This window comes from Rhizorhabdus dicambivorans, from assembly GCF_002355275.1.
Lineage (GTDB): Bacteria > Pseudomonadota > Alphaproteobacteria > Sphingomonadales > Sphingomonadaceae > Rhizorhabdus > Rhizorhabdus dicambivorans.
Window position 1 is genome coordinate 4144324 of record NZ_CP023449.1, and the last position, 57671, is coordinate 4201994.

51 protein-coding genes (2 of these 51 only partly in view) are annotated in these 57671 nt (G+C 62.2%); 28 read left to right on the forward strand and 23 right to left on the reverse strand.

The window, feature by feature from the left end; translation table 11 throughout:
- Window positions 1-526, reverse strand: the 5' portion of a protein-coding gene (locus CMV14_RS19480; protein ID WP_202820867.1) for an AraC family transcriptional regulator. The gene continues 23 nt to the left of window position 1, outside the view; the window shows 526 of its 549 coding nt (coding positions 1-526); it begins with the start codon at window positions 524-526; its stop codon lies off the left edge, out of view.
- Window positions 527-912: 386 nt separating this feature from the next.
- Between CMV14_RS19480 and CMV14_RS19485 the strand changes: the two genes are divergently transcribed.
- Window positions 913-2235 carry an LLM class flavin-dependent oxidoreductase gene (locus tag CMV14_RS19485; protein WP_176489137.1) on the forward strand — a complete coding sequence of 441 codons (1323 nt, stop codon included), beginning with the start codon at window positions 913-915 and terminating at the stop codon, window positions 2233-2235.
- A 3-nt stretch (window positions 2236-2238) separates the two neighbouring features.
- On the opposite strand, the gene CMV14_RS19490 is transcribed toward CMV14_RS19485, so the two are convergent.
- From CMV14_RS19490 to CMV14_RS19530, 9 genes are all read right to left on the reverse strand, one after another.
- A complete protein-coding gene (locus CMV14_RS19490; RefSeq protein ID WP_083215774.1) occupies window positions 2239-2973 on the reverse strand; it encodes a 4Fe-4S dicluster domain-containing protein in 735 nt (244 codons plus the stop codon).
- Entirely contained in the window at window positions 2970-5273 is a 2304-nt protein-coding gene (locus CMV14_RS19495) for a molybdopterin-containing oxidoreductase family protein (RefSeq protein WP_083215775.1), read from the reverse strand. Before CMV14_RS19495 ends, CMV14_RS19490 begins: the two co-directional genes overlap by 4 nt.
- Before the next feature lie 76 nt (window positions 5274-5349).
- Window positions 5350-7446 (reverse strand): 3-hydroxyacyl-CoA dehydrogenase NAD-binding domain-containing protein, encoded by a 2097-nt coding sequence (locus CMV14_RS19500; protein WP_066961446.1) that lies wholly within the window; start codon window positions 7444-7446, stop codon window positions 5350-5352.
- Window positions 7446-8654 carry an acetyl-CoA C-acetyltransferase gene (locus tag CMV14_RS19505; RefSeq protein WP_066961449.1) on the reverse strand — a complete coding sequence of 403 codons (1209 nt, stop codon included), beginning with the start codon at window positions 8652-8654 and terminating at the stop codon, window positions 7446-7448. Before CMV14_RS19505 ends, CMV14_RS19500 begins: the two co-directional genes overlap by 1 nt.
- A gap of 87 nt (window positions 8655-8741) precedes the next feature.
- Entirely contained in the window at window positions 8742-9059 is a 318-nt protein-coding gene (locus CMV14_RS19510) for a 2Fe-2S iron-sulfur cluster-binding protein (RefSeq protein WP_066961459.1), read from the reverse strand.
- A 47-nt stretch (window positions 9060-9106) separates the two neighbouring features.
- Window positions 9107-9907: an enoyl-CoA hydratase/isomerase family protein gene (locus CMV14_RS19515; RefSeq protein WP_066961461.1), complete on the reverse strand. Its 801-nt coding sequence runs from the start codon at window positions 9905-9907 to the stop codon at window positions 9107-9109.
- A 43-nt stretch (window positions 9908-9950) separates the two neighbouring features.
- Window positions 9951-11156 (reverse strand): cytochrome P450, encoded by a 1206-nt coding sequence (locus tag CMV14_RS19520; RefSeq protein ID WP_066961463.1) that lies wholly within the window; start codon window positions 11154-11156, stop codon window positions 9951-9953.
- Between the two features lie 9 nt (window positions 11157-11165).
- Complete coding sequence (locus CMV14_RS19525) at window positions 11166-13586, reverse strand: TonB-dependent receptor (RefSeq protein ID WP_083215776.1); 2421 nt, start codon at window positions 13584-13586, stop codon at window positions 11166-11168.
- A 114-nt stretch (window positions 13587-13700) separates the two neighbouring features.
- Window positions 13701-14417, reverse strand: coding sequence for a nuclear transport factor 2 family protein (locus CMV14_RS19530; protein WP_083215777.1), 717 nt, complete (start codon window positions 14415-14417; stop codon window positions 13701-13703).
- Here CMV14_RS19530 and CMV14_RS19535 point away from each other — a divergent pair.
- Window positions 14388-15359, forward strand: a complete 972-nt coding sequence (locus tag CMV14_RS19535) for a glucose 1-dehydrogenase (RefSeq protein WP_202820868.1) — start codon at window positions 14388-14390, stop codon at window positions 15357-15359. The two genes, CMV14_RS19530 and CMV14_RS19535, sit on opposite strands and share 30 nt — an antisense overlap.
- Window positions 15360-15795: 436 nt before the next feature.
- Here CMV14_RS19535 and CMV14_RS26555 read toward each other — a convergent pair whose 3' ends face one another.
- The 3 genes from CMV14_RS26555 to CMV14_RS19555 all read right to left on the reverse strand — a co-directional run bounded on the left by CMV14_RS26555 (window position 15796) and on the right by CMV14_RS19555 (window position 17923).
- Window positions 15796-16302 carry a VOC family protein gene (locus CMV14_RS26555; protein WP_139114692.1) on the reverse strand — a complete coding sequence of 169 codons (507 nt, stop codon included), beginning with the start codon at window positions 16300-16302 and terminating at the stop codon, window positions 15796-15798.
- 47 nt (window positions 16303-16349) lie between these two features.
- Entirely contained in the window at window positions 16350-17114 is a 765-nt protein-coding gene (locus CMV14_RS19550) for a class II aldolase/adducin family protein (protein WP_066961473.1), read from the reverse strand.
- Window positions 17115-17221: 107 nt separating this feature from the next.
- Window positions 17222-17923: an enoyl-CoA hydratase-related protein gene (locus CMV14_RS19555; RefSeq protein ID WP_202820869.1), complete on the reverse strand. Its 702-nt coding sequence runs from the start codon at window positions 17921-17923 to the stop codon at window positions 17222-17224.
- Between the two features lie 307 nt (window positions 17924-18230).
- Between CMV14_RS19555 and CMV14_RS19560 the strand changes: the two genes are divergently transcribed.
- The 3 genes from CMV14_RS19560 (at window position 18231) to CMV14_RS19570 (ending at window position 21317) form a co-directional block, all read left to right on the forward strand.
- Window positions 18231-19148 (forward strand): SDR family oxidoreductase, encoded by a 918-nt coding sequence (locus tag CMV14_RS19560; protein ID WP_066961476.1) that lies wholly within the window; start codon window positions 18231-18233, stop codon window positions 19146-19148.
- Window positions 19149-19159: 11 nt separating this feature from the next.
- Entirely contained in the window at window positions 19160-19627 is a 468-nt protein-coding gene (locus tag CMV14_RS19565; protein WP_066961478.1) for a VOC family protein, read from the forward strand.
- A gap of 418 nt (window positions 19628-20045) precedes the next feature.
- On the forward strand, window positions 20046-21317 hold the full coding sequence (locus CMV14_RS19570; RefSeq protein ID WP_176489136.1) for a spinster family MFS transporter: 1272 nt from the start codon (window positions 20046-20048) through the stop codon (window positions 21315-21317).
- 43 nt (window positions 21318-21360) lie between these two features.
- On the opposite strand, the gene CMV14_RS19575 is transcribed toward CMV14_RS19570, so the two are convergent.
- The 7 genes from CMV14_RS19575 to CMV14_RS19605 all read right to left on the reverse strand — a co-directional run bounded on the left by CMV14_RS19575 (window position 21361) and on the right by CMV14_RS19605 (window position 29992).
- Window positions 21361-23004 (reverse strand): thiamine pyrophosphate-binding protein, encoded by a 1644-nt coding sequence (locus CMV14_RS19575; protein ID WP_202820870.1) that lies wholly within the window; start codon window positions 23002-23004, stop codon window positions 21361-21363.
- Window positions 23005-23161: 157 nt separating this feature from the next.
- Window positions 23162-24556 carry an aromatic ring-hydroxylating oxygenase subunit alpha gene (locus tag CMV14_RS19580; RefSeq protein ID WP_066961481.1) on the reverse strand — a complete coding sequence of 465 codons (1395 nt, stop codon included), beginning with the start codon at window positions 24554-24556 and terminating at the stop codon, window positions 23162-23164.
- 302 nt (window positions 24557-24858) lie between these two features.
- Window positions 24859-25788: an electron transfer flavoprotein subunit alpha/FixB family protein gene (locus CMV14_RS19585; RefSeq protein WP_066961483.1), complete on the reverse strand. Its 930-nt coding sequence runs from the start codon at window positions 25786-25788 to the stop codon at window positions 24859-24861.
- Window positions 25785-26534, reverse strand: coding sequence for an electron transfer flavoprotein subunit beta/FixA family protein (locus CMV14_RS19590; protein WP_066961563.1), 750 nt, complete (start codon window positions 26532-26534; stop codon window positions 25785-25787). The genes CMV14_RS19585 and CMV14_RS19590 overlap by 4 nt, the downstream gene beginning before the upstream one ends.
- A gap of 42 nt (window positions 26535-26576) precedes the next feature.
- Complete coding sequence (locus CMV14_RS19595) at window positions 26577-27779, reverse strand: CaiB/BaiF CoA transferase family protein (protein ID WP_176489135.1); 1203 nt, start codon at window positions 27777-27779, stop codon at window positions 26577-26579.
- A gap of 145 nt (window positions 27780-27924) precedes the next feature.
- Window positions 27925-29199 (reverse strand): NADH:flavin oxidoreductase/NADH oxidase, encoded by a 1275-nt coding sequence (locus tag CMV14_RS19600; RefSeq protein ID WP_202820871.1) that lies wholly within the window; start codon window positions 29197-29199, stop codon window positions 27925-27927.
- Window positions 29099-29992: a TauD/TfdA dioxygenase family protein gene (locus CMV14_RS19605; protein WP_066961564.1), complete on the reverse strand. Its 894-nt coding sequence runs from the start codon at window positions 29990-29992 to the stop codon at window positions 29099-29101. Before CMV14_RS19605 ends, CMV14_RS19600 begins: the two co-directional genes overlap by 101 nt.
- 295 nt (window positions 29993-30287) lie before the next feature.
- On the opposite strand from CMV14_RS19605, the gene CMV14_RS19610 reads away from it, so the two are divergent.
- Window positions 30288-31034 carry a FadR/GntR family transcriptional regulator gene (locus CMV14_RS19610; protein WP_066961490.1) on the forward strand — a complete coding sequence of 249 codons (747 nt, stop codon included), beginning with the start codon at window positions 30288-30290 and terminating at the stop codon, window positions 31032-31034.
- 21 nt (window positions 31035-31055) lie between these two features.
- Here CMV14_RS19610 and CMV14_RS19615 read toward each other — a convergent pair whose 3' ends face one another.
- Entirely contained in the window at window positions 31056-32165 is a 1110-nt protein-coding gene (locus tag CMV14_RS19615) for an acyl-CoA dehydrogenase family protein (RefSeq protein WP_066961492.1), read from the reverse strand.
- 2 nt (window positions 32166-32167) lie between these two features.
- Window positions 32168-33370, reverse strand: coding sequence for an acyl-CoA dehydrogenase family protein (locus tag CMV14_RS19620; protein WP_176489134.1), 1203 nt, complete (start codon window positions 33368-33370; stop codon window positions 32168-32170).
- Window positions 33371-33489: 119 nt separating this feature from the next.
- Between CMV14_RS19620 and CMV14_RS19625 the strand changes: the two genes are divergently transcribed.
- From CMV14_RS19625 to CMV14_RS19675, 12 genes are all read left to right on the forward strand, one after another.
- The gene (locus tag CMV14_RS19625) at window positions 33490-34887 is read left to right on the forward strand and encodes an acyclic terpene utilization AtuA family protein (protein WP_083215781.1); all 1398 of its coding nucleotides are present in this window, start codon (window positions 33490-33492) and stop codon (window positions 34885-34887) included.
- An 11-nt stretch (window positions 34888-34898) separates the two neighbouring features.
- On the forward strand, window positions 34899-35207 hold the full coding sequence (locus CMV14_RS19630) for a DUF4387 family protein (protein WP_176489133.1): 309 nt from the start codon (window positions 34899-34901) through the stop codon (window positions 35205-35207).
- On the forward strand, window positions 35204-36895 hold the full coding sequence (locus CMV14_RS19635; RefSeq protein WP_066961502.1) for an FAD-binding protein: 1692 nt from the start codon (window positions 35204-35206) through the stop codon (window positions 36893-36895). Before CMV14_RS19630 ends, CMV14_RS19635 begins: the two co-directional genes overlap by 4 nt.
- A 17-nt stretch (window positions 36896-36912) precedes the next feature.
- Window positions 36913-38217 carry an amidohydrolase family protein gene (locus tag CMV14_RS19640; RefSeq protein ID WP_176489132.1) on the forward strand — a complete coding sequence of 435 codons (1305 nt, stop codon included), beginning with the start codon at window positions 36913-36915 and terminating at the stop codon, window positions 38215-38217.
- Window positions 38218-38256: 39 nt separating this feature from the next.
- Window positions 38257-38961 (forward strand): CoA transferase subunit A, encoded by a 705-nt coding sequence (locus CMV14_RS19645; RefSeq protein WP_066961504.1) that lies wholly within the window; start codon window positions 38257-38259, stop codon window positions 38959-38961.
- Window position 38962: 1 nt separating this feature from the next.
- Window positions 38963-39598, forward strand: coding sequence for a 3-oxoacid CoA-transferase subunit B (locus CMV14_RS19650; RefSeq protein WP_066961506.1), 636 nt, complete (start codon window positions 38963-38965; stop codon window positions 39596-39598).
- 105 nt (window positions 39599-39703) lie between these two features.
- Window positions 39704-40471 carry a LuxR family transcriptional regulator gene (locus CMV14_RS19655; protein ID WP_083215784.1) on the forward strand — a complete coding sequence of 256 codons (768 nt, stop codon included), beginning with the start codon at window positions 39704-39706 and terminating at the stop codon, window positions 40469-40471.
- Window positions 40472-40551: 80 nt separating this feature from the next.
- Window positions 40552-41127: an acyl-homoserine-lactone synthase gene (locus CMV14_RS19660; RefSeq protein WP_238147099.1), complete on the forward strand. Its 576-nt coding sequence runs from the start codon at window positions 40552-40554 to the stop codon at window positions 41125-41127.
- Window positions 41124-41984, forward strand: a complete 861-nt coding sequence (locus CMV14_RS19665; RefSeq protein WP_066961507.1) for a phytanoyl-CoA dioxygenase family protein — start codon at window positions 41124-41126, stop codon at window positions 41982-41984. Before CMV14_RS19660 ends, CMV14_RS19665 begins: the two co-directional genes overlap by 4 nt.
- Window positions 41985-41987: 3 nt before the next feature.
- On the forward strand, window positions 41988-42194 hold the full coding sequence (locus tag CMV14_RS27630; protein ID WP_408014344.1) for a transcriptional regulator domain-containing protein: 207 nt from the start codon (window positions 41988-41990) through the stop codon (window positions 42192-42194).
- Between the two features lie 46 nt (window positions 42195-42240).
- Complete coding sequence (locus CMV14_RS19670; protein ID WP_066961510.1) at window positions 42241-42729, forward strand: DNA -binding domain-containing protein; 489 nt, start codon at window positions 42241-42243, stop codon at window positions 42727-42729.
- A 183-nt stretch (window positions 42730-42912) separates the two neighbouring features.
- A complete protein-coding gene (locus tag CMV14_RS19675; RefSeq protein ID WP_066970399.1) occupies window positions 42913-43893 on the forward strand; it encodes an IS481 family transposase in 981 nt (326 codons plus the stop codon).
- A gap of 111 nt (window positions 43894-44004) precedes the next feature.
- On the opposite strand, the gene ltrA is transcribed toward CMV14_RS19675, so the two are convergent.
- Window positions 44005-45870, reverse strand: coding sequence for a group II intron reverse transcriptase/maturase (gene ltrA, locus CMV14_RS19680; protein ID WP_066970370.1), 1866 nt, complete (start codon window positions 45868-45870; stop codon window positions 44005-44007).
- A gap of 883 nt (window positions 45871-46753) precedes the next feature.
- Here ltrA and CMV14_RS19685 point away from each other — a divergent pair.
- The 10 genes from CMV14_RS19685 to istB form a co-directional block, all read left to right on the forward strand.
- A complete protein-coding gene (locus CMV14_RS19685) occupies window positions 46754-47545 on the forward strand; it encodes an ArdC family protein (protein ID WP_096367794.1) in 792 nt (263 codons plus the stop codon).
- 157 nt (window positions 47546-47702) lie between these two features.
- Window positions 47703-49052 carry a tyrosine-type recombinase/integrase gene (locus CMV14_RS19690; protein WP_096367745.1) on the forward strand — a complete coding sequence of 450 codons (1350 nt, stop codon included), beginning with the start codon at window positions 47703-47705 and terminating at the stop codon, window positions 49050-49052.
- Window positions 49049-50836 carry a hypothetical protein gene (locus CMV14_RS19695; RefSeq protein WP_066970282.1) on the forward strand — a complete coding sequence of 596 codons (1788 nt, stop codon included), beginning with the start codon at window positions 49049-49051 and terminating at the stop codon, window positions 50834-50836. The genes CMV14_RS19690 and CMV14_RS19695 overlap by 4 nt, the downstream gene beginning before the upstream one ends.
- Window positions 50833-52995, forward strand: a complete 2163-nt coding sequence (locus tag CMV14_RS19700) for an integrase (RefSeq protein ID WP_066970285.1) — start codon at window positions 50833-50835, stop codon at window positions 52993-52995. Before CMV14_RS19695 ends, CMV14_RS19700 begins: the two co-directional genes overlap by 4 nt.
- Before the next feature lie 169 nt (window positions 52996-53164).
- Window positions 53165-54028, forward strand: coding sequence for an ArdC family protein (locus CMV14_RS19705; RefSeq protein WP_066970288.1), 864 nt, complete (start codon window positions 53165-53167; stop codon window positions 54026-54028).
- Window positions 54029-54102: 74 nt separating this feature from the next.
- Window positions 54103-54555, forward strand: a complete 453-nt coding sequence (locus CMV14_RS19710; protein WP_066970291.1) for an ArsI/CadI family heavy metal resistance metalloenzyme — start codon at window positions 54103-54105, stop codon at window positions 54553-54555.
- Complete coding sequence (locus CMV14_RS19715; protein WP_066970295.1) at window positions 54555-54911, forward strand: ArsR/SmtB family transcription factor; 357 nt, start codon at window positions 54555-54557, stop codon at window positions 54909-54911. The genes CMV14_RS19710 and CMV14_RS19715 overlap by 1 nt, the downstream gene beginning before the upstream one ends.
- Window positions 54908-55411: an arsenate reductase ArsC gene (locus tag CMV14_RS19720; protein WP_096367795.1), complete on the forward strand. Its 504-nt coding sequence runs from the start codon at window positions 54908-54910 to the stop codon at window positions 55409-55411. Before CMV14_RS19715 ends, CMV14_RS19720 begins: the two co-directional genes overlap by 4 nt.
- A 47-nt stretch (window positions 55412-55458) precedes the next feature.
- The gene (gene istA, locus CMV14_RS19725) at window positions 55459-56979 is read left to right on the forward strand and encodes an IS21 family transposase (protein ID WP_096367681.1); all 1521 of its coding nucleotides are present in this window, start codon (window positions 55459-55461) and stop codon (window positions 56977-56979) included.
- An 11-nt stretch (window positions 56980-56990) separates the two neighbouring features.
- Window positions 56991-57671 carry the 5' portion of an IS21-like element helper ATPase IstB gene (gene istB / locus CMV14_RS19730; protein ID WP_066970386.1) on the forward strand. The gene runs 120 nt beyond the window's last position, so only the first 681 of its 801 coding nucleotides appear in the window; its start codon is at window positions 56991-56993; its stop codon lies beyond the right edge, outside the window.

Here is a 57671-nt window from a genome sequence, read left to right on the forward strand (position 1 = left end):
ACATATAGCGTCGGGGCGGGGTGCCCAGTGCCTTGCGAAACATCGTGACGAAGCTGGGTGCGCTTTCATACCCGAGGTCTGCGGCAACCTGTTGAATGGGCGAACCCCGCGCCAGCCATTCCACCGCAAGCAAGACCGCAAGCTGTTGACGCCAGCGGCGGAATCCCATGCCGGTCTCGCGACTCAATATGCGAGCCATGGTCCGCTCGCTCATACCGATATGCCGAGCCCAGTCGCTCATTTTCCGCATTTTCGCCGGGTTATCGAGCATTTCCGCGACAATCGCCCGCAAGCGGATATCGTTAGGCATCGGCAAGTGAAGCCGTTCGACCCGCGCGACCGAAATCTCATCGAGCAGGAGCGCGACCAGCCTTTCTTCCCTGCCCCCATCTGGATAGTCGACAGGAAAGCTCGCCGCCCGGATTATCATCTCGCGCAGCAGGGGCGTTACGGCAAGCGCACAGCACTGCGCCGGAAGATTTGCCCCCGCCGCGGGATGGACAAAGACCGTGTAGCCTTCCAGCATTCCCTTAGCCCTGAGCGCACGGGCCTTGCCTCCCGGTATCCAAATCGCGCTTTGCGGCGGGACGATCCACAGCCCACCCTCGGCTTCGCAGCTGAGCGCACCCCGCTGCGAAAACAGCAATTGTCCTTTCACTCTGCTGTGAAAGGTTAGTTCCAGATGGCCAGCCGTGGGAACGGGCACCCCGTAGGTCACGATCGGTCGGTCAACTTCGTCGGGCTCGAGCCAACCGGGCAGCTCTCGGAGCAAGGGCATGGCACTGACCCCATCGGTTCAATGTTGGCAGAAACGAATAACAATCAGTCAGGGATCCGCAATGACGCACATCGTCAAGTGGCGCCATAGTCTGCAGATGCCCCTGCAGGGGTGAGTTGTCGAAGGAGGGAAGGTTGCTCCATCTGGTTACTATTTCCTTGCCGGTCGGCGCCCATATCGCGGGATGGCGCCACCCCGAAGCCTTTCACCACACGATAGGCAATCTCGACGCGCATATTCGAATGGTCGAGATCGCTGAACGTGGAAAATTCGACGCCTATTTCCTTGCCGATGCGAACGGTACGCAATTCATGGATAGGCCCGAGATGTTGAGGCACAACCCTCCGCCATTCAGCCCGGCGCCGTTCGAACCCGTATCGTTGTTAAGCGCTGCGGCGATGCGCACCACCCATATCGGGCTGGTCGCCACAGTTACGACAACGTTCGAAGAGCCCTATACCGTCGCCCGGAAACTCGGATCGCTCGACGTCATCAGCAATGGCCGAGCCGGCTGGAACATCGTCACCTCGGGTTATGCTCAGGACGCTATGAATTTCAGCAAGGGGCAGGTCGAGCATGACACGCGCTATAGTCGAGGATCCGAGTTCGTCGATGTTGCCAAAGGCTTATGGGACAGCTGGAGCCCCGACGCCTTCGTACAGAATATCGAAACTGGGCAGTTCGTAGATCCGGACCGGGTTCGCGAAATCCACCATGTCGGCGAATATTTCCAGGTGAAAGGCCCGTTGAATTGTCCGCGCTCGCCGCAGGGCAGGCCGATCTTATTCCATGCCGGCCAGTCCGATCCAGGTCGGGAACTGGCCGCCCGGGTTGCTGACGGGGTGTTCTTTGGCGCAACCGACAAAGATATCGCCAAATCCATCTACGACGACATCAAGGCCCGCATGGCTAAATATGGGCGATCCCCCGACGAGCTGAAAATGTTCTGCGGGATAATTGCCTACGCGGCCGGTTCGGCTGATGCCGCCGACGCAATGCTGGACGAGCTCAATCAGCTGATCCCAGAAGACCTCGGCGTCAAAATGCTCTCGGAAGAGCTAGAATATGATCTTTCGCAGCATGATATCGACGATCCTATGCCGATCCTTCCTGAAGACAGCAATCTGATCAGGAGCCTCCGCAAGATATTCAATGATCGGCTGCGCAAGACACCGATGAGCATCCGCGAGTTCGTCCGCCTGATCGTTCCAGGCCTCGGTCATCCGATTTTCAAGGGGAGCGGTGTCGAGGTGGCCGACCGCATGATTGAATGGTACGAGCATGGCAGTTGCGATGGCTTCGTCGTACTCGGTGGTCTCCAGCCCGTCGGCCTCGAAAATTTCGTCGATCATGTCGTGCCCGAGCTTCAACGCCGGGGCGCCTTCCGAACAGAATATGAGGGTACGACGTTGCGCGAACATCTCGGCCTGCCCATGCCAAAATCGCATTGGGACTGACGTTCAACCGCGCGGTTTACCTTCTCGCGCCGTCGACGGGCCCGTTTTGGCACTTTGGCTCAGATCACGGTGATTATGAGGATTGCCGCTTCGACGCTGTTTGCTCGCCGCGGTAGCTGGCAGATACCATGTCGAAGGTTCTGCGCCGGTCTCCTCATCGATGCGAAACGCACGCGGATCTGATGCCGCAGCGTGGACGCTGCTCTCGGGATCGTCGACATCGCCGAACGTTATGACGTTGGTCGGGCAGGCGGCAACGCAGGCCGGCTGTTGGCCCATGTCGACCCTGTGGCTGCAGAAGGTGCACTTTTCGACCATTCCGGCCTTTCTGGGAGCCACCTCCGCGGCGCCATGCCCATCCTCCAATCCGTGCGGCAGAATAGGGTCGACCGCGTTGATCTCGATCGCGTCATAGGGACATGCCGGCACGCAAAGGCCGCATCCGATACATTTTGCCTCAATGATTTCGACGATACCGTCTGCCCGTTTCGACAATGCGCCGGTCGGGCAGACGGGGAGACAGGGAGGGCTTGCGCAGTGGAAGCAGTTGCGAGGGCGATAATATTTTTGAACGTCGGGAAAGACGCCGAACGAAGTGTCTAACGTGGGTCCGCCGATAGTGTCGACGCTCTGCCACCAAAGGCCCTCGCCTACGCTGTTCTCCTGCTTGCAAGCGACGGCGCACGCCCAACAGCCTATGCAGCGATCGAGGTTAAGCACCATGGCCAAGCGCGTCATGCTTCACTCCCTTCGCGGGCTACGGCTCGCACATCGACCCGCGTGTCGAAAAAGGGGATGTTGGCATGGCCCCATACCGCTGTCTGGGCATCGTTGATCTCGCTGTTCGTCAGCTCCTGGACGTTGCCGGCAACATACTGATTCTGTTTCCAGCCCTCCGAGATGTTACACATTCCCGGCGGAAAATCAGGGTTACACACCACTCTCGCCACAACACGGCCACGATCGTTAAAGGCTTCGGCCAGCTCCCCTGTTAAAAGCCGGCGATCACGCGCATCGTCGGGATTGAGCTCGAGGATGGGTTCCGGCCAGATCTCCAGGGTCCATTTGGTATTGAAGAAGGTCGAGTGCGCGCGCTGACGAACATGGCTTTGAATCAGCACGAGGGGATAGCGCTTCGCCAAGGGATGGGTTGGCAGCGCTTCATGATCGGGTTCGAAAACAGGCAACGCTTCGCCGACAGCCGCCAGCTCTTCCAGATAAAATTCAGCTCGGCCAGTCTTGGTTTCGAAGCGCAAATTCTCATATTGGATGTTGGGCGTCGTCGGCACATCGAGCCGCAGCGCGCCGCCCGCCTCCATCAGGCGATCATAGGTGACGTGCTTGAAGGCGGAGTGCGATGCACCATCCACAACATGACGCGTCAAATCCTCCGACGTTTCGCAATACCATTCCGCCAATCCGAGCCGCTCGGCCAGAGCTCTTTCGATGTCGAAGTCGGGACGGGAGTTGCCCACGGGGTCGATCACCTTCTGTCGCAAATAAACACTGTTGCCGAAAACGACGGCGTCGCGCGTCGGCGCGGTGGCCTCCAGAAAGGTGCTGGCGGGCAGCACGATATCCGACCATTGGGTCGTCAGCTGGTGGAAATGGTCGACAGTAACGATGAAATCGAGCGACTTGAAGAAATCGAGGGTAGCGTTCATGTCGCCCGATCGCTGATTGATCCAGTCACCCTGCGAAAAGACGGCGCGAATGGGCAGATCTTTTCGCCCTACCTCAATGATCGGTGTTGAGATGGTATGCGCCCAGGGCGGCAGATCGGGCTCAGGTCCAAGCGAGGCTTCGTGAAATCCCTGGTGATGGCTCTGCACACCGACCCCCGCTCCCGGTTTGCCGATATTGCCGGTGACGATCGCGATTGCGGCCACCGCTCTGGTGAATAATTCGCCATGCTTGTACCGATCAACTCCGTAGCCGACGCCAATTTGGACGGGCCCGGCCTCCCAGTAGCAATGGGCGAGCTCGACAATATCTGATGCGCTTACGTCAGTAAGTGCCGCAACGCGATCGGGCGGATAATCGCGGGCCATATCCTGCAACAGCGTGAACGCGGTTGCCACCGCAACGTCCCCGATTAGGTAGCGCCCCTCGAGCGCCGGTCGCGTCGCCTCCGAAATCGCCACTGGGCCTTGATCTTGCTCGTCCCAGAGCTGAAACTCGCGCTTGCCGTCCGCACATGGAAGCCCCCGAAAATACTGTCCGTCGTCGAGCCGCACGAGATAGGGCGCGCAGCTATGCTTCAAGAGAAAGTCGCGGTCGATCATTCCATCGCGGAGAAGCACATGCAGGATACCGAGAGCGAGCGGAAGGTCCGAGCCCGGACGTGGTGCCACCCACCAATTTGCATGCATCGCGGTCGCCGAATATCGGGGGTCGATGACGACGACCCGGCAGCCGCCATCACGCGCGTTAAGCAGATGTCTGACCGCGGTCATAGACGTTTCCGCCGGATTGTGACCCCACACGATGGTAAGCCTCGAATTGAGACGATCGGTCCACTCATTGGCATGCTGGGCATACATCCCCTTGTAGCCGAACGTGCTATTCAGACCCATGTGAACCGCCATGTCGATGCCGCCATAGCAATTCAAACTACCGCCGCCGCCCAGCAGCGCGGAAAGGCGGCCGAAGGCATGGTACGGCGATCCGCTGGTGCTGCGGGCGAAGGCGATGCTTTGCGTTCCGTGAGCCGATACAAGCTCGTTGAGACGCTCGGCGATCTCATCCAAGGCGCTGTCCCAGTCTACCGGCTCGAACTGCCCGGAACCTCGAGGGCCGGTTCGCCGCAACGGCGTCAGAAGTCGCTCTTTGCTGTAGACCCATTGGGGCAATGTGAGGCAGCGCACGCAGAGCCCGGTATAAGCCTCGTCCGGCGCCGGCGCGGCGGCAACGCGAACGAGCTTTCCTTTTCTGACAGTGCAGGCCAAACGCGCCCGCCCGCCGCAATTATGAGCGCAGACGGTGTGAACGATCACGTCCCCGCAGGGTTTCAAACTGGTTTCGGCGCCGCAGACCATATCCCTGCCCTCTCATCACGCCCGATGGCGAGTTCGCCTAATGGACGACGCAGACGTCGATCGACGTCGACCGCTTTTATTGTCGCTCGACGAAACCCCTGCCCTCGCTCACCAAGCGCTCGATCAATGGCGACGGCGTGAAGTCCGCGCCATGCGCGGCCTCGAGCTCCTTCAGCCGCGCTAGAATCTTCGGAAGACCTTCGAGATCGGCCCAGAACATTGGCCCGCCGCGATACCTCGGCCAACCATAGCCAGTGATCCAGACGATATCGATATCAGACGCACGAACGGCGATCTTGTCATCGAGGATGCGCGCACCTTCGTTAACCATCGCATAGAGGACGCGATCCCGGACTTCGTCTTCACTCACGTTGCGCTGGGCGACACCCTGATTTGCAGCGAAGTCGGCGATCACCTTTGCGGCGATCGGCGACGGCGTCGGATTGCGCTGCTCGTCATAATCATAGTAGCCGCCGCCGCTCTTCTGGCCGTGCCGACCCATTTCATTCAGAATCTCGCGCACGGTGGACGAAGCGCTGGTCTCACGATCCCAGCCCACGTCGAGTCCGACCAGATCGCGCATCTGGAGATGCCCCATCGGGAAGCCGAATTCGTATAATACTCTGTCGATTTCGGAAGGCGTCGCGCCTTCGAGCAGCAGCTTATTCACCTCCCGATCGCGTGCGGCCAGAATGCGATTGCCAACGAAGCCGAAGCCGTTGCCGACGGTAACGCCGACCTTGCCGATCGTCTTGGCTAGCTTTGCCGCTGTCGCCACGATCGGCAGGGCGGTGTAATTGGTACGCACGATCTCGAGCAGCTTCATGATATTGGCCGGCGAGAAGAAGTGCAGACCGATCACGCTGGCAGGGCGCGACGTCGCGGCCGCGATGACCTCCACATCGAGATAGGAGGTGTTGGTCGCAAGAATCGCGCCGGGCTTGGCGATCTTGTCTAGCTTGGCGAAGACCTCCTTCTTCACGTTTATATTCTCGAACACGGCTTCGATGATCAGGTCGCAATCGGCAAGGTCTTCGAGGGCTAGCGACGGCGTCAGCAGGCCCATACGGATCTCGATATACTCGGCCTTCATCTTCCCCTTGGCGGCGGTGTTCTCATAGTTTTTGCGGATGAGGCCGAGGCCGCGATCGAGCGCCTCCTGCTTCGTCTCGACGATAACCGACGGGATGCCGGCATTGAGGAAGTTCATCACGATGCCGCTGCCCATCGTGCCCGCGCCGATTACGCCGACCTTGGCAATCGGCAGCGTCGGGGTATCGGGCTCGACGTCGTCGATCTTGGCGGCCTGGCGCTCGGCGAAAAAAACATGGCGCATCGCCGCCGACTGGCTGTCTTGGAGCAGTTCATCGAACAGCTCGCGCTCGCGCGCCATGCCCTCGTCGAACGACAGCTGCAGCGCCCCCTCAACGCTGCGGATGATATTCTCGGGCGCCTTGAAGCCACGAAACCTCTTCGCATTGGCTTTGCGAAAATCAGTGAATAGTTTCGGATTGGCACGCGCCTCGTCGAGCTTACCGCTCCGATGCCGGACCTTCACGAGCGGGCGCCTCTCGTCGAGCACCTTGTTAGCAAAGTTGATCGCACCCTTGCGCAGTTCACCTTCCTCGACCAGTTCGTCAAACAGGCCCATTGTCAACGCGGGGCCGGCCGCCAGCAGCGCGCCGCTGGTCATCAGATCGAGCGCCTTTTCAACGCCGATCACGCGTGGCAGGCGTTGAGTGCCGCCCGCTCCCGGCAACAGGCCGAGATTGACTTCGGGCAGGCCGACCCGCGCCGAAGGAACGCCGACCCGATAATGGGCGACAAGCGCGGTTTCGAGGCCACCACCCAATGCGGTGCCGTGGATCGCGGCGATAACAGGTTTGGTAGCATTTTCGATCTGCGCCAGCATCGCGCGGAGCGAAGGTTCGATCATCCTCTTGCCGAATTCCGTAATGTCGGCGCCTGCGAAAAAGGTCCGGCCCTCGCAGACCAGCACGATCGCTCCGACAGCTGCATCTTGCTCAGCCTGGGTGATCGCGAGGGAAACGCCCTGGCGCACGGCGGCGCCCAAGGCATTTACCGGCGGATAGTTCACTGTAACGACCGCGATGCGGCCCTCCAGAGCGCTGCTGACGACCGCGTCGGTCACCAGACTGCCAGCCGCCGCCATCACGCGCGCTCGAACAGCGCGGCCAGGCCCTGGCCGCCGCCTATGCACATCGTCTCCAGACCATAACGACCCTGGCGGCGCTGTAATTCGCGGGTGAGTGTAGCGAGGATGCGGCCGCCAGTGGCGCCGATCGGGTGCCCGAGCGAAATTCCCGAGCCATTGACATTAAGCTTGTCGCGCCCGGGATCGATGGCATCCCAACTCCAGCTTTTGAGGCAAGCGAGCACCTGCGGCGCAAAGGCTTCGTTAAGTTCGAGCAGATCGACATCATCCCAGCCGAGGCCGGTCCGTGCGAATAATCTTTGGACCGCTGGCACCGGGCCGATGCCCATACGTGACGGATCGCAGCCAGCCGCTGCCCAGCTGTGAAACCATGCGATCGGCTCGAGGCCCAGTTCTTCAAGCTTATCCTCGGCGACGACCAGGCAGGCCGCTGCCGCATCATTTTGCTGGCTGGCATTCCCCGCGGTCACAACGCCGTTCTTTTCGATTGGCTTCAACTGCGCGAGCGATTGCAACGTGGCATCGGCGCGAATGCCTTCGTCCCGGGCGAAGATCAGCGGGTCGCCGCGCTTCTGGGGCACAGGTACCGGGACCAGCTCATCGTCGAACTTGCCTTCGGCCCACGCCTTAGCGGCCCGCTGATGGCTCATCGCGGCATATTCGTCGCAAGCCTCACGGTCGATGCAGTAATCCCTAGCTAGATTGTTAGCGGTTTCAATCATGCCGCTGATGACGCCATAGCGGCTTATCGGCTGCGACATAATGCGGGCGCGCGTGAGCCGATCGTGCATCTGCGTGGAACCCGTACGGGCGCCCCAGCGATGGTCGAGCGAGTAATATTCGACGTTCGACATGCTTTCGACGCCGCCTGCGATGACGACGTCAGCGGCTCCGGTCTGGATGCGCATCGCAGCGTCGATCACCGCCTGCAAGCCCGAGCCGCAGCGGCGATCGAGCTGCACCCCCGGAACGGATTCGGGCAGCCCCGCCGCCAGTGCAGACCAGCGAGCGATGCACGGTGCCTCACCACTGGCATAGCCCTGGCTGAAAACGATGTCGTCGATCCGCTCGGGATCGATCCGCGTGCGCTCGACCAGCGCCTTGATGACGATTGCTCCTAATTCCCCCGCGCTCAGCGACTTCAGCGAGCCGCCATATTTGCCGACGGCGGTGCGGACGGGGGAAATGATGGCAGCTCTACGCATATTAACCTTGTTTTTCGGAGCGCCGGGCTCGGACGATATTCGCAATACCGAGCAGCCCGCTCGGCAGTCAGATAGGCGCTGAGAGCCTCAGTCGAGCGGGGGGACGGTCACGATGAGACCGTCCAGCTGTGGGCTGAGCATGACCTGGCAGGTCAGACGGCTGTCATCGGTGACATGCAAGGCGCAATCGAGCATCGCTATCTCCATCTCGCTCGGCGCGGGCAGACGCTGTCTGAACTCGGCCTCGATATAGGCATGGCAGGTGGCGCATGACAGGTTGCCACCGCAATCGCCAATGATGCCGTCAATCCCATTGCTGACGGCTGCCTGCATCAAGGTATTCTCCTCGCAGGCGCTCACCGTTTTCATCTCTCCGTCAGGAAGGCGGAAATTGACCTTGATCATAAAATCCCTTTGTCGGTCTCGATGTGGAAGGGCAGGCCCCGTCAAGGCTATCTCCCGGTGAAAATCGGCACACGCTTATCCCGAAAGGCCGTGACAGCCTCGTAATGATCCTTCGACAGATAGGTGTATGTTTCTGCGCCCAGATGGGCCTCCATCACCCCGTCAAGCATGCGCCGCAGGAGCAGGTTGATCGCAGCCTTCGTGGTATTGATCGCGAGAGTCGCTCCGTTAGCTAGGCGATCGGCCATCTCGTTCACGGCGCGATCAAGGTTCGGGATGTCCGCGACAGCCTGGGTAATGAGCCCGATCTGCGCTGCTTCGGCACCGGTCATGGCGTCGCCGGTCAGCAGATAGCGGCGCGCGTTCGTAAAGCCGATGAGCATCGGCCACATAAACGCGCCTCCATCGCCCGCTGCGAGGCCTACCTTGACATGGGTATCCGCGATCTGGGCATGTTCGACCATATAGCTAAAATCTGCCATGACGGCGAGGCTAGCGCCCAGCCCCATTGCATGCCCGTTGACCCGCGCGATCAAAGGCTTTTCCAGGCGCAGCATCGAGTAGATGATTTCCTTGGCCTCGCGATTGCCGCGGATCCAGTCCTCATGCTCGCCACGCTCAATCCGGGCAGCCATGTTCTTGATGTCCCCGCCGGCGGAAAAAGCCTTCTCCCCAGCGCCGGTGATTATGACCACAGCGGTGTCGGGATCATGATTGATAACATGAAAAATGCGCGCGAGTTCGCCGTGCATCCCAGGCTCGTTGGCGTTGAGCGGAGGATTGTCGAGCGTAATTGTCAGGATTTTGCCGCGCTTGTCGAGCTTCAGACTCTTGAAACTGTCGTACATATCTTCTCCGGATTTTGGCTGGGAACCACGCTGCGGCATCCCGTTATCCCCAGCTCAGCCAGAGCTCCTGCATCGAATTGGTCGCGCCGATTGTGGCAACCGGCGTTGTCCCGCTCTTGATCCTGAATTCAGGGATTCTTTTCAGCCATTCCTGGAGGAAGACCTTCATTTCCATGCGAGCGAGCGCGATGCCCGGGCACCGGTGCGGCCCATTACCGAACGCGGCCGACGGGATAGGCGGAGGCCGGTCGAAGTCCACCTCCAGCGGCATGTTCACCTGCTGAGGGTCGAGCCCGTGCAGGCAGTTGGGAACGAGAACCATATCGTCCTTGCGGAGCAGAACCCCTTTATAATTGTAATCCGCGGTCATGATTCGCGCGGTGTTCGCGACGCCGTGGCGACGGATCAGCTCATCGATGGCCTTCGGGATGCGGTCGGGATTGGCGACGAGGTCCTCGCGATGCCCGGGATTGAGCGCCAGGAATCTGGCGAAGAAGCCGAGCATGGACGCGACGGTGTCGAGGCCCCCGGCCAGCAATAGCGCGCACATGCCGAGCAGATCCTGTTCGGCGATCGGTTGGCCATCGACCTTGCTGTGCACGACATGGCTGAGAACGTCGCTTCCCGGAGAAGCTCGCCGATCCTCGATTTTGTCGATGATATATCTCACCATCCCTGCGCGGGCAGCCTGGGTGTCGACTAGCTCTTTCGCCTGGGTATTCTGGTGGGACAGCGGCAAGAGGACTTTGGCATCCTCGAGCGGAAGTCCCATCATTTTGAGAAATACTGTGATCGGCAGCACATGGGCGATCTCGCTGACGAACTCGCACTCGCCCTTGTCGATGACCTTGTCGATCGCCTCCAGCAGCACCGACCGCGTCACCGTTTCGAGCGCGGCGACGGCCTTCGGTGAGAAGGCCGGCGACAGCACGGCGCGGTAGGCGAAATGCCTCGGCGGATCGACGTCGATGGGGGGCGAGGGGATGCCGCGCCGCCCCTTCGGAATAGCGCCCTCGCGCATCGAGAAATGCTCATGGTCCTTCTGGGCCGCTTCGATGTCGTCGGCACGGGTGAAAACCCAATGGCCGCCATTCTGGTTGGTCCAGAAGATTGGCGGATGCGTGTCACGCACTTCGGTCCAGACGATCTGCGCGTCGCCATCCGGCACCTTAAGCGCGAACATGTCGAAATCGGCGTCGACCAGCGCCTGCGGAATGGCCTGGCGCGTCTGGTCAGCGGTACCCAACATCAAAACCTCCTATTCGAAGCGAGCGGTCAACTCGATTCCGAACATCCGCGGCGGCGAAAAGCCGAGCGCAGTGGTGCCGATCGAGCCGTAACTGGGGTTGGGGAATACCTGCGCCGCCACGTTGAAGACGTTCCGCATGTAGAAGCCGAGATCGATCGGGCGACCGAGCAAGTTCTTCCAGTCGATGCGCAGGTTGGTGAGGGTGTAGCTGCGCGTCTGATATGGTGCGCTGCTTTCGGGCAGCGCAGCGGCCTGCGCCGGATTGATATAGGTCGCCGCAAGCTGCTGCCGCGACTGGAACAGCTCGTCGATCGCCGTCCGTCCCATATAGGCGACGTTCACCGAAAGACCGAGCTCGCCATTATCACCTGGCAGATCGGCCGTGTAATTCGCATCGGCCGTCAGTTGATGCTTGGGCACGCCCGCAAATTTGCGATCGGAGAAGTCCTGGACCACGCCGTTCACCAGATTGTCGAACTTCTTATATTTCGGCCGGAGATAAGCGTAGCTGACGTTCAACGTCAGCCCGTCGAGCGGACGGGCGACGATCTCGGTTTCGAGCCCGTCGACCTTGCCCGATGCCGCATTGAAGATCGACTGGGCGATCGTCGCCGGCGGCACGATCACGGTAACCGAACGCTGGAGACCCTTATAGTCGGCGTGGAACAGTGCCGCGTTGAACCGCATCGGCACCGATCCCAGGTCAAAGTCGGATTTGATCCCGGCTTCGTAGTTCATCACGGTTTCCGGATCGAACGGCAGACGCTGCGCGGCGGTGATCGCCCTGTAGTTGAAGCCGCCCGAGCGATATCCCCGGCTCTGGGTAAGATAGAGGATGGTCTTTGGCGCAGCCCGATAGGTGAGGCCAAGAGTCCAAGTCGGTTCGCGGAACGACTTGCGCGCCTTGATATCACAATCGGCTAGCGCGAGGGGCACGCCGGTTGGCCCGAGAAGGCCGCAACGCGGCACATAGGGTATCCCGAGCACATTTTGCAGGAAGCGGTCGGGCTGCGTCTGGGTCAGCCACTGGATATGGCGCGAATCACGCGTATATCGGCCACCGGCGGTGAAGGTCAGCGCGTCGGTCAGCTCGAAGTCGGCCTGGGCATATGCCGCCAAGCTGGTATTCTTGACGTTGGCAAGGAAGGGCGAAATTGCCGAAGCCAGATTGAGCGGGTTCAGAACCGACGTCGGCTGCCCATAGGGGCTGCTTTCGAACTTGAGATAATAGATGCCGGCGACCCAGCTCAGCCTGTCGTCGAAGGATTTTCCCAAGAGCTGCAGCTCTTCGGAAAATGTATCCGACGAGCTGAATTGGTGTGCTTCCACCGTCGGCAAGGCGGTGCCGGTCACGTTGAAAAAGCCCGACTCCTTCACGTTGCGATAGCCGATGATGTTCTTTACGGTAATGCCGCCGACCGTCAGGCTCGTTGTGTTTACCGCGCCATAGGTGCGAACCTTCTCGAACGGCTGAAAGCGCGAATAGACTTTGGTGAAATCGTCGCCCGGTCGCCAGACCTGGTCCAAGATCGCGCCATATTGGTCATAGCCCGGCGCGGTCGATGCAGCTCCCTTGAAATTGGCCGCCGGGCTGTTCGGATTGACGGCCACCACCCGGGGAATGACGGTCTGATCGCGTTGCTTCGAATAGAAGGCAACCAGGTAATTCTCTAGGTTGTCGGCGGGCCTCCATATGACCGAAGGACGGATATCGACGACACGGTCGCCGCCGCCGCGAACGTCAGTATGCCCCGGTGCTATCGACTTCTGATAGCCATGGTTGCGTTTGAAATAGCCTGCCAACCGGAGGTCGACCGTTTCCGACGCTGGCAGGTTGATGAAGCCGCGGAGGCCGACCGTGCCGTAATTGCCGAGGGTACCGGTCACCGAACCCTCGAACTCGTCCGTCGGCTTGGCCGGCCTGACAGTTAAGGCTCCACCATCGGCATTTCGACCGAACAGCGTCCCTTGCGGCCCGCGAAGCACCTGAACGTCTGCCAGATCATAGAAGGCGGTGTTCACCCCATTGCTGGGCAGCATCACCATTTCCGCGAAGTAGATCGCGGTGGGGGTATCTTGCGCGGGAACATTGCCATACATGCGCTGCCCCCGCAGCGCGATGTTGACGGACGAGGGCCGGCCGCCCTGCAACTCGGCGCGGAAGCCGGGCGCCAGCTGCTGAACGTCGGTCATCTGGAGGATTCCGCGCCGGTCGAGCTGCGCCTGGTTCGCTGCCACCACCGAAACAGGGACGTCCTGCAGCCGCTCCTCGCGCCGCCGCGCCGTAACGATGATGTCCTGCACGCCCTCATCGTCAATCGGCACGGCCGTCGTCTCCTGTGCCTGGGCTGGAGCAGCCGCCAATGCCAGCCCCGTGCTTGCCGCAAGAAGAGCGGCGGTTGTGACGTTGCCTAGCTGTTTGGATTTCATGATCGACCCTCTCCGTCCGGCTCAGCGCCCTGTTCGTTTTTCTCAGCTCCGTTCGCCTTTGCGGAACCATGAGCACTCAGTATCAAAAAAACTTCCTCTATTAAAGAGGTATCTCTAATTATCATCATGAGGCGTCTGACGCGCGCAGGCCGCATGATCAACCGGCAGCGCGCCCGGCGATCCCTCGACCAGCGCATCGAGCCACCGGTAGGATTCATCGGCAGCGCCGCGTTGGCCGCGCAGGCGCGCGTAGCTATGAACGCCTTCTCCATCCGGCAGACCGGCATAGGGGGCGACGCTGCTCCACTCGAGAATCAGTTTCTTTCGGGCTATTTTCCAGACGCCGCCGCGTTTTTCGAAGCGGTCTGCGTAGCGAAGGCCGAGGATGAATTGATATTCCCGATCAGCGTCCCCGCCTAGCTCGGCGAATCTGGTGGTGCCTATCGCCTTCTCAATTGCTTCCCTACCCTTTGCCAGTCGATGGTAGGCAACGGCATAGGTCTCGGTGATCGCATGACGGCCACGCCAGTCGATCAACAAGTTCATCATGTAATGGCTGGTCATCGCAAACATTTTGCGAACACGACCGTTCTCCCCGAACATTGCCGGTATGAATTCTGCGGATGGCCCGGTGTTCGGGCCGCCATCGAATTCGCCGTCGGCCCAGAAGCTCGCATGGAGCAGATCGAGATCGAGCCGGTCCAGCCCGCGGAACCAGCGATAGATGACTTGCCGGATTTCCTCCCGATCCGACAATTCTTCCAATGTCATTGCCATAAAGAGATACCTGAGGAGAGCGCAATGCGGCCGGTTCTGGAGGAAGGCGAGCATCAAAGTTCTTTAGAGATGCCTCTTTACCCCCCTTCTGTCAATGTCGCGCAACGGCCGATAACCCGCTCGCACGAACTGACGGCTGAACGGTCGGCACAGATCGACGAAGGCTTTTTTCGACTGACGACGAGCCTATTGAGTATTATCAATATGAGGATCTTAACGGAAGGCGGTGTTGGAGTGGCGAAGTTTTTTCCGGCCGGCACGGTCGCACTCGTCTCAGGTGCCGGAAGCGGCATCGGCCGGGCAGCGACGATTGCATTTGCCCGAGAGGGCGCGGCGGTGGTGGCTTCGGATCGGGACGAGTCCGGCCTGGCGCAAACCGTGACCACGCTGAGAGAGCAGGGATACGAGGCGCTCGGCTACGCTGCAGACATGGGCCGGGAGGAAGACGTTCGAAACCTCGTCAATTTCGTGGTCGCCTCCTACGGACGGCTCGATTGCGCCTTCAATAATGCCGGTATCAACATCGAACTCGACAGCGACTACGATATAGCCGAGTTCGATCGCACCATGGCGGTGAATAGCCGCGGAGTCTTCCTGTCGATGAAATATGAGCTCGAGATCATGCGAGAGCAGCGGGGCGGCACGATCGTTAACACCGCCTCGGTCATGGGCATCGTCGCCATTCCCCGCCAGCCCGGCTATGTCGCCAGCAAGCATGCGGTAATCGGGATGACCAAACAGGCGGCACTACAATATGGCCGGCGCAACATCAGAGTGAACGCGATATGCCCGGGCATGATCGAGACGCCGTTGATCCAACGGCGGCCGGGAATAAGCCTGCAAGCGGTGCATGACCACGCCCGCACCGCCACTGCGCTCGGCCGCCTGGGCACGCCTGAAGATGTAGCTGAAGCGGTGATCTGGCTCTCGTCGTCCAGAGCGAACTACGTGACGGGAACGGCGATGATCGTGGACGGCGGCTTCACCGCAGCCTAAGGCTGGGATTCGGACGCCGCGTCCCTGTTCCTGCGCTGTGTCGCCGTATCCCTAAACTCCTCGGCCGAGATGTAGGTCGATCCTCCTCGAGGGCGAAAGATTAGGATGGCGGCCCCTTCGGGCCCCGCGCGAAATGCATAAAGCGTATTCTGTTGTACGAACACCGACCCGCCGGGGCCCAACGGCCGCCGCCCGAGTAGGATCTGCCCTCGTAGCACGTAAATGATCTCGTCTTCCTCATGAGCATGGACGTCGATATGCGTGTCCGGGAGATAGACGATCTCTATGAGCTGAGGGGAAGCGGCGTCACCTATCCTAATATATCGAATGGCAGACTCGAGTTCGGCCGACGAAAAATGGTGGTGTCGTTCCGGACTGATGACTTCGGCGATTGGCCGCAAAGCGGGCACGTCCGGCATCATAACGCTGATCCTCGTCATCGAGCGGCCTGGCGGTGGGCCACATAGCCGGCAGGCGATGCGTTCCTGAGCCGCTCGCCCACCACCTGCGGGACGATCGGCTGAAGCTGGATGAGGTTGCCGAAGACATGTCGATGATAGACGAGCTTCAGGCCGGATCGGGGGACCAGTTGGCAATGGAGATCCACCCCGGCCGCCAGACGAGCGAATGTCGCATCCACGTCGTCTTTCAAACTCAAATGCCTGGAGCCACACTTATTAACGCCACGCTCGGCCGCCGCCGGGGTCGCGAAAGGGGACGGAAATCCAAAGAGTTCGGGGAAGAGGCTTCGAGCTTTCAAGATCAACAATCGGCCGGTCGCACCCCCTAGCCGCATTAGCCGGCCCATCAATGATGGTTGGCTCCCCGATCCGCGGCAGACGGCCTGTCTAAACCCGATCACGCCCACGTCGAAGAAACGCCCACGATCCAGTTCGGGTAACGACAGCTCGATATGGTGAACACCGTTCATGTCCAGCGCCATATTTCGTTTCTCCCTTCCCCGACCTTCACTTTGCCTTGTTGGGCCGGCTAGTCCATGTCGGCGAAGGATGGATCGATCCGTTCCATCTTACGGACGAGCGCAGGCCATAAGAGGCTTGCTGCTGCCTCCATGGCCGCCTCGTCGAAGCGCTCCCCGGTGCGGCGGACCACCTCTGGGGAAGCATAATGGATGTCGTCGTTCATCGACATAGCCGCGACCTGGATCGAGCAGGCGCGCTCAAGCAGCGAAATCCTGCGAAACGCCTCGCCGACGGTGCGTCCCAGCGCCAACGTACCGTGGTTTCTCAAGATCATAAGGTTCCGGTTACCGAGATCGGCCTGCAATCTCGCGCGCTCGTCCAGATCCAGCGAAACACCTTCATGCTCGTGAAATGCGATCTTATCGGCAATCACCATTGCGGTCTGGCTGAGAGGCCGTAGACCTCCTTCCATAATCGAGACCGCCACGCCGTCGCGCGTGTGCAGATGTATCACACATTGCGCATCAGGCCGGGCCATATGCACCGCGCTGTGGATGACGAAGCCCGCCCGGTTAACATTATAGGGAGAGTCCGACAGGATCTCGCCTTCGGTGTTCACCTTGATGAGGCTAGACGCCGTGATTTCTTCAAACAGCATTCCATACGGGTTGATCAGAAACTCTTCGCCGTCGGCCGCTAAGCGGGCGGAGATATGTGTCGAGGTGAAATCGTCCCACCCCAGATGGGCAATGAGGCGATAGCAGCAAGCTAAATCGCGTCGAATCCGGGCCTCTTGGGCGCTACACCCACGGTGAAGCTGTCGAGCTAACATTGCCTTCAAATATCCTATGCGAATCGATCACGCAATAGAGGTATAGGAATACAATGTTAAAACGCCCGCCCCGCGCCTCTCTGCCGGTTCTGCCAAACTCCCGTGTCTCACCGTCCTTTGAACGCGGCTGGCCTACGCTCCAGAAAGGCCGACATACCCTCTTCCTGATCATCCGTATCAAACAACTCCTCGAAGAGCCGGCGCTCATGGACGAGGGCATCATCCAAGGGAGCGTTCTGCCCGAAGCGAAAAGCGGCGAGGATCGATTTAACGGCCAGGGGCGGCATATTCGCGATGTCGCGGGCGACCCTCAACGCCGCCTCGGCGGCATCACCGGACTCGACGAGTTCTGAGATCATGCCCATCCGCAGGGCTTCTTCGGCATCGATATGCGATCCGGTCAGGGCCAGTCGCACGGCCTGGTACCGTCCGATCGTCCTGAGGAGGAGCTGTGTCCCTCCAGCCCCGGGCATGATGCCGACTTTGATCTCCGGCTGACCAAAACGGGCGCCGCGGCCCGCAATGATCATGTCGCAGTTCAGCGCGAGCTCACATCCGCCGCCAAGCGCGAAACCTTCGACGGCCGCGATGAGCGGCTTTGGGAAGGCCCGCATCGCGGCGAAGACGTCGTTGGTCCGCAATCGCGCATGGTCCAATGCCGTCATCTCCCGCATCTCGGCCAGGTCCGTTCCGGCAGCGAAAGCTTTGGCGCTTCCCTGGATGACTACCGCGCGTACCGTTTCGTCGGCCGCGTAGACAGCCAGATAGGCCTCTATCAGCCGCTTCATCTCGAGGGTGAGCGCGTTCATCGGTGGTCGAGCCAGCGTGATGCGAGCAACGGCGGGCGCGGGACGCTCGACCGCCACCGGAGCAGTAAAAGTGGAGGAGCTTTGCATCGGGGTACCATCGAATATTTTAGAGGCACCTATTAAGTGACAGCAGTTTGACGCACATGCAACCGGCGCGAGTAGCCCGCCCAGGATAAACCTCGGATATGTCCACGAAACTGGCCGTCTTCCACCTCCTCTAATTACCCGCGCGCCCTCTTAGCCGAGGTTGACGCGTCGATAGACTAAGAATAGATATACCTCAAATCTACAGGCGTGAGGGGATTGTATGAGCTCGATGTTGGACGGCAAGGTCGCGATCGTCTCGGGCGCGGGCGGCGCGATCGGCGGCGCCGTGGCCAAGACGTTGGCGGCTTATGGCGCCAAAGTCATCGTGAACGATCTCGGCGTCAGTCTCGACGGATCAGGCGCTGACGAAGGCCCCGCTGCAGCGACCGTGACCGCCATCAAAGCCGCCGGCGGCATAGCCGAGGCCAATCACGACAGCGTGGCGGACTGGGCAAGTGCCCAACGCGTGGTTGAGGCGGCCCTCGATCATTTCGGTAAGGTCGATATCGTCATCAACAATGCCGGAAATATCCGCTCGTCCAGCTTCGCCACCATGCCCGTAGAGGATTTCGAAGAAGTGGTCCGCGTCCACCTCATGGGCAGTTTCTATCTTAGCCGAGCGGCGGCCCCGACGATGGAGAAGGCGGGCTCGGGTGCCTTCGTCCACATGACGTCGACGGCCGGGCTGATCGGGGCCTACGGGACGTCCGGCTATTCGGCGGCCAAAGCGGGAATCCTGGGGCTCTCGCGATCGATAGCGATGGAGATGCGGGATTGCGGGGTGCGGTCGAACTGCGTCGCTCCGCATGCTTTCAGTCGTATGCTTTTCGTCGCGCGGACCGACGACCCTGCGTTCATGGACGCGATCGAGCGCCGTCGGGATAGCCAGCGCCCAGAGCAGGTCGGCGAAATGATAGCCTTCCTGTCGTCGGATCTAGCCAAGGATATAACCGGCCAGATCCTCGGCGTGCGAGGCAACGAAGTCTATCTCTATTCGCAACCTCGCGCCGTCCGCACTGTCCATACCGCCGAAGGTTGGACCGCAGACGCGCTCGGCGAGCTTCTCCCCAAGGCGTGGCGAAACAGTTTTACGCCGCTGGAAGACACAAGCGCCGTCTATTCCTGGGAAGCGTTTTAGAAGCGCAGGTCATGCGCTATCTTCACGCGATGGTTCGCGTCACCGACCTCGATCGATCGGTGGCGTTCTATTGCGACGCCTTGGGTCTGGTCGAAGTCGCCCGCCGTGACGTGCCGCAGGGCCGCTTCACGCTCGCCTTTCTCAGCGCGCCGGACGATCTCGATCCTGCCGTGATCGACGATCCGCACGTAAGCCCGGCGCACGCATTCAAGCCCGCGCTCGAATTGACCTATAACTGGGACGTCGAGGCGTATCCGACCGGACGGAACTTCGGTCATCTGGCTTTCGAAGTCGATGATATCTACGCGGTATGTGGGCAATTGCTGTCCGCTGGCGTGATGATCTCGCGCCCACCGCGCGACGGAAAAATGGCGTTCGTGCGCTCACCCGACCACATCTCGATCGAGCTGCTCCAGCGCGGCGCGGCGCTAACGCCGACAGAGCCTTGGATATCCATGCCTAACGCGGGCGAATGGTGACGTGGCGTCGCGACAAGCGACCGTTGATCGGTGATCGGTGTCTGGAAGAGATCGAAACCTGCTGGTCGTCAGAAACCAGAATCATCGTGATGAGGGCGAGCTTAATACCTAGACCTGACCGACGCTCGTGGGACGCGAGGAGCAATAGTGCGGGCTCGCCAAGCGTACGCCAGATCAGCGGAGTTTTCGATCGCAGGCCCCTTCCCTGTGACCGCCGCGACCAAAAAATTATCGGATTCGGCCTCCACGCTCGTGTCGGCCCCCAATCTCCTGCTCGCGCCCCACGCTGCGAGCATGACGGCGACCTCCATAAGGCCACTCACAGACTGGACTGTAGCGACCGGCAGCTGATTCTTGGCGAAGAGCCACCATCCTCACAACAATCCGTAAGTTGGGAAGATCAAGCGCAATGACGATAATGAGCGAAAGCGATCATGACCAAAGGCCGGGGCCTTATGCCTGGTATGTGGCTGGCGTCACGATGCTCGCCTATGTCATCAGCATGATTGATCGGAAATTCCCTTTCATTCTCGTGGAATCAATTAAGCGTGACCTTCACCTTTCGGACACGCAAGTCGGGCTGCTGACCGGGGTCGTCTTCACCATAGTATATGCGACAATGGCCGTGCCGACCGCCCGACTGGCCGATCGCAGTTCGCGCAAGCGCATCCTGATCGCCTCGCTGACAGTGTGGAGCTGCCTGACCTCGCTTGGCGGATTCGCGCAGAACTTCTGGCAGCTGGCGGCAAGCCGGGTCGGTGTCGCCATCGGTGAGTCGGGATGTTCGCCGGCCGCTCATTCGATGATCGCAGACTATTTTCCACCAAAATACAGGGCCCGCGCGCTAGGGCTTTATTTCATGGGAGCCTATCTCGGCGCGCTGATCGGCTTGGCCGCAGCCGGCTGGATTAACGACCTCGCCAACTGGCGCGTCGCAATGTGGGTACTTGGCGCGCCAGGTCTGCTACTTGCGGTGTTGATCATTTTCACCGTGCGCGAGCCCGAGCGGCGCAGCCTTGCCAAGGCTGAGCTCGAAGTTCGCCCCTCGGTAAGCCAGACGATCTTCGCGATCCTCAGAGATCGCACATTGCTGTTGCTGCTGATCGGCTGTGCGCTGTTTAGCTTCATGTTCGGCGGGCTGCAGGCCTTTGCGCCCGCCTATATCATGCGAACCTTCCACGTCGGAACCACTGAGGTCGGATTATCCTACGGATTATGCGTTGGGCTGTCCGGCGCACTGGGATCAATCCTCGGCGGATTTGCCGGTGATCGTTATGGCGATCAGCGGTGGAAAGCGTTGATGGTCGTCGGCCTCGCGCTGTTCGCCGGGCCGCCCGCCTTCTGGTTTGCGCTGGCAACACAAAGCTACGCGCTTTTCCTCCTGGCGTTTTTCGTCGCCCATCTCGGGATGATGCTCTATGCGGGGCCGACATATTCCTACATGCAGTCACGACTGGATTCGCGGATGCATGCGATCGGGTCCGCGATATTTCTGTTCGCCGTAAGTGGGCTGGGTGTGGCATTCGGGCCGCTTGCGGTCGGGATGTTGAGCGATCATTTCGCCGCGATCATGAGCGGTGCCGAACCATTACGGCACGCCCTACGCATGCTGCTTGCACCGGGACTCGTGGCGGCATGCATATACGTGGCTGCGGCGCTACTGATCAGAGGCACCGAACGGTGGAGCTAGCTGACCGGCCGCCGACAACAAGGTGCCGCAGGGCATCACTACGCTAACCGACTTCCCCAGGAAGCCTGCGCATATCGAGCTTGAAATCGATCAGCAGCGGGCGAGTACGATTGCTGATGGCAGCAATAGCCTGCTCAAGATCTGCTTCGGTGCGCACGGACACACCCTGCCCGCCGAGTGACTCGGCGACCGCCGCAAATTCGGGCCATTCGAAGCAGGTTATGTCGTGGGGCATGTCGCGCGCCCTGAACTCGATCTCTTCCATGCCGTATCCGCCGTCGTTGCAGAGGAGGATGACGAGGTCGATGCCGTTTCGGACCGCAGTGCTGAATTCCGCCAGCCCGCCGTTCATGAAGCCGCCATCACCGGTGACGAGCAGCGTCGGCTTGTCCCGTGCCGCGAACGACGCGCCGATCGCCGAGGCGAGGCCCAATCCGATCGAACCAAATCGGAGATTATAATACCAGAGCTGCGGGTCCGATATCCTGAGGACCTTAAAGCTTTCCACAACGCAACGTCCTCCGTCGGTGACGGTTGCCCGATCATGGCCAACGGCTTCCGCCACGCGTTGGATAGTGCCGTGAAGCGGCAGGCCGTTCTCAGTCGCTGTCCCGGAGAATCCAGGTGTGTGAGTGCGCAATGCCTCCTCGAGCCTCGGATCGCGATAGCCGCTCGGAGGCAATTCGGCCATATCGAGCAGCTCAATGATCTTGTTCGCAACGAGTTCAACGTCGCCGACCAGGCCGGCGTCGACCGCCACATGGCGTCCGATCGCCGAAAGATCGGTATCACAGTGGATAACGCGCTTGCCCGTTACCAAACCGCCCTTGCTCGTCGTGAAATTGTTGAGCCCTGCCCCCATCGCGATGATGCAATCGCACGCGACAATCTCGTCGGCCGCGACGGCTGTGCTAAGCGTGCCGAATATCCCGAGGTTGAAGCGCTCGCCGTCGAACAGGTCGCGAGCCTGCAACGTCGTGCTCAGCAGCGCGCCGGTCCTCTCGGCCAACTGGACGAGCGCGGCGCGCGCGCCCGGACTGATAGCGCCGCGGCCGGCGACGATGATCGGCTTGCGCGCGGCGGCGATGATGCCGATCGCACGCTCGATGTCCTCGCCCTCGGCGACGAGTCCACGCGTCTCCGGCCGATGGATCAGCATCTTCCGGTATTCTACGTCCGCCCATTGATGTTGCGTCGGCACATTCAGCACGATGGGACGGCGTTCTAACTCTGCACGCCGCACCGCGCGCGCCAAATCTCCGAGCATCGTGTCCGCCGTGGTGACATCCTCGAAGCCCGCCCCGGTGGCAACAACCAGTTCACGCTGCGAAATGTCCTGGGAGCTTCCGCGGCCGGCAGGCGCGGTGTCGCCTGCCAGCAACACGACGGGGATGCGCGCCTTGACCCCCTCGATCAGTCCCGTGATCGTATTGGTGAGTCCGGGGCCGTGCGTGACGCTGGCCAGCCCGACCGTTCCCGAACAGGCGGCATAAGCGAGCGCGGCGGCGATCGCGCCAGCTTCGTTCGACGTGGCGACATATCGACCGTTGAGCGTTCGCACATAGCTATCGACGATGAAGATGTTTGCGCCGCCCAACACGCCGAACATAAGGCTCATTCCATGATCGAGAAGCGCCCGCGCTACCGCCTCATGCCCCTTCATATTGCCCACGCGCTCGTCGCTCACGACACTCTCCCCAACTTGAATGAATTTCTGTGGTCTGCGCTATCGCGCTGCGGCAAGGCAGACGTTACGTTTCCGCGGCAAACGCGGCGCGACTCCGGCAGCCGCTCCCGAACACGATCCGAATCCGCGGCCGGCGTCGAAGTTTTTCACCGATATTCTAAATCTCGTCGTTGATATATTTGTCGATCATGCGGTGCAGGTTACGCAGAGCCGTTTCGGAATAATGCGCAAACTGTACGACACCGTCGCCCAGGGCCTTCAGACCATCCTGACATGGCTGCATATTCCCCATGTCCTGATCGTATAGCGTCGCCAGATATCCGAGCTCGTCGATCACGGTTGACCAGGGCTCGTCCTCCTTCAGCATGCGGAAGACTCCGGGCGCTGGGCGCGGCCCGTCCTTTGGCGCAATCCGGATCATCATCGCTTCCCAAAGCGTGGTGTCGGGATCGATCGGCCGCATTCGGTAGCAGATTTTCTGTGGGAACGCCCCCCAGATGTGGAAATTCGGGAAGATGTGGTAGGATATCCCATCAAGGATGTCGGCGTCGCACGCCTCCGAGAAGTCGCGCCCCGTCTGCTCTTGAAGCATCCTGCGCCCGCGTTCCGCCATGTGGGTGCGCGTCGTTTCCTCGGCGGCGAGCTGGGGCTGGCTCTCCTTCGTAAAAGGCTTGTTCGCGCGCGAGCCAGCACCGAGCATGAGCTCGATGCGACGTTCCTCGCTCATATCCTTCTCTTCCAGTAGCTCGGTCGGGATGCCGACCGCCGTCGTGAAGCGCGAAACATGATCCGTGATCAGATCATATTGTCCCTGCTCCACCGCGATGAACGGGTTGGCCTGCGGATGCGTTGCGTAGACATGGTATCCCTCCATGAACGCCTCCGCGACCACCTTCCAGTTCGCCCGGACGATCTTGCCGACATGGGCGCCCTTATAGCAGTCCCTGAGCTTCCAATGCTCCATGTGATCCGGCAGCACGCCGACCAGATCGGCGAAGGGCGTAGCGTTGGGATCGAAATTGATGAAAACGAAGCCCATCCAGGATTCGAGGCGAACCTCCGGGAGCGAGAACTCCTTCTCGGCTATTTGCGGGAAGTCCCATCCAATCGGATTCCACTTGAAAGTTCCGTCGATATTCCATTCCATGCCGTGGAATGGGCACCTGAACTGACGCTTACACCCGCCATGTGTCACCAGTTTGCGACCGCGATGGAGGCAGACATTCTGCATCGCTTTGAGGCTTCCGTCTTCCTGACGGGTAATCAGCACCGTCTTATGCAGCAGGTCGAACACATAAGTGTCGCCCACATTGGGTAGCTCATCCTCATGGACCGCATACTGCCAGGTCTTCAGAAAGACCTTGTCGACTTCCTTTCGAAAGAAATCCGGGCTGTGATAGCGTTCGGCGCGAACCGGCTCGACACCGAGATCCACCGGGTTTTGAAACCGCAGCGCGTCCGGGATCTTGTGCCTGGTGTCCTCGTCCAGCAGCTCTTGATAGCTCCGGCCGGGTGCTCGGGCGAAAGGATGCGAAGGGTCGAGCTGGTTCATTGAAGACTCCAATATTCGAACTGCGACTGGTCTTTTGAGATATATCTTTTTACCAACCTCGATGACGGGCGAAGCGCTGTGCGACGGCTGCGAGAGCTCTATTTGTGGATGAGACAGCGCTCTCCTCTCACCGGAAATGAAAGCGCTCCAAGCTCGCGCCATCAATCGGCATGCTTGATAATTAGAATAGAGAAATCTCTATTCGACAAATGAGGATTTTTCAACCCGATATGGAGCCCGCCGTAAAAATCGTCGGATCGACCCAGAGCGACGACGATATTGCGTATCGCCCGTCAGGCCCGTCACAATTTCCCAACGAGTTCCGGCACGACCTTGAACAGATCGCCGACCAGGCCGATGTCGGCCACCTGGAAGATCGGGGCTTCCTCGTCCTTGTTGATCGCGATGATCGTCTTGCTGTCCTTCATGCCGGCGAGGTGCTGGATCGCGCCCGAGATGCCGACCGCGATATAGACTTCGGGGGCCACGATCTTGCCGGTCTGGCCGACCTGATAGTCGTTGGGCACATAGCCGGCGTCGACCGCGGCGCGCGAGGCGCCGACCGCCGCGCCGAGCTTGTCGGCGAGCGGCTCGATGATCGCATGGAAGTTCTCGCTGTTCTGCAGCGCGCGGCCGCCCGAGACGATCACCTTCGCCGAGGTCAGCTCGGGGCGCTCGGACTTGGAGATCTCGGCACCGACGAAGCTGGAGAGACCCGCATCGCCCTTGCCCGGCACCGCCTCGACGCTGCCCGATCCGCCCTCGCGCACCGCCTTCTCGAAGGCGGTGGCGCGCACCGTGATCACCTTCTTCGCATCCGACGACTGTACCGTCGCGATCGCATTGCCCGCATAGGTCGGACGGGTGAAGCTGTCCTCGCCCTCGACCGACAGGATCTCGGAGATCTGCATCACGTCGAGCAGCGCTGCGACACGCGGCGCGATATTCTTGCCGTTGGCGGTGGCCGGCGCCAGGAAGGCGTCGTGATGGCCCATCAGCTCGACGACCAGCGGCGCGACATTCTCCGGCAGCGCATTGGCATAGGCCGCATCGTCGGCGACATGGACCTTGCCCACGCCGGCGATCTTCGCGGCCGCATCGGCAACCCCGCCGACGCCCTGGCCGGCCACCAGCAGATGCACCTCGCCAAGCTTCGCGGCGGCGGTGACGGTGGAAAGCGTCGCGTCCTTGACCGCGCCGCCCTCATGCTCAACCCAGACCAGCGTCTTCATGCCGCGACTCCCAGGGCCTTGAGCTTGGCGACAAGCTCGTCAACATCGGCAACCTTGATCCCCGCCGACCGCTTCGGCGGTTCGGCGACCTTGAGCGTCTTGAGCCGCGGCGCGACGTCGACGCCGTAATCGGCCGGGGTCTTCTGCGCGAGCGGCTTGGACTTCGCCTTCATGATGTTCGGTAGCGACGCATAGCGCGGCTCATTGAGGCGCAGGTCGGTCGTCACGATCGCCGGGGTCTTGAGGCTGACCGTCTCCAGCCCGCCGTCGACTTCGCGGGTCACCTTGACGCTGTCGCCCTCGACCTCGACCTTCGACGCGAAGGTGCCCTGCGGACGGCCGGTCAGCGCCGCCAGCATCTGGCCGGTCTGGTTGCTGTCGTCGTCGATCGCCTGCTTGCCGAGGATGACGAGACCCGGAGCCTCCTCCTCGACGATCTTGGCCAGCAGCTTGGCGACGCCGAGCGGCTCGACCTCGGTCTCGCTCACGATCAGGATCGCGCGGTCGGCCCCCATGGCCAGCGCGGTGCGCAGCGTCTCCTGCGCCTTCTGCTCGCCGATCGATACCGCGACGATCTCGGTCGCGACGCCCTTCTCCTTCAGGCGGATCGCTTCCTCGACCGCAATCTCGTCGAACGGGTTCATCGACATCTTGACGTTCGCAAGGTCCACACCCGTGCCATCCATCTTGACCCGCGGCTTCACATTATAATCGATCACCCGCTTCACGGGCACCAGGACTTTCATAATCTGCTCCATTTCCATCTTCCCGTCGAGCGGATCGTTTGGCTAGACGGCTCCGGCCGACCGAAGCGCTTCGATCTCCGCAGAGGTCATTTCTAGCACTTCGGCGAGTACTTGATCGGTGTGTTCACCCACCGCCGGTGGAAAGGAATAGTGATCGATCGGGGTCTTGGAAAAACGGATCGGGTTGCGCACGAAGTCCAGCGAGACACCATCATGCCGCCGCAGCGTAGATCTGAGCCCGCGCGACTTCACCTGCGGGTCTTCGAACGTCCCCGCCATATCGTAGATCGGCGAGCAGATGACCCCGGAATCGACAAGTTTCTCATACCAGAACAACACCGTGTTCTGCGCGAAGATCTGTTCAAAGATCGGAATGAGATCCTTGGCATGCCTGACGCGGCTCGCGCTGCTAGCGAAACGAGGATCCGGCACCAGATCGAGACGATCCACTACCGCACAAAGCTTGTGGAACTGGGCATCGGTGCCTGCCTGAACGTTCAAAAGCCCGTCCCGACATTCGAACAACTGCGCCGGGGCCACGCCGGCAGCGAAATTGCCCGTCCGAACCGGAATATCGCCAGTGATGAAATAATCTGCGGCGCGAGCCGACATGGCGGCGACGCTGCAGTCGAGCAACGAAAGGTCGATGTGCTGGCCCCGGCCGTCATGATCGCGCGCGCGGAGAGCTGCCTGGATCGCGTTCGCAGCGTATAATCCGCCCACGAGATCGCTGACCGCGATCCCCGCCCGTTGCGGAGCCCCGTCCGCCTCGCCCGTTACGCTCATCAAGGCGCTCATCGACTGGAAGACAACGTCGGTCGCCGGATGTCGCGCATAGGGCCCCGTATGGCCGAAACCGGTAATCGAACAATAGACAATCCCCGGATGGACCGCGGCGACATCGCCGTAGCCCAGACCCTTTTTGTCTAGATCGCCCGTCTTGAAGTTCTCGACCAGGACATCGCATTTCGCTGCCAGCGCCAGGATCAGCGCCCTTCCCGTCGAGGATCCGATATCGATGGTCACCGACTTCTTGTTGCGATTGACGCTTAGATACAGGCCGGAGGCCGAGCTACCATCGGGGAGATCGAAGTAAGAGGGACCATATTCCCGGCTTAGATCACCCTTGCCGGGTCGCTCCACCTTGATCACGTCGGCACCGAGATCGGCGAGCAACTGCGTGGCAAAAGGTGCGGCAACCACGCGCCCGAGATCCAGAATCCGCACACCGGCCAATGGCAGCATGTTCATCTCCGTTCATCGTCGATGAGCCGGCCAGCCTTCATCACAGCCGTCACCTATGGAATCCTCGCCGCCGGTTATTGGCGCCGGCCGCGTCTTTGGGTTCTGGCCAGGCCCGCAGTCGCGCGCACTTTCGCCATGTCAGAATTCAGGCGACGCTTGCCGGCTTGTCTTTCAGCGATACATGGCGGGCATCCCAGCCCGTCACCTTTCGGAAGAGATTGGTCCGGTTCGAAATCGGCGTGCTCTTCTGATATTGTATTGGGCAATATGCCTTCGCCAGAAGCACCTCGGCCGCTCGCCATGGCCATCTGGGATCCGCCACCAGGCCCCGGCCGATCGCGATAAGATCGGCCATGCCGTTCGCGACGATGAATTCGGCGAGATGCGGCTCCGAAATCTGACCGACGGCCATGGTCGGGATCTCGGCCTCGCTTCGAATGGCGGCCGCGAACCGCGTCTGATAGCCGGGCCCGAGATCGATCTGCTGCTGCGGCGAACTGCCCCCGCTCGAAGCCGTGACATAGTCGCAACCGATCGCTTTGAGCGCCTTCGCGAACACCACGCTATCCTCGACCGTCCAGCCGCTATCGACCCAGTCGGTCGCGGATAGGCGAAGACCAAGCGGTCGATCCTCCGGCCACACCTGGCGAACCGCCTTCATCAACTTGAGCGGGAACCGCATCCGGCTCGTGATGTCGCCGCCAAACTCGTCCGTGCGTAGGTTGCTGATCGGCGACAAGAAAGAATGGAGCAGATAACCGTGCGCGCCATGGATCTCGAGAAGATCATAGCCGATGCGAGCGGCGCGCTCCGCGCTCCTGCAAAAGGCTTCGATCACCTCGTCCAGCATTTCCGCCGTCGGAACGGTGATGGGATTGGTGCGACCGGGATAAGGCGCGTCCGAGGGAGCGATCAGACGCCAGCCCCCTTCTTCCAACGTCATTTCTTCCAGACCGTCCTCGAGCCCCTTCACGCTGGCCTTGCGGCCAGAATGCCACAGCTGGAGACCATGTTTGGCGGGCGAATATTTGCGACAGGCCGCTATGACCCGCGCAAGAGCTTCCTCTTGAGCATCGGTCCACAGACCGAGCCCAGTTCTGTTATACGCCGCATCAGGCCTTACCGAGGTCGCTTCGGTGATGACCAGCCCCGCGCCCGAGATGGCCATCGTGCCGTAATGGATGACGTGCCAGTCGGTTGCCTCCGAATTCTCGGTGGCGCTGAACTGCATCATCGGCGACGTGACGATACGGTTCTCGAGTTCGAGTCCTCGTAGCTTAAACGGCGAGAAGAGTTTGGAAGACATTGATGTCCAGCTCTTACTTCGTGAGCGCCGCGAGCGCGGCACCATCGTAAAGATTGGGATTGAGGAATGCCGCCTCATTTGACTCGAACGGTGCCCAGCGATCGGGCTTATCATATCTGTGGTCGCCGACGATCATCAGGCGATGGGCGACACGGGGCTCGAGATAGTCGCGGACAGCATGATGAAGAGTCGCGCAATTATCCCAGATCGCCACGTCGCCCGGCGACCACGTATGGCGCACCTGAAGGCGAACCTGCTCCTGCCAGTCAAAGAGATATCTTAAAAGCGCTTCGCTCTCGGACGGTGACATCTCGACAATATGTCGTGTCACGAGCCGGTTGACGAATAGGTAGCGCTGGCCCGTCTCCGGGTTCGTGCGGACGACGGGGTGCACCGCCTCCAATCCCTTCTTGACGTTCGACTGGTGAAAGGCGGTCAGGCCGTCCAACAGGTTGCGCATGGGAGCGCTCAACGATTCATAGGCTGCATATTGGTTGGACCAAATCGTGTCGCCGCGGAACGCCGGTGCCTCGATCAGCCTGAAAACCGTCGCGCGCGGTGGATTTTCGCTGCCGGTCGTGTCGGCATGCCAACGATCAGCACGCACGCCCTCGTTGTGCAACACCTTGATTTGGGAATATTTGTCCAGAACGTCGGCGGTGGACCCTTGGCTCACCTCTTCGTCCCAACGACCGAAATGCGCACCGATCGCCAGATGATCATCCGGGGTCAGATGTCCCTGGTTCGGGATGAAGATCACGAGATATTTGACCCAAGCGTCGTAGACGGCCTTCCAACCAGCCTCGTCGAGTGTCGCCAGGTCCACATTCCGGATTTCCGCGCCGAGACAGCCGGTCAGCGGGACGATCTGCAGCCCGCTCCCGCCGGCTTTTGCCTGGTCGGCCATTCCTGTCTCTACCATCGCAGCATTCCCATGCATCATCATCTCCATCATCCCACCTATTGAGATACCTCTAATGGCCTTTTTTGATGCGGTCAAGCGATCGGACGGCATTTGCACGCCAAGGCCGTCGTCCCCACTCGGCAGGAGGATGGAAGCTGGCCCGGCAAGAGCGACGCATCGGCATATTGCCGCATTGGGGTTCATCTTTTATACACATGCTCCGACTGGCATGGCCGTGCTGATCCGTCGCTTTCGAGCTTCGCGGATGTAGCCCGGCAGAGTCGATTAGGGAGTGCAGATGGGCGGCAATTGGAAGACGGACCCGATCAGCAAGCGAACCGCAGAAAGGTTGCGCCAGGACTCTCTCAGCTTGGCTGATGGGGATTTCATCGGGGCCGAAGAGGATCTGCGCTTACGGTACGGCGTCAGCCGGCCCACCTTGCGTCTCGCTGCGGGCATCGTGAGCCAGGATCAATTGGTCCGCATTCGCAGGGGTGTGAACGGGGGATATTTCGCGGCGCGCCCTACGGCCGGCGCTGTCACGCGCGCCGCGTCGATTTTTCTGCACGCTGCCGGCGCCAGCATCGAGCATCTGCTCGACGCCTCGACACCCATAAGGATCGAAGTCGCCCGGCTCGCAGCCCTGTCGGATGATCCCGGGCTGCACGAGAAACTGGGAGAGTTTCTCAAGCAGGACGCCGACCTGATCGCCGAACCGTTCGACTATGTGGAGTTCGTGCGGGCCGACCGGCGCTTTTGGGCCACGCTTGCGGCTGGATGCGGCAACCCCGTGCTGCAGTTGTACATGGAGATCCTGCTGTCACTCGTTAGCCGAACGGTGGAGCCGGCCCAGGACCCGGTCCTCGGCAAGCCATCGCGCCTCGAAGGCGTCATCAACCGCCGCCGTAGGGTGATCCAGGCGGTGCTCGAAGGCGATTCCGAGATGGCGTCGCTTGCCGCGCGGCGCAGTACGGTCGATTCCGACCTCGCGAAAGGCACGCGTCTCACAATGCCGACCGAGGAGGCCGGAGCGCGCTGGTCATGAACCAACGCGCCCGGCCGCCCGTCACCGGGTGATCGCGCGCTCCACCCGCCGCAAATGGAAGTCTGCGTTGCCAAGGAAGGCTTCCAGCACCATCAGCCGTTTGAAATAATGACTGACGATATATTCGTCAGTCATCCCCATGCCGCCATGGAGCTGGACGCCCTGTTGTCCGACGAAGCGGGCCGCCCGGCACATCTGGACCTTGAGCGCCGCGATTGCGACACTACGCTCCGCCGGGTCGGGGAGCGCGAGCGCTGTCGCGCCCATGTCGATCATAGCCTTGGTTTCTTCGAGATGGACGTACATGTCGACCAATCGGTGACGAAGGACCTGGAAAGCGTTGAGCGGTTTTCCGAATTGATGGCGCGACGCCATATATTCCTTGGTCAGCTCGATGATTCCTGCCATCGCGCCCGCCGCATCGGCGGCCAGCGCGACGATCGCGAAATCGAGGACGTAATCGATGGCCTCGCGCGCATCCTGGCTTCCCAGCCGCAGGGCCTCGACGCCAGACAGCCGCAGGTCGGCGGAGCGACGGCCATCAATCATCTGGAAGGGGACGATCTCCAGTCCTGGGGCGTCACGCTGGACGAGATAAATCCCCATGGCACCGTCGTCATCCATCGCCGAAACCAGGAAAAAATCTGCATCGGCGCCATCGAGCACAAAGGATTTACTGCCATGGAGCGCGCCGTGCGAGCAGCGCGTGCGGAGCGGTCCGGAAGCAAAACCGAGTTCGGGTTCGGTATGTGCGAACGCCGCCGTCCGGTTTCCCGCTATGATGGCGGCGAGTTCCGCCTTCTGCGACTCGTCGCCGAGGATCGCCAGCAGGCGCGCGCATATTACCACGGCCGATAGCAGCGGCTCGTTGCGGACCGATCGGCCGAAACCTGCTGAAATGATAGCGATGTCCTTGGCATCGCCCGCGCCCAGCCCGCCGACTTCCTCCGGCAATCCGATCGCCAGCCATCCCAGCTCAGCCAAGGCGCGCCATTTCGCGCGTGCATGATCGACGTCCTCACGGAGGGCATCATGAATATGCTCGACGCTCGCCGCGTCGGCGGCCCACCGGTCGACCCCTTCCTGGAGCAAGCGGGCATCGTCGGGCGCGAAGGCCTCAAGTTTCAGCATCTTTAGACTCCCGCCAGCCCTAGGGCCGCCTTGCCGATTATGTTGTGCATCACCTCGCTCGATCCGCCATAGATCGTTGCCGCACGACGCATCAGATATTCGGTGACCCATCCCAGCAGCTTTTCCGGTCCTACCCGTTCGCCCTGCCATTCCGGATCCCGTCCCTCGAGCTGGAACGGCAGACCGCGCCGGGCAACGACGTCCATCATCGCCTGTCCGAGCCGCTGCTCGATCTCCGATCCTCGAAGCTTGAGGATCGACCCTGCCGCACCAAGATCCCCCCCCTGCTGCACGCCCGACAACAATCTATGGCACACCGCGTCGAGCGTCTGCATCAACACGGTGATTTCTGACAGCTCCCTCCGAAAAAAGGCATCTTCGATAATGGGACGCCCTCCTTCGAAGGTCGTACGGGCAAAGCTGACGAGGTCACTATAGATATACCTATATTTGCCCACCAGCGCGCCGATCAGACGTTCGTTGGACAGGAGGTAGCGGGAGTAGGTCCACGCTTTCCCTTCCTCACCGATCAGCTCGGTCGCCGGCACGCGCACGTCGTTGAAGAACACCTCGTTGCAATGGTTCGTCATGTCCATCGTGGTGATCGGCTTGATATCGACGCCGGGAAGCGCCGTATCGATCATCAGAAAGGAAATGCCGTCGGTTCGCCTGTCTTCGGTGGATGTTCGCACTAGGGCAAGCACCTTGTCGGCGATATGAGCGTTCGACGTCCACATCTTCTGTCCATTCACAACATAATGGTCGCCGTCCCGCACGGCACGGGTCCGCAGGCCGGCGAGATCCGAGCCAGCGCTCGGCTCGGAATATCCTTGGCACCACAGGATGTCGCTGTCGCGCGTCGGCGCAAGATACTTCGCCTTCTGCTCCTCATTGCCAAAGGTGTACAGGATTGGTCCTACATAATAGTGGTTGAAAGGAGGGAGGTATGGACACCCTGCCTTCAACATCTCATCGTCGAAGACGAACCTCTGCAGCGCGCTCCAGCCGCATCCTCCATATTCCACCGGCCAGTGACCCGCATACCACTTTCTAGTCTGGAGGATTTTTTGCCACCTGACATAGTGCTGTCGCTGAAATTTCTGGCCCTTATCGAGCATCGCGCGCAAATCTGCTGGAAATTTAGTTCGGCAGAACTCAGCTACTTCTTCGCGGAAGCTGGCGAGATTGGGGGTTATGCTGACCACAAAGCGATCCATGTCGTTTGAAGAGGCTACGCCTCGGATGTAGCCGCCAATACCGCCTTAATAGAGGTATAGCAATTGCCTTTTCCTGCGAACGCGCTTATCCAAGCCGCTCTGGAGGGATGCAGAGCGCGAGCCCGCAGCAATTGAGAAGCGATCCGATGGAAATACGACTCCTGGCAAACGGAATGGTGGGGAACGGGTTCTCCTATAAAGGTTTTCAGGCCGGGCTGGCGCGGCAACCCCATATGATCGGCTGCGACGCCGGAACCTCGGACTATGGCCCTGGCCCGTTGGGCGTCGGGCGCAGCATCAAGTCGGCCGCATCCGTGCGCCGCGATGCTGAGATCATGCTGCAGGGCGCACGCCGCCTGCGCATCCCGCTCATCTTCGGAAGCTGTGGCGTGGCAGGTGCAGCACCTCATCTCGAGGAAACGCGTCAGATCGTGGAAGACATCGCACGCAAGGAGGGGCTGCGGTTCCGACTCGCGGTCATTCACTGCGATCAGGACAAGGCCGGCCTCAAGGCGGCGCTGCGCGCTAACAAAGTCCGCAGCCTCGGCCCCGTCCCTCCTTTGACAGAGGAGGCGATCGACCGCAGCAAATATATCGTCGGGATGGCGGGCGCGCAGCCTTTCATCGATGCCCTGGACCAGGGCGCCGACGTTATTCTCGCCGGCCGCGCGACCGATCCGGCAATCTTCGCGAGCGTGGCGCTCCGCGCAGGCATTCCCGCAGGCGTGGCCTGGGCTGCGGCACGCAGCATCGACAAGGGCAATCTGGCTACGACTGACGTCGCTGGCGGCTCGCCGGTCCTGGCAACGCTCGATCCAACCGGCTTCGTCATCGAACCGATGAAGGAGGATACCGCCTGCACGGTAAAGAGCGTGTCGGCCCTGTTCATGTACGAGAACCCCGATCCGTGGTCGATAGTCCAGCCATCGGGGTCGATCTCGACCCAGTTCGCCAATTTCGAGCAACTGGACGACCGGCGAGTCCGGGTTAGCGGAGCGCTGTTCACGCCCGCGGCGGCGCACACGGTAAAGCTGGAGGGCGCGACGCAAGTTGGTTTTCGCGCGGCCGCCTTGCTCGGCATTCGGGATCCGCGCATCATTGGCGGTCTCGACGACTTCCTCCGCCGGCTGGAGGAGGTCGTGCTGAAGATCGCGAAGAGCCTTTCGATCGCGCGCTCGGACTTTCAGCTTAAATTCCGATGCTACGGCCGCGACGCGGTGATGGGTGGAACCGAACCCAAACGGAATGATCCCATTCACGAGATCGGCTTGGTGATCGATGTGATCGCGCGAACGCAGGAGCAGGCAACGACGCTCGTCAATCGCGCGATCTCGTCGGGTTCGAAGCTTGAGCCAGCGATCGGGATACCGGCTGGTGGCAACTTCGCTTCCCCATTCTCGCCGAGCACTTTGTCGCTCGGCGAATCCTTCGAATGGAGCGTCTGGCATCTGCTCGAGGTCGAGAATGAGCGCGACGCCTTTCGCGTCGAGATCGCGGAAATCTGAGGAGAGCGCTAGTGAGACTTGGCGATATATCCCCGGGACTTAAATGCCGGAATGCCGGCGCGTCCTGGATCTCGATCGATCTTCCCTTCGACGACCCGGAGCATTTCGAACTGGCAGCGGCTCAGCTGACGCCTGAGAGGATAGCGCCGCTTTACGGCCTCGCTCCCGACGAGGTGAGAATATATCCTTATAGGCCCGCGACCGCCATCAAGATAACCTTGCCGCGGCCGACGTGGAATGGCGGTATCGAGGAAACGGATTTCGACGGTGCGCAGCAGTTCGCGCCGCTGCTCGACCTGACGGTGGAGCCGGGACGTTGACCGCGCCGCCACGGCAGCAGGCGGAGCCTTCGCCGGGGTCCTCGGAATGGTTCTCGCCGGTCGAAGCCCCCTTGGTCGTCGATCCCGCCGAAGCGGCCTGGCATGCAGAGGCCGACGCGCTGGTGGTCGGTGTGGGCGGCGCTGGAATTTGCGCTGCGCTGGACCTGAACGAGCGAGGTATGTCGGTTATCGCGATCGACCGTTTTGATGGCGGTGGCGCCACGGGCATCAGCGGGGGCATCTATTATGGAGGAGGTACCCACCACCAGAAAGAAGCCGGGTACGAAGAGACTGCGGACAACATGTTCCGATATCTTCGCCACGAACTGCGGGGGGCGGTGTCCGACGAGACAATCCGGAAATTTGCAGAGGACAGCAACGCCAATCTCGAATGGCTCGAGCAGCACGGTGTCCGGTTCGGGTCGAAATGCTTCGAACCGAAGACTCCCTATCCCCCCGACGATTACAATCTCTACTATTCAGGAAACGAAAAGGCGGACGGTGCGCGCAAGGTCGCTCGGCCGGTGCCGCGCGGGCATCGCGTGGTCGGCCCAGGATTCACGGGCAGCGCTCTTTGGGGGGCTTTGCGATATTCGCTCGAGAAGAGCGATGTCACCTATGTGACCCAGGCTGCGGTCCGACGGCTCGTCGTCGACGCTGATGGCGCAGTCGTCGGCCTCGAAGCGCTCATCCTTCCACCGCGGATCGCCCGACTGCACGGTGCCGTCATGCGCTGGTTCAGCGCCAGTATCCTGCGGATGACGGGTGGCCCAGTCGCCCGCCTGCTCGCACGCGCTCTTGATGCTCTAGAGCGACGGCACGGCGAACGAAAGCTCTACCGCGCGCATCATGGCGTAATCCTCGCGTGCGGCGGCTTCGTCCATAATCGGAAGATGGCGCTTCATTATGCGCCCCATCAGGGTTGCTCACTGCCGATGGGAACGCTTAGCTGTGACGGATCGGGTATTCGTCTGGGGCAGTCGGTAGGCGGAGCCGTCCGCGCTATTAATAATTTCGATCTTTCGCGGTCGATAACCCCGCCCGCCTATCTCGCCGGCATCATCGTCAACGCTGAAGGCAAGCGTTTCATCGCCGAAGACGCGTATAATGCCACGATCGGTCACGCAGTGGCACTCGATCAGAAGGGGAAGGCCTGGATAATTGCTGATGCTCAGCAACGCCGCGCCGCCCGCTCTCAGCTTCAATGGCCGACGCATCTCGTCATGTTTCTTTGGCAGCTAAGGAATATCCTGAGCATGACCTTCGGCACGCGGCGGTCTGGTTCTCTGGACAAGCTCGCCCACAAGCTCGGAATCCCGGCTGACGCTCTGCAGGCAACGGTTGAGCAGTATCGCGCCATCGTCGCCGCCGGGTCCGATCCGCTGGGTAAGGCGCCAGAAAACATCAAGCCGTTCGGCGCCGGCCCCTATTACGCGATCGACATCGGGTCGCATTGCCGTGTCAATCCCACGACCGGATTCTCGCTCGGCGGGCTCGACGTTTCCGAACAAACCGGCCAAGTCCTGGATCGCGCTGGCGCGCCCGTGCCGGGGCTCTTTGCCGCCGGGCGCTCCGCATATGGAGTGCCGTCCAACTTCTATGTCAGCGGATTGGCCATCGCGGACTGTGTATTTTCGGGCCGACGCGCGGCCGCCAGCATCGCCTCCGGGCGGCAGCCACGACCATGACCGCAAGAGCCCTGACCATGGCTGACGCCGGCATCGCACACAGACTTGCCGACGCCGCGCGTGCGGCGCCTGCGGGCAAGCTGATATTGACCAATGCCAACATCGTCGACGTCGTGGGCGAGCATAGCGGCCTCGGTACGGTCGTAATCTCTGGAGATCGGATCGCGTCGGTTGTCCACGATATCGTCAAGGACGCCGCAGCTGATGTGCAGCTGGTTGATCTTGGCGGCCTGTCGCTGATGGCAGGGATGTTCAACTGCCATTTTCATGCAACCTATCCTGGTTTGCCACTGGCGGCCAAGCGTCTGCCGATCGGCTTGGAACAGCCCCCGGTGCTGCAGACCTTGCAGGCGGCCTACACCGTTCAAAAGGCGATGGCTTCTGGATTTACAAGCCTCGTCAGCGCCGGCGCGCCGTTTGCGATCGATGCGGGCCTAAAGGCGGCCATAGCCCAGGGGCTGCTGAGCGGCCCACGGATCATGGCGGGCAGCCGCGACATCTCGACGACGGGGCATTCGCTCGACCAGCTCTATCCTTGGTATTGGGACGGGGTGACCATGCCCAGTGTGGTCAATTGCGATGGAGAGGACGCGTTTCGGCGTGCCGTTCGCGAGGAAATCAAGCGCGGGGCCGAGATCATCAAGGTGTTCGCAACCAGCGGCCACGGAGTACCCGGCAATCTGGGCCAGATCGATCTCACGCGGGCGGAGTTCGCCGCGATCACGTCCGCGGCTCATCAGCGGGGCGCGAAGGTGCGGGCCCATGTCGCAAACCTAGAGGGGATCGAGCTCGCCTTGGACGTCGGCGTCGACCTGATAGACCATGGCGACGGGCTTGATCGACGCTGCATGGAGCGCATGATTGGTCAGGGCGTGTTCCTGGCGCCCAGCATGCTCTACGCGCACCGCTATGTGCAGCAGATGGGCGGCGTGCTCGCCGACGCGATGAAGGCGGATCTGGATAGGATGGGCGCGCTCCTGCCCGAAGCGAATGCGGCCGGATTGCAGATCGTGCTGGGCGACGATTATGGCGGCGCGCTCCTAGCGCATGGCGATTATGGGGCGGAGCTCGACTATTACGTCAACATCGTCGGCATAAACGCGCGTGACGTGCTCCGCTGGGCTACCCTTCACGGCGCACAGCTCGTTGGCAGGGGCGACGACCTTGGCCGGTTGTCCGGCGGCTCGATCGCGGACCTGTTGATTATCGACGGCGACCCTGTCGCGGATATCCGTGTCCTGCTGGACCCGTTGAACATTCTGGCCGTGATACAGGACGGCAAATTCGTAAGCTTCGGGCGACAGACATCGGCGGCGCATTGAGAATAGTAGCAAGCACTTCAAGGGACGGACTACGGCATAATGTCGAAGAAGATTTTTTCATCAGCAGATCAAGCGCTCGAAGATCTACTGTTTGACGGGATGACGATCGCCGCTGGCGGCTTCGGGCTTTGTGGCATCCCTGAGACGCTGATCGCAGCGATTCAACAGAGCGGCATCAAGGATCTGACGATTATCTCCAACAACGCTGGCGTCGATGACTACGGTCTCGGCTTGTTGCTGCGCGACCGCCAAGTGAAGAAGATGGTCAGTTCTTATGTGGGCGAGAACAAGGAGTTCGAACGCCAGTATCTTTCCGGAGAGCTTGAGCTCGAATTCAACCCGCAAGGTACGCTGGCGGAACGCATCCGCGCGGGGGGCGCGGGCATAGCCGGTTTTTACACGCGTACCGGCGTCGGGACGATCGTCGCCGACGGCAAGGACGAGAAAATCTTCAAGGGCGAACGCTACATCCTCGAGACCGGGCTGGTGGCCGACTTGGCGATCGTTAAAGCCTGGCGCGGCGATGATCGGGGAAACCTCGTCTATCGAAAGACAGCGCGCAATTTCAACCCGATGGTCGCGACCTGCGGCGCGGTTACAGTCGCCGAAGTCGAGGAGATCGTGCCGGCGGGGCAGATCGATCCAGACCATATCCACAGTGCTGGCATCTTCGTTCAACGGATGATCAAGGCGGTGAGAAACGAAAAGCGCATTGAAAAGCGCATTGTGCGGGCGGAGATTTGATATGCCTTGGACCAGAAATGAGATGGCAGGGCGCGCGGCGCGTGAGCTGGAAGATGGCTTCTACGTCAATTTGGGGATCGGTATCCCGACGTTGGTTGCGGACAATATCCCCGACGGGATCAATGTCACCTTGCAATCAGAAAATGGTATGTTGGGCTTGGGTCCCTATCCTCGGGAGGACGATGTCGATGCCGACATCATCAACGCTGGCAAGGAAACGATCACCGAGTTGGTCGGGACCAGCTACGTCTCTTCAGCCGATAGCTTCGGGATGATCCGGGGCGGTCATATGAACCTGTCTATTCTTGGCGCCATGGAGGTCGCCGAAAATGGGGACATCGCCAACTGGATGATCCCCGGCAAGATGGTCAAGGGAATGGGCGGTGCCATGGATTTGGTGGCGGGTGTTCGTCGCATCATCGTGCTGATGGACCATGTGTCGCGTGATGGGACCGCGAAGTTCAGACGCACCTGCTCGCTGCCGCTGACCGGTTCGAACGTCGTCGACATGCTCGTGACGGACCAAGCAGTTTTTGAGCGTCCGGACCGCGGATCGCCGTTCCGCCTCAAGGAGATGGCCCCAGGCGTGTGCTTGGAGAAGCTTCGAGAAATTACTGAAGCCGAGTTCTTGGTTTGATGGCGGGCAAGGCTGGCATGCGGATTTTTCCACCCCTTCACCCAAGCACGTCATTTTGTGTCGCGAAAGATCTCGCCGTCGCTGAAGACCGCTGCAGAAGGGGTTATGAGCGACCTGCTTGAAGATTTTCTGATCGGACTCGCTTCGGCCAACGACCCGGCAAGTCTGCACACCCTTCTGTCGGCGTTCTCGCAGACGATCGGGTTTTCGCACTTCGCGCTGATCACGCATGAGGATTTGAGGATTTGCCGCAGGGGTCAAATCAACATCCGCAATTATCCCGAAGCTATCGTTGAGCGAATTATCGCTAACGCTTTCTTCCGGCGGGATCCCATCATTAGAGGCGCGCTTTTTGCCGACAGCGCTTTTCTCTGGTCGCGCATCAGCGATATCATCCGGCTCGATAAAAAGGATCGCGCGAGCTTGGAATTAGGCTGCCGCCACGGTCTGACCGAAGGCGTCACGGTTCCATGCCATAAGTTCGGATCAGCTTTTGGGTCATGCACCTTTGCGGGCAAGATCGACTGCGAGCGTGCCGAACGATCACGGGCAATCCTCCAGGCCGCCGCCATATTCGCCTTCCAGCGCGCCCGTCAGATCGCTGGAGACCGAGCAGCGCCCTACGCCGCCTTGCCGCGTCTCAATCCTCGGCCGCGTGACTGCGTCGTCCTTGCCGGACGTGGTCAGACGAATAAGCAAATCGCGCGGACTCTCGGCCTGGCCCCGCGCACCGTAGACGGATATCTCGCCGATGCCCGGCGGATTCTCGGCGCGGCTGACCGCACCGAAATGGTGGTCGCGGCCGTCCTCGACGGGCAGATCGGGCTGGAGGAGATAAACCACCGTCAATCCCCGTCATTTGCGCTGGGATAGCTGGCCGCGCGCCCAGCTGCTGTTCTCGCATGGTCGAAACCGCGAGAACGCCGATGATCCTCATAATCGAAAATGCCCCTATGTCCCCGCACCAGGTTGCGGTCGACACGATGTTCGCCGATCGTAAGGCGCTCTTCGTCGACCTGTTCGGGTGGGACGTGCCCGTCGTCGACGGTCGCTTCGAAATCGATCAGTTCGACGGCGAGCATGTGGTCTATCTGGTCGCCGTCGACGGCGACGGCGCGCACGAGGCTTCGCTACGATTGCTGCCAACCGAGCGTCCGCATATGCTCGACACGCTTTTTCGCAATCTCTGTCCGCTGGGCGTGCCGACCGGGCCGACCATCTGGGAGAGCACCCGGCTCTGCCTTCCTCAGCGCCATGGCGCTGCGCGGCGCAGGCAGCTGCGCAACGCCTTGATCAGCGCGATGGTCGACTTTGCGCTGGCCCGCGGCATCACCCGCTATACCGGGATACTCCCCGAACCCTTTCGCAAGGAAGTGCTCGCTATGGGCTGGCTCGCCGAGCCGCTGGGCCCCGCGGTCCGCATCCCCGGCGGTCCGGTCGGCGCCTTCGCCGCGCATATTGCTCCCGACACGCCCGACCGGCTGCGCTGGACTTGCATCTATACCGAACAGCTCGGACGAGCGGCATGACCGGCATCGTCGACTGCCATGCCGCGCGTCTCGAGCGCCAAGGCTATTGCATCCTGCCGCACGCGGTCGAGCCGGGCGCGATCGCGGAGCTCGGGAAGCATCTCGCCGATGCCTTCGCGCATACGCCAATGGGGGTCGGTCCCTTCTATGGCGAGCGCACCCGGCGCTTCGGTGCGCTGCTGCGCCGATCGTCGGTCGCACGCATGCTCGCCCTGCATCCGGTGGTGCTCGGTATCGTAGAGCAACAGCTCCTCCCCTGGTGCGACCGGATAGCCCTCAACCTTACCCAGGCGATCGAGATCCATCCTGGAGCGCCGGCGCAACTCCCGCATCGCGACCAGGACATGTGGCCGGGGCCAAAAGGGGCCATGGAATATCTCGTCAACGTCATGTGGCCGCTGACTCCGTTCGGTGCGCATAATGGCGGCACCCGACTCTGGCCCGAAAGCCATGTCGATCAGCACATCGCCACGCTTCCCGAAGCGGAGGCGATCGTACCGGCGGTGCTGCCGGGCGACGCGCTCATCTTCCTCGGCTCCACGCTTCATGGCGGCGGCGCCAATCGCGATGCCCTGCCCCGCCGGGGTGTGATCATCAGCTATTGCTTGGGCTGGCTCAAACCCTTCGAGCTGCAATGGCTCGTCTATCCGCCCTCGCTCGCACGGACGTTCGATCCGCCGCTGGCTGCCTTGGTCGGCTATGCGCAGCACCGGCCCAATCTTGGCAATGTCGAGGGACAATGCCCTTCGATCCTGCTCGGGGACAGCCTGCCGCTCTATATCGGCGCGGTCGATGCCCTGCGGCCCGACCAGCAATTGGCAGCGGCGGCCTTCCACGCCGATCCTGATCGGGACTGAAGCATGACGGCGACGGGTCAGTGGCGCGACCCGTCAGCCTATACGGCCATCGCCGCTGGCGGCCGGACCGCGCTGGCCTGGGAAATGCTGCGCCGGTCGCCCGAATTTCCATCATCACCGGCGGGGGCTGGTCACGATATCGTGACTGCGGCGCCAGAGGTCGCCAGCGTCCGATGGGGCCTGCACTTTCCTGCCCGATCCCAGCCTTGATTGCGGGCGCTGCGGTCCGATCTGGACCGCCACCTTCGACCCCTCGGTGCTGCGCATCCGTTGCGAGCCCTGTGCTGCTGACGATCCATGGGCCTTCCGGTGGCCGAATCGGGGCGGCCATGCCGCGGTCGCCCCGGACCGGCAGCATGTCCGGCTCGACGGTGCCGAGCCGCTACGCCTCGATGTGGTCGCGGGCTCGATCCTCGACGGGCCGGTGCGATTGGAGCCCGCCCTTTGCCTCGACCGCGATGTCGAGCGCCAGATCCTCGCTATCCGTCGGCTGCGTGCGCTGCTGGCAGGTGATCCGCTCCCCGTCGAACCCGATCCACGCTTGCCACGGCTGGTCCTGGCGCTCCGGGTGCTCGACGCGCGCAGGGAGGGCGCCAGCCTGCGCGCTATCGGGACGGTACTGCTCGATAACTCGGACTGGCCGGGCGAGGGCGAATGGATGAAGTCCGCGGTGCGTCGGCTCGTTGCCTTGGCCGGCGCGTTGCAGAAAGCTGGCCCCCGCGGTGTGCTGCAGCGAAGATTGTGAGAAGCATCGGCGGCGGTCGTGCGGTACGGCTCGATAGGCATTCGCATGCACCGGTGATCGAGCGGTTGGGCGTCTCCGCGCAGGCGCGGTCGCGCTCTAGCTGTGAGCTTTCAGGAGGTTGTTCATCCGGCGTGACCGGATCAGACTGATGTTGCGACACGTCAGGTCTGGAGGAACGACCGGATGAACATCCACAAGAATGCCCGAACCACGCCCTTCAGTCGAGCCGAGATCGTCCGGCGCGTGATGGTTCTGCGCGAGACGCCCAGGGCGGTCGCGACCGCCCTGGGCGTCTCGGAGCGAACCGTAGCCAAGTGGCTGGCACGTTATCGGATCGAAGGCGAAGCCGGTCTCGTCGACCGCAGCTCGCGCCCACACGCCATGCCCCGCGCCACGCCCGCCGACCGCATCGAGCAGGTCATCGCCCTGCGCCGTCAGCGCCTCTGCGGCAAGCAGATCGCCGCCACGCTGAAGCTCTCGCCAGCCACTGTCAGCCGGATACTGCGCAACGCACGCTTGAGCCGAATGCGCGATCTCGATCCTCCCGAGCCCATCCGTCGCTATGAGCGCGCGCACCCCGGCGAGCTGATCCACATCGACATCAAGAAGCTCGGCCGCTTCGAACGCGTCGGCCATCGCATCACCGGCAATCGGACAAAGCAGAGCAGCACTCGCGGCAGCCGTGCTGGCGAGCGCTACGGCGCGGGCTGGGAGTTCGTCCACGTCTGCATCGACGATGCCTCGCGCATCGCCTTCAGCCAGATCCTCCCCGACGAAAAGAAGGAAAGCGCAACCGCCTTCCTCTTCGCCGCCATCGCCTATTATCAAAGCCTCGGCATCACTGTCTCGCGCGTCATGACCGACAACGGCGCCTGCTACAAAAGCTTCGCCTTCCGCGACGCCTGCAAAGCACTCGGCCTCAAGCACATCCGCACCAAACCCTACACGCCCAAGACTAACGGCAAGGCCGAACGCTTCATCCAGACCAGCTTACGCGAATGGGCATATGCTCGCGCCTATCCAACCTCCGAGCACCGCAAACGCGCCCTCAGTCCATGGCTCCATAATTATAACTGGCACCGCCCCCACGGCAGCTTACAATCACAACCGCCCATCAGCCGACTACGTCAGCCAATGAATAACCTGTTGAGGCTCCACATCTAGCCCTTCGGCCGGGCCTTGGGCCCGAGCCGCTGCCGCGTCTCGGTAGGGTCGACGCGGAACGCCTCTTTCGAGGACGTTCCAGCGCCTCCCCCCGAACCGTGCTTGCACCTTTCAATGCACACGGCTCTCCATTCCGCTGGTCAACCGGCCGCCGTGGAGGTGGACGTGGCATGAGCGACACAGAACGACAGTTACGCGCCGCCGAGCCGATTGTTTCCACGCCGTCATCGGGCCGCGCCGCTTGTCCTTCAGTCTGTTGGGATGATGCGCTTCGAACGGGCCATCAACATCGCCGCAGCTCTCGCATTCGCGGGCGCTGAGGCGTGTGATGATGTCGTTCGTGCTCAACGCAAGGCGTGAGCCGACAGTGGTGTTATCCACGACCGACTGTTGCCAAGGCCGAGCGTTCAAGTGCTTCAACCGCCAGAGCATCTGGACCCGCAGTTCACCCCGTACCATGGTTTTCACGCCATAGTCCGTCCCCAGTTTCAGATTTGCCATGGCTCGCGCCCGCGTTATGCGCTGCCGCGACGCGATGGTCGCCAGTAGGCTCCTGAACATGACGAGTTCAAGGCCGTTGAGCGAGCTTTTCACGCCGTCGGCGATCGCATAATAATTGGCGAGGCCACGTAGCTCTGAGTTGTAGGCAATGACCATTTCCGCGACACTGGAGTCGAGGAACTGCGGACGTACCCGGCCATTCCTCAAGTCGAGGTTGCCGAGTTTCTTACGCCTGCAGAACCCATAGACCCGCGACCTCGGCACCCACAGCTTGATATTGCCCCGCGTTGGTCGGCGACGGACACGACGTGATCCGCCACCGACCTTCGGACGCCCTGCCATTGATCCGGCAGACCGCAACGTGAAGGCGCAAACGTGGAAGCCAAGGAACGGCGATCCCTTCGATGCATCACTGACCCGTGTTTTTTCCGGTGACACCTCAAGGTTGAGCCGATCACGAAGGAACGCTTCGATTTCAGCCCTGATCCTTTTTGCATCAGCCTTGCTGCCGATTACACCGACGAGGAAGTCGTCGGCGTAGCGACAATAGCGCAGGCGCCGGAAGTTGGGGTCCATTGGATCGACAGACGAACATGCCTGCCTTTCCTTCGTGACTGCCTTGATCCGCTTCAACAGATTGCGGACCTCGGCATCGTCCGCGCCACCGGCGCGGAGGGCATCGATCTCGGCACGATAATCGGCGATCTGGCGAGATAGACGCGTATAGGCAGGATTTGCCCTACGCGTTTTTCCCTGATCGAAGCCGACCCGCATTTCCTCCATGAACTCATCAAGCTCATGGAGATATATGTTGGCCAGCAAGGGCGAGATTACGCCGCCCTGAGGGGTGCCGCTATAGGTCCGCTCGAACATCCAGTCGTCCATGACGCCCGCCTTCAACATCCGTTCTATCAGACCGATGAACCGAGGATCATCGATGCGTTTCGAGAGAAGCCTGAGCAGGATGTCATGATCGATGTTGTCGAAGAACCCGCGAACATCCACCTCGATCAGCCATTTCATGCCTGTCCAGGTATTACGGATCTCTTCGAGCGCCGTGTGACACGAGCGTCCCGTGCGGAACCCATGGCTATGTTTTGAGAACACAGGATCATAGATTTGCGCGAGGACGATTCGAGCCGCTTCCTGAACAATGCGATCATCGACCGTAGGGATGCCCAATGGGCGCATTTTGCCATTGCCCTTGGGGATATAGACCCGTCTGACCGGTCGGGGGCGGTATGTGCCATCGGCCACCTGCCGGGCGAGATTGGCTAACCTCTCAAGCGTCATGCCGTCGAAGCTTTGCCCGTCAACGCCCGGTGTCGCGGCACCCCGGTTCCGGGATACTTTGACATAGGCCCGTTCATAGAGATGCGACGATCTCAACAGACGGTGAAGACCATTGACCCGCTTTCCCGCCCGCGACAGGGCCGGAAGAGTTTCGAGCCTTCTCAGGATAATAGCGGTCTGCATCAGCAGTTCCTTTCCATCGATTGGTCGAGTTACGCAGAACTGCCGTCCTTCCCCCGTACCGGGCGAATTTTACGGGCGATCACTCGCCGCTTGTACCGCTGGTCCGTCCACCTCGCGGTGGCTGTCCCGGCCATTACACCGGGCATTTGAGTACTATGACGGCTCCGTCGCCATGCAGGTCCGATACGCTGGCCTGTTTAGGCGATCCCGTAGTTGCACGAGGAGGAGTCGCGATGCGTTTAGGTGCCCCGTTCGTTTCCTTGATCCCCTGACCGGGGCCGCGCCGTGCAGACTGGCGGCGATTCGCTAGGCCGCGCTCCTCGCCCTGCACGAAATGGCGTGTCATCCGCGTTCGCCATCGCTCACCTATTAACCGCTGGAAACTGGGATTCAGACAATCCAGTCTTCACCATGCGCACCTTGCCCGGAGGTCAACCGCCCGACTGCGGAGTCAGGCTTCGATCCCTTCACCGACATGCTATGGTCCCGTTTCCCTTTCGGAATCTCAGCCGGCTCATCACCGGCACCGGTAAGTCGGTCAGGCAGAAACTGTGCCAGTAAGTTTCGTTCGGTAGAACACTCCTTTCTTCTCGCGCCACAACGGCGCACGCCGGCCGGTGACGATCGCTGACGCATGAGCGGTCGCCGCGCGGATGCGCGGCGGCGCTGCTCTTGGGCCCTTCCCTGGTCGGCAGGGGTGGCCGGCGCTCCTGTCTGGGCCCGGCCGGCCGGACGGCAACCCCGGCTGATGCCGGGGTGCTCCATTGCATTGCGCCCTGCGGTGCCGTCCGGCCTTGGCACCGGTCCCGCCTCTCGCGTCTCGCCGTCCACCCCCGCCTCCGCGGGGGACCATGTGGTTTTGGGGGCGGTGGGGAGTAGACCGATGCCTGTCCGTTCCAGCCGTTCCGCCACCGCCAAGCGAGCCGATACCGCGCCTGTCGAACGGGTCGATCTCTATGAGGAGGTGACCGCCCGGATCATCGCCGAACTCGAGGCCGGGCGGGTGCCATGGGGGCAGCCGTGGGACAGTGCCGCCTGCGTGCCATCGCTGCCGCGCAATGCGCTGACCGGGCGTCCCTATTCGGGGATTAATGTCCTGCTTCTGTGGGGCGCTGTCATGGCGCGGGGCTGGCCTTCGCAAAGCTGGCTGACCTTCCGGCAGGCGCGTGAGGCTGGAGGAAATGTCATCGCCGGCGAGAAAGGCGTGACCGTCGTCTATGCTGATCGTTTCATTCCCGAGGCCGAGCTGGCGAGAGCCGCGAGCGAGGGCGCCGAACCGCGTGCGATCCCGTTCCTCAGGCGCTTCACCGTCTTTAACGTCGCGCAGTGCGAGGGTCTGAGAGGCGGGCTGGCCAGCGACCCGGCGCCGCTGCCCGCTCATGCCGTCATGCCCGTCGCCGAGACGCTGATCACGGCCTCCGGGGTGTCGGTCCGCATCGGCGGTGACGCAGCCTGTTATGTCCCGGCGCTCGACCATGTCGAAATGCCGCCACGGGCCGCTTTCTTCGAGCCCCTCGACTATTATCGCACCTGTTTCCACGAGCTGATCCACGCCACCGGCCATGCCAGCCGGATCGGTCGCGACCTGTCGAGCGCATTTGGCAGCACGGGATATGCGCGCGAGGAACTGGTCGCCTTATCTGGACAGTCTGCGCCGCTCGCAACTTTGCAGTAAGGTCGGCGATGGACGCCCACGGTAGGCAGTAATCAGGCTGGCCGTAGCGCTGACCCAAGAGCTGGCGGAGGCCAGCCTGATTGCTGCCGGGTCATAGTGCGCAACGGTGTGAAGGTCAGCTTCCCGGTGGGGGGGCCGGGGGGAGGGCTTCGCGCCGGTGTCGATCATTACTGTTTGCGAGCGCCGCGAGGCCAGGGGCCTCGATGCGCATGTGCCGCTGATCCTGCGCGGCGACGCGCTCTATGATCCCGATCTGGATCGCTTCTTTCTCGACCTGCCGTTGTCGGGCGTCCGCTCGCGGCACTCGCTTCGCGCCTATGCCTATGATGTCGTTGTCTGGCTTCGCTTTCTCGATGCCTGCGGCAAGACCGTGTGGGCTGCGACCCGCGACGATGTCGACGCCTATCATCGTGAGCGACGCCGCGACGAGGCCGATCACCGGATAACGGCCGCAAGCTGGAACCGCGCCGTCGCCAGTCTCGATCGCCTTTACCGATGGGGTGAGCAGCACGGGCTGATCACCGACGCGCCGTTCAGCCGCCGCGCCGTGTGGCGACCGGCGCATGGTGGCCGTCGCGGCATGATCGCGGCGCGCAATGACGCCTATGAACGTGTTGCCAGGCGATCAGATGTGCGGTTCGTCACGATGGACGACTACCGTATTTTCCGCGAGGTCGGCCTGCGCGGCCTTACCCCTGACGGCACCGAGCGCCCCGGCGCGCGCGACCGGAACGGGCTGCGCAACGCGCTGTTTGCCGATCTTCTCGTCACCACCGGCCTGCGCCTCGAAGAGGCGTCGGGCCTGCTCGCCGCCGAGCTCGCGGCGATCGACCGCGAGGACGGCGATGCCCAACAACTTTGGCTGCCTCTCCCGCCACCGCTGACCAAGGGCGACCGGGGACGCAGCGTCCTGCTCCCGCGTCGGCTGCTTCGTCAGATTGCCGCTTACGTCGCCGTCGAGCGCGCAGCGGGCGTGGCCAAGTTCGCCGCGCGAGACGGCGCGACCAAGCTCGAACGATCGATCCCTGTCACCCGCGCCGGTCTCGACCGCATGCGCGATATCTGCACCCCGGAGGAACGATGCCGCCTGATCCTGTACGACGAGGATGGATCGCCCCGCGAGCCGGCGGCGCTGTGGCTGACCGAGGTAGGGCAGCCTGTTCGGCCCAACTCGTGGGAGGTGATCTTCACCCGCGCCTGCAACCGGTGCGCGGAGAACGGCTTCCCGCTGTCGATCAACCCGCACCAGCTTCGCCACACATTCGCAGTCCATATGCTCGCCTTGCTGATCCAGCAGCGGTTGCGCGAAGCGGCATTGCCGGTCGGACCGCTGGAGAGCTATCGGCTGATCCTCGGCGACCCGCTGCAGCAGGTGCAACGCCTGCTTGGCCACGCCAGCCTCACCACCACCTATATCTACCTCGACCATATCGCGACGCGCGCCGATACGGTGGACGCGGCCGTCGAGGAGCTGCTTGCGCTGCTGCCGGGACCGCAGGGCGCATGAGCGGCCATCCCCGCAAGGGCCGGCCTGTCGCCTTCGCGCCGATCACGCCGGAGCCACAGAAGCCCGATCCGGTGCTCGGCCTCAAGTTCACCATCGAGGCGCGGCATGGCGGAACGGTCCTGGTCGATATGGCCGCACTCGATCCCCGTCCGCTCGCTATCGCCTTCGCCGGCGCGCTGCGTCGATCGGCTGCGCTCGGGGGACCGATTGGTGCGGCCAGCGTCATCAAGCAGTATGTGCAGGTCTATCGTCACTTCTTCGCCTGGCTTGGTGATGGTGCGCCGGGGGTGACCGGCGTCAACGACCTGCGTGCAGTCCATATCGATGGGTTCGCCTCCGCGCTCGAACAGCGCGGGATGGGCGCGATCCACCGGCACATATCGGTCGGCAAGATCGTCAACACATTGCGCGCGATCGAGGCAGACCGGCCCGATCGGATCGCGCCCGACCTGCATGAGCGGCTGCGCTACACGCTGGCCACATCGGCGGGCCGCTCGACCCCACGCGATGCTTATAGCCCCTTCGTCGCCCGCGCGTTGCGCGACGCCGCGAGGACCGACGTCGAAGCGATGTTCCGCCGTCTCGGTGCCGACGACCGCACCGATGAGGGCGACCCGGTCATCGCCAGAGCGCGGGCCGACGTCGAAGCGATCATCGCGCGGCAGGGCTTTATCGTTGCAGACCACCCGGCGCTGAAGAGCCTCTATTTCATGCGCATGCGGCGCGGATTGCCGATCAGCACGCTCATCGATGATCTGCATGGCCGCCATCACCCGCTTGCGCGCGATCTGCCGGCGCTGCTCGTGCTGCTCACGCTCGATACCGGCCTCGAGCCCGAGTGCCTGAAGACGCTGACCACAGATTGTCTCACCAACCCCCATGCCGGCACGGTGGAGCTGCGCTATCTCAAGCGCCGCGCCTGCGGCGCCGAGCACAAGAGCATGCGCGTGCGAGATGGCGGTGGGGGCACGCCTGGTGGTCTGATTCGTCGCCTGATTGAGGTCACGGCGATTGCCCGCAAGCATCTGAACGACGATCGTCTTTGGGTTTATCACAACGCTGGCGGCCTGCGGGTAGGCATCCGCCACCCGACGGAACGGATCGATGCCTGGGTAGCTCAGCACGCTATTGTCGATGACGACGGCGAGCCGCTCCACTTGCTGCTCTCGCGGCTCCGCAAGACCCACAAGGCGCTGTGGTACACCAAGACCGAGGGGCACATGACCCGCTTCGCGGTCGGCCACTCGCGCGAGGTGGCGGCGCGCCACTATGCCGATCTGCCGTCGCTCCGGCCCGTGCACGAGACGGCCGTCGCCGACGCCTTCCGCGCGGCGGTCGCCGCCGCGATGCCGACCGTGCTTCCGCCCACCGCCGAGCAGACGTTGCGCGAAGCACCCGAACAGGCCGCGCCGCTGATGCCGCCCGATACCGTGGGTCCGTTGCTCGACGGCGAACAGGATGTCTGGCTCGCAGCCTGCGCGGGCTTCCACAACAGTCCCTTCGCCGAGGCCGGATCACCCTGCGCGCAGCCCTTCTGGGGCTGCCTTGATTGCCCCAACGCCGTCATCACCGTGCGCAAGCTCCCCGCGATCCTCGCCTTCCTCGCCTTCGTCGAAGAGCAGCGGCTGAGCCTGCCCGCGACCGACTGGGCGGCCAAGTTCGGCCGCGTCCATGCCCGCATCACCGCCCAGGTCCTGCCGGCCTTCTCCGATGCCGTCATCACCGATGCGCGCCGGCAGATGGAGGGCGAACGGCTTTATCTGCCGCCGGAGGTCCGCGCATGACCATGCCCGTTCATGCCCAGGCGCCCGCTTTCGACGATCGCCCCGTGCTGGCGAGCGCGCCACTCAAGGAAGGCCATACCCGCGAGGCGCTATCGCGCGTCGGCGACCCGAGCTGGGATCTCGGTCCCGCCGTCTTCCGCGAGAACGCCCGGCGCTGCCACGTCACCGTGCATTTCCACGTGCTCGAACATGCCGATGTGCAGGCGGCGATGCGCGCCTATCTCTACGCCCGCCTCAACGCCGATCTCCCCGGCTATCGGACGAAGTTACCACCCGCCTGTATCCGCCAGGCATTCAACCGTGCCCGCCGGTTCTTCGCCTTCGCCCGCGAGCGGCTCGGACGGCTCGACGTTTCCCGTATCGATCAGCCATTGCTCGATGCCTATGCCCGTCATCTCCGTGACGATCCTGCCCGACGACCCGTCATCGTCGGCCACCTCCTCGAAGTGGTCTCAGATCTCTATTACTATCGCGACCACCTCGATAGCGGAGGCCTTGCATTCGAGCCTTGGGCCGGACAGGCGCCCGCCCGCGTTGCGGGCTACCGCCATGTCCGGGAGAACCGCACGCCGCGCTTCCCGGAAGAGGTCATCGCCGCGCTACTCGCCTGGTCGTTGCGCTACGTCACCATATTCGCGGACGATATCCTCGCCGCCCGCCGCGAGCTTGCGCGGCTCGAAGTGCGCCGGGATCGCCTTGCCGCCGCCGATGCCGGCCTTCCAGACCCTGATCGCCGGCAACGTCGCCGCACCCGCCTGAAGGCCTATTTCGGCCGCCGACGCCGCGAGGGGCGCGGCGCGCCGATCTGGGGCACCGCTCATAACGGCAAGCTGCGCGTCGACCCCAACACCGGCGCAGTGACCCCACCGATCAACGCACATCTCCTGCATCTCCATGTCGGGATCGACGTGCAGGCCGAGCCTGGCGCGCATCTTCTGCTGACAGGCGGTGAAGCGAGGTTGATCGACGCAGTGGCGGCCGAGCTGGGGGTAGAGGTCGGCGGCATGGACACGCCGATCACGATCGATCCTGACAGCGGTCGGCCGTGGCGCGAGCGCTTCGATGCGAAGACTCTCGCACACGAGGAACGGATGCTTCAAGCCGCTGCCTATATCGTGTGCGCCTACCTGACCGGCATGCGCGACTGCGAGGTGCAGGCGATGCGGCGCGGGTGTCTCTCTATCGCGCGCAGCGAGGACGGCCTGATCGAGCGCCATCGCATCCGGTCGACCATCTACAAGCGCCGGGCGGCGGTGGGCGAGGCGGCGAGCTGGGTGACGATCGAGCCGGTCGCCGCCGCGATCATGGTGCTCGAACGCCTGTCGGCAGGGCCGGCGCGCGCCAGCGGCAGCGATACGCTCTGGCCGGTGCTGCGCGCGAGCGCCGTCTCCAAGACGCATCTGTCGAGCGAGGTGGTCCGCCAGCTCAACACCTTCCGCGACCACCTCAACAGCGCCTTCGGCACCCCCGATGAGCCGGTCATCCCGCCCGGACCCGATGGCAAGCCGTGGCGCATCACGACGCGGCAGTTCCGGCGCACGATCGCGTGGCACATCGCCAACCGTCCGTTCGGCACCATCGCCGGCATGATCCAGTACAAGCACGCCTCGGTCGCCGCGTTCGAAGGCTATGCCGGGACCAGCGCATCAGGGTTTCGCGCCGAGGTCGAGGCGCAGCGTCGGCTCGGTCAGATTGACGATCTGCTGGACTATTTCGACCGGCGTCAGGGCGGCGCATCGCTCGGTGGACCGGCGGGACCGCGCATCGCGCGGACGCTCGACGATGCCGCCGTCAGACAAGGGCCTTTGCCCGCCATGATCGCCGATCGCGCCCGCCTGCGCGTCATGCTCGCCAGCGTCGCGCGCACCTTCCATGTCGGCCCGCTCGCGGATTGCTTCTTCGATCCCGCGACCGCGCTCTGCCTCAAGCGCGTGACGACCCCCGATCCGGCAGGGCCGCTCACTGCCCTGTGCGAGCCGACCCGCTGTCCCAACGCCTGCATCACCGCCCGCCACAGGCCGGCCTGGGAACGCGCGGCGGCCGATGCCAGGGCGCACTTACGCGAACGGCGCATCTCCGATCTCCAGCGTCAGGCTCTCCAGCGCGAGCTGGATCGCCTGAGCGTGGTGATTGCCGGGATCGACCCTCCCGCGCCGTAGACCACCCCGGTTGTTGGCGGAGTCCTGCGCCGGTCGGCGCGCCCGCGCAACGGCTTCGCCGTCCTTCGCTTCGCTGCGGCCCTGACGGGTGCGCGAGCCCCCCTGTGCCCGGCGCGAACGGGCCTCCGCCGCCGGGGATGGTCCCCGGCGCGAGAACGGAGAACAGATCATGTCAGCCTCACAACGCTCAGACGTCTATGCTCGCGTCACGCAAGCGATCGTCGACGCCATCGAAGCCGGCACCGGCACCTGGCGCATGCCATGGCATCATTCCGGCGCCGACGTCACCCGCCCGACCAACGTCGCCAGCGGCAAGCCCTATCGCGGCATAAATACGGTCTCGCTCTGGGCGGCCGCCTATGGCAGCGGCTATGCGAGCGGGGTCTGGGGCACCTATCGCCAGTGGCAGGCGCTCGGCGCGCAGGTCCGCAAGGGTGAGCACGCCAGCCTCGGTGTCCTCTGGAAGGAGTTTCACGCGAAGGGCGACGACGCCAGCGACGATGACGACCATCGACGGCTTTTCGCCAAGGCGTTCGGCCTGTTCAACGCCGATCAGGTCGATGGCTATGCGCCCAAACCGGGGCCGGACCTGCCCGAGAGCGAACGCCTCGCCGCCGCCGAAGCCTTCATCGCCGCCCTCGGCATCGATACTGTCTACGGCTCGGCCAGCGCCTATTATCACATCGCCGAAGACCGCATCCACATGCCGGATTTCAGCGCCTTCCACGACGCTCACGGCTTCTATGCCACCCGTATTCACGAGGCCGCTCATGCCAGTGGCGCAGCCCATCGGCTCGACCGGGATTTCAGCGCCAAGTGGACCAGGCACGCGCTCGCGATGGAGGAAGCGACCGCCGAGCTGACCGCCTCGTTCCTGCTCGCCGATCTCGGGATCGCCCACGAGCCGCGGCCCGACCACGCCGCCTATATCGCTTCCTGGCTCCAACTCCTGAAGGATGAGCCGCGGGCGATCTTCACCGCAGCCAGCAAGGCGCAGGCCGCCGCTGACTGGATGCACGCCCAGCAGCCATGAGCGTCGTGCTCATTGACTCGATGATATTACGGATATACTCGTAGTGTCATCGAGTCGTTATCAGGAGCCATTCCATGAAGCGCATCCATCTGCACGTCAGCGTGCCCGATCTCGGCGCGTCGATCCAGTTCTACGAGACGCTGTTCGGCGCCGCGCCCGTCGTCGTGAAGGACGACTACGCCAAGTGGATGCTCGACGATCCCAAGGTCAACTTCGCGATCTCCGAGCGCGCGCGCGCGGCCGGCATCGACCATATCGGCATCCAGGTCGACAGCGCCGATGAGCTCGGCGCGCTCGCCGGTCGCCTCAAGGCCGCCGGGGCGGAGACGTTCGATCAGGAAGCGACCACCTGCTGCTACGCGCAGTCGGACAAGAGCTGGGTCCGCGATCCCGCCGGCGTGCGCTGGGAGACCTTCTTCACCTTCGGTGAGGCGACCAGCTACGGCGAGGACGAGGTGCTGCCCGAGCCCGCCGCGGCCTGCTGCGGCCCCGCCGATGCGCCCGCGCCAAAGCAGGCGTGCTGCTGATGGACGCGAACGCTGCCGTCGCCTCGCTCTCGGCGCTCGCGCATCCGGGCCGCCTCGAGGTCTTTCGCCTGCTGGTCCGCGCCGGCGCCGAGGGCATGGCCTCGGGCGATATCGCGCGCGCGACGGGCCATGTCCCGCAGACGCTCTCGGGCAACCTCAACATCCTCGGCCACGCCGGGCTCGTGTCGTCGCGGCGCGAGGGCCGGTCGATCATCTACACCGCTGATTATGCCCGCATGACCGACCTGCTCGGCTTCCTGATGGAGGATTGCTGCGGCGGCGCCCCGGAGATCTGTGCTCCGCTCGCCGACGTGGTCACCAGGGCCGCCTGCTGCCAACCCGGAGCCGTTCAATGACCGACCGTGTTTTCAATGTCCTGTTCCTCTGCACGGGTAACTCGGCCCGCTCGATCCTCGCCGAGAGCGCACTGAACAAGCTCGGCGAAGGCCGGTTCCGCGGCTATTCCGCAGGCAGCTTCCCCAAGGGCGCGGTCAACCCCGACGCGCTGAGGCTGCTGGAGCGCATCGGTTACCCGACCGAAGGCCTTCACTCGAAGAGCTGGGAAGAGTTCTCCGTGCCGGACGCGCCGGTGATGGATTTCGTGTTCACCGTTTGCGACGATGCGGCGGGCGAGACGTGTCCGGTCTGGCCCGGCCATCCGATGACCGCCCATTGGGGCATCGAAGATCCGAGCCATGTCGAGGGCAACGACATCGAGCGCGAGCGCGCCTTCGTGACAGCGCTGCGCTATCTCGAGAACCGCATCAAGCTGTTCATGGCGCTGCCGTTCGACCAGCTCGACGTGAGAACACCGGGAATAAAAGGGGCCACGGATCGGCCAGTCTCACCGGATTAAAAAGGGGCCAGTCCTGCTAGACCTCCGTTTTTGGGCGGAGGTGGAGGATGAAGAGAGTGGAGCTTTATCAGAAGGTCCGCCGCGCCGTGCTGATTGACGGGATGAGCCGTCGCGCTGCCGCCCGGTATTTTGGGATCAATCGCAAGACCGTCGACAAGATGCTGTGCTTTCCAGAGCCAGCAGCGCACGGCCGGAGCGGGCAAACCTACAGCCGCAAGCTGTCCGGATTTACCGACATCATTGACCAAATCCTGGTGGATGACCGCAAGGTTCACATCAAACAGCGACACACTGCCGCGCGTATTTTCGAGCGTCTGCGCGATGAACATGGCTTCACCGGCGGCATCACCATTGTTCGCGACTATGTGGCGGGCGCCAAGTTGCGCAGCCGCGAGGTGTTCATACCATTGAGCCACAAGCCGGGGCATGCGCAGGTGGATTTTGGTGAGGCGGACGGGATCATCGACGGCAAGTTGGTGCGGTTCCACTATTTCTGCATGGACCTGCCGCACAGCGATGCGCCGTTCGTTAAAGCCTATCCTGCCGAGGTGGCTGAGGCATTTTGCGAAGGGCACGTGGCGGCCTTTGCCTTCTTCGGCGGCATCCCGCAGTCGATCCTGTATGACAACACCAAGCTGGCAGTGGCGCAGATCCTGGGCGACGGGAAGCGCGAGCGCAGCCGGATGTTCTCGACCCTCCAGAGCCATTACCTGTTCGAAGACAAATTCGGGCGCCCCGGCAAGGGTAACGACAAGGGCAAGGTCGAGGGGCTGGTCGGTTATTCCCGGCGCCACTTCATGGTGCCGAGGCCAGAGGCGCCCAGCTTTGATGCGCTGAACGCGCGCTTTGTCGAACAATGCATGGAGCGACGACAGGCCATCTTGCGCGGGCATGAGCGCAGCATCGGTGACAGGCTGGTGGCTGATCTGGCGGCCTTTATGCCGCTACCGGCGGTGCCGTTCGATCCCTGCCATATGGTGACGGGGCGGGCCTCGTCGATGTCGCTGGTGCGCTATCGTACCAATGATTATTCGGTGCCGACGGCCTATGCCCACCAGGAGGTCGTAATCAAAGGCTATGTCGATCGGGTTGCGATCATCTGTGGCGGGGAGCTGATCGCAGTGCATCCGCGCAGCTATGAGCGGGAGGACTTCATTGCCAACCCGCTGCACTATCTGGCGCTGTTAGAACAGAAACCCCGCGCGCTTGATCAGGCAGCGCCGCTCGATGGCTGGGTGCTGGCTGAACCGATGCATCGCATCCGACGACTGATGGAGGCGCGCAGCGGCAAAGAGGGACGGCGCGAGTTCATCCAGGTGCTGCGGCTATGCGAACGCTTCGAGCAGTCCCTGGTGGAATGGGCAGTGGCCCGCGCGCTGGAGATGGGGGCAATCAGCTTCGATGCGATCAAGATGATCGCGCTGGCCCGCCTCGAACAGCGTGTGCCGCGCCTCGATCTGCAATTTTACCCGCATTTGCCGCGCGCGAATGTCGGGCGTACCGATCCGCGCACCTACATGGGCCTGCTCTCGCAGGCAGGCACTCCAGCGACGGGAGTGGCAGCATGAGTGATCCCATGATGCCGCTGCCAGCCATCGAGGCCGAACCCACCAGCGTGCCGCCCGCTGTACTACTGGCCAACCATCTCAAAGCGCTCAAGCTGCCCACCTTTGTGCGCGAGTATGAGAAGGTCGCCTTCGAGGCCGCGCAGGATCGGGCCGATTACCCCCGCTATCTGCTGCGCCTGTGCGAACTTGAACGGATTGATCGCGAGCGCCGGATGGTGGAGCGCCGTATCCGCATGGCTCGCTTCCCGCACACCAAGAGCTTTGACACCTTCGACTTTGCAGCCCAGCCATCACTGAACAAGGCCTTGGTTCTGGAACTGGCGCGCGGTGAATGGATCGAGCGGCGGCGTAATGTCATTGCGCTGGGCCCCAGCGGCACCGGTAAGACCCACACCGCCCTCGCGCTAGGACTGGCTGCGTGCCAGAAAGGGCACAGCGTGGCCTTCACAACGGCCGCGGCGTTGGTCCATGACCTGATGGAGGCTCGCGACGAGCGTCGCTTGCGCAGCCTGCAAAAGCATCTGGCATCTGTAAAGCTGCTGATCCTCGACGAGTTGGGATATGTACCATTCACCGCCGTGGGCGGCGAGTTGCTGTTCGAGGTACTCAGCCAGCGCTATGAACGCGGCAGCACGCTGATCACCAGCAATCTGCCCTTCGATGAATGGACATCGGTGTTCGGCTCCGAACGC

What these genes read in the sequence shown, in the direction of transcription:
- CMV14_RS19490 (WP_083215774.1), bottom strand. Translation starts at nt 2,973, where the DNA reads ATGACGCGCTTGGCCATGGTGCTTAACCTCGATCGCTGCATAGGCTGT.
- CMV14_RS19495 (WP_083215775.1), bottom strand. Translation starts at nt 5,273, where the DNA reads ATGGTCTGCGGCGCCGAAACCAGTTTGAAACCCTGCGGGGACGTGATC.
- CMV14_RS19500 (WP_066961446.1), bottom strand. Translation starts at nt 7,446, where the DNA reads ATGGCGGCGGCTGGCAGTCTGGTGACCGACGCGGTCGTCAGCAGCGCT.
- CMV14_RS19505 (WP_066961449.1), bottom strand. Translation starts at nt 8,654, where the DNA reads ATGCGTAGAGCTGCCATCATTTCCCCCGTCCGCACCGCCGTCGGCAAA.
- CMV14_RS19510 (WP_066961459.1), bottom strand. Translation starts at nt 9,059, where the DNA reads ATGATCAAGGTCAATTTCCGCCTTCCTGACGGAGAGATGAAAACGGTG.
- CMV14_RS19515 (WP_066961461.1), bottom strand. Translation starts at nt 9,907, where the DNA reads ATGTACGACAGTTTCAAGAGTCTGAAGCTCGACAAGCGCGGCAAAATC.
- CMV14_RS19520 (WP_066961463.1), bottom strand. Translation starts at nt 11,156, where the DNA reads ATGTTGGGTACCGCTGACCAGACGCGCCAGGCCATTCCGCAGGCGCTG.
- CMV14_RS19525 (WP_083215776.1), bottom strand. Translation starts at nt 13,586, where the DNA reads ATGAAATCCAAACAGCTAGGCAACGTCACAACCGCCGCTCTTCTTGCG.
- CMV14_RS19535 (WP_202820868.1), top strand. Translation starts at nt 14,388, where the DNA reads ATGCGGCCGGTTCTGGAGGAAGGCGAGCATCAAAGTTCTTTAGAGATG.
- CMV14_RS19530 (WP_083215777.1), bottom strand. Translation starts at nt 14,417, where the DNA reads ATGCTCGCCTTCCTCCAGAACCGGCCGCATTGCGCTCTCCTCAGGTAT.
- CMV14_RS26555 (WP_139114692.1), bottom strand. Translation starts at nt 16,302, where the DNA reads ATGGCGCTGGACATGAACGGTGTTCACCATATCGAGCTGTCGTTACCC.
- CMV14_RS19550 (WP_066961473.1), bottom strand. Translation starts at nt 17,114, where the DNA reads ATGTTAGCTCGACAGCTTCACCGTGGGTGTAGCGCCCAAGAGGCCCGG.
- CMV14_RS19555 (WP_202820869.1), bottom strand. Translation starts at nt 17,923, where the DNA reads ATGAACGCGCTCACCCTCGAGATGAAGCGGCTGATAGAGGCCTATCTG.
- CMV14_RS19560 (WP_066961476.1), top strand. Translation starts at nt 18,231, where the DNA reads ATGAGCTCGATGTTGGACGGCAAGGTCGCGATCGTCTCGGGCGCGGGC.
- CMV14_RS19565 (WP_066961478.1), top strand. Translation starts at nt 19,160, where the DNA reads ATGCGCTATCTTCACGCGATGGTTCGCGTCACCGACCTCGATCGATCG.
- CMV14_RS19570 (WP_176489136.1), top strand. Translation starts at nt 20,046, where the DNA reads ATGAGCGAAAGCGATCATGACCAAAGGCCGGGGCCTTATGCCTGGTAT.
- CMV14_RS19580 (WP_066961481.1), bottom strand. Translation starts at nt 24,556, where the DNA reads ATGAACCAGCTCGACCCTTCGCATCCTTTCGCCCGAGCACCCGGCCGG.
- CMV14_RS19585 (WP_066961483.1), bottom strand. Translation starts at nt 25,788, where the DNA reads ATGAAGACGCTGGTCTGGGTTGAGCATGAGGGCGGCGCGGTCAAGGAC.
- CMV14_RS19590 (WP_066961563.1), bottom strand. Translation starts at nt 26,534, where the DNA reads ATGAAAGTCCTGGTGCCCGTGAAGCGGGTGATCGATTATAATGTGAAG.
- CMV14_RS19595 (WP_176489135.1), bottom strand. Translation starts at nt 27,779, where the DNA reads ATGCTGCCATTGGCCGGTGTGCGGATTCTGGATCTCGGGCGCGTGGTT.
- CMV14_RS19600 (WP_202820871.1), bottom strand. Translation starts at nt 29,199, where the DNA reads ATGATAAGCCCGATCGCTGGGCACCGTTCGAGTCAAATGAGGCGGCAT.
- CMV14_RS19605 (WP_066961564.1), bottom strand. Translation starts at nt 29,992, where the DNA reads ATGGCCGACCAGGCAAAAGCCGGCGGGAGCGGGCTGCAGATCGTCCCG.
- CMV14_RS19610 (WP_066961490.1), top strand. Translation starts at nt 30,288, where the DNA reads ATGGGCGGCAATTGGAAGACGGACCCGATCAGCAAGCGAACCGCAGAA.
- CMV14_RS19615 (WP_066961492.1), bottom strand. Translation starts at nt 32,165, where the DNA reads ATGCTGAAACTTGAGGCCTTCGCGCCCGACGATGCCCGCTTGCTCCAG.
- CMV14_RS19625 (WP_083215781.1), top strand. Translation starts at nt 33,490, where the DNA reads ATGCAGAGCGCGAGCCCGCAGCAATTGAGAAGCGATCCGATGGAAATA.
- CMV14_RS19640 (WP_176489132.1), top strand. Translation starts at nt 36,913, where the DNA reads ATGGCTGACGCCGGCATCGCACACAGACTTGCCGACGCCGCGCGTGCG.
- CMV14_RS19645 (WP_066961504.1), top strand. Translation starts at nt 38,257, where the DNA reads ATGTCGAAGAAGATTTTTTCATCAGCAGATCAAGCGCTCGAAGATCTA.
- CMV14_RS19650 (WP_066961506.1), top strand. Translation starts at nt 38,963, where the DNA reads ATGCCTTGGACCAGAAATGAGATGGCAGGGCGCGCGGCGCGTGAGCTG.
- CMV14_RS19655 (WP_083215784.1), top strand. Translation starts at nt 39,704, where the DNA reads ATGAGCGACCTGCTTGAAGATTTTCTGATCGGACTCGCTTCGGCCAAC.
- CMV14_RS19660 (WP_238147099.1), top strand. Translation starts at nt 40,552, where the DNA reads ATGTCCCCGCACCAGGTTGCGGTCGACACGATGTTCGCCGATCGTAAG.
- CMV14_RS19665 (WP_066961507.1), top strand. Translation starts at nt 41,124, where the DNA reads ATGACCGGCATCGTCGACTGCCATGCCGCGCGTCTCGAGCGCCAAGGC.
- CMV14_RS27630 (WP_408014344.1), top strand. Translation starts at nt 41,988, where the DNA reads ATGACGGCGACGGGTCAGTGGCGCGACCCGTCAGCCTATACGGCCATC.
- CMV14_RS19675 (WP_066970399.1), top strand. Translation starts at nt 42,913, where the DNA reads ATGAACATCCACAAGAATGCCCGAACCACGCCCTTCAGTCGAGCCGAG.
- ltrA (WP_066970370.1), bottom strand. Translation starts at nt 45,870, where the DNA reads ATGCAGACCGCTATTATCCTGAGAAGGCTCGAAACTCTTCCGGCCCTG.
- CMV14_RS19685 (WP_096367794.1), top strand. Translation starts at nt 46,754, where the DNA reads ATGCCTGTCCGTTCCAGCCGTTCCGCCACCGCCAAGCGAGCCGATACC.
- CMV14_RS19695 (WP_066970282.1), top strand. Translation starts at nt 49,049, where the DNA reads ATGAGCGGCCATCCCCGCAAGGGCCGGCCTGTCGCCTTCGCGCCGATC.
- CMV14_RS19700 (WP_066970285.1), top strand. Translation starts at nt 50,833, where the DNA reads ATGACCATGCCCGTTCATGCCCAGGCGCCCGCTTTCGACGATCGCCCC.
- CMV14_RS19705 (WP_066970288.1), top strand. Translation starts at nt 53,165, where the DNA reads ATGTCAGCCTCACAACGCTCAGACGTCTATGCTCGCGTCACGCAAGCG.
- CMV14_RS19710 (WP_066970291.1), top strand. Translation starts at nt 54,103, where the DNA reads ATGAAGCGCATCCATCTGCACGTCAGCGTGCCCGATCTCGGCGCGTCG.
- CMV14_RS19715 (WP_066970295.1), top strand. Translation starts at nt 54,555, where the DNA reads ATGGACGCGAACGCTGCCGTCGCCTCGCTCTCGGCGCTCGCGCATCCG.
- CMV14_RS19720 (WP_096367795.1), top strand. Translation starts at nt 54,908, where the DNA reads ATGACCGACCGTGTTTTCAATGTCCTGTTCCTCTGCACGGGTAACTCG.
- istA (WP_096367681.1), top strand. Translation starts at nt 55,459, where the DNA reads ATGAAGAGAGTGGAGCTTTATCAGAAGGTCCGCCGCGCCGTGCTGATT.